This window comes from Streptomyces sp. NPDC028722 (genome assembly GCF_040637655.1).
Lineage (GTDB): Bacteria > Actinomycetota > Actinomycetes > Streptomycetales > Streptomycetaceae > Streptomyces.
This window is the reverse complement of sequence record NZ_JBEZWU010000017.1, coordinates 113,845-170,441: the sequence shown is the minus strand read 5'-3', so window position 1 is coordinate 170,441 and position 56,597 is coordinate 113,845. Positions and strand designations below refer to the sequence as shown.

Sequence of the window (56,597 nt, the reverse complement as noted above, 5' to 3'; positions counted from 1 at the left end):
ACGTGCGCCCCCTCCGTCCCGTCCGCGATCCCGTCCGTGGCCCCGTTGTCAGTGCCGCGAGCTACGGTTTCCGCATGGCTGCCCGTACCAAGACCACCAAGGACCGCCCGTCCTACCGCTGCACCGAGTGCGGCTGGCAGACGGCCAAGTGGCTCGGCCGCTGCCCCGAGTGCCAGACCTGGGGCACGGTCGAGGAGTACGGCGCGCCCGCGGTCCGGACGACCGCGCCGGGCCGCGTCACCACCTCCGCGCTGCCCATCGGCCAGGTCGACGGCCGGCAGGCCACCGCCCGCTCGACCGGCGTGCCGGAGCTGGACCGGGTGCTCGGCGGGGGCCTCGTCCCCGGCGCGGTCGTGCTGCTCGCCGGTGAGCCCGGCGTCGGCAAGTCCACCCTGCTGCTGGACGTGGCCGCCAAGGCCGCGAGCCCCGAGCACCGCACCCTCTACGTGACCGGCGAGGAGTCGGCGAGCCAGGTGCGGCTGCGCGCGGACCGCATCGGCGCGCTCGCCGACGACCTGTATCTGACCGCGGAGACCGACCTGTCCGCCGTCCTCGGCCATCTGGACGAGCTGAAGCCGTCCCTGCTGATCCTCGACTCGGTGCAGACGGTCGCCTCCCCGGAGATCGAGGGTGCGCCCGGCGGCATGGCCCAGGTCCGGGAGGTCGCCGGCGCCCTGATCCGCGCCTCCAAGGAGCGCGGGATGTCCACCCTGCTCGTGGGACACGTCACCAAGGACGGCGCCATCGCCGGCCCCCGGCTCCTCGAACACCTGGTGGACGTCGTCCTGCACTTCGAGGGCGACCGGCACGCGCGCCTGCGCCTGGTCCGCGGGGTGAAGAACCGCTACGGAGCGACGGACGAGGTGGGCTGCTTCGAGCTGCACGACGAGGGCATCGTGGGCCTCGCCGACCCGAGCGGCCTGTTCCTGACCCGCCGGGCCGAGCCGGTCCCGGGCACCTGCCTGACCGTCACCCTGGAGGGCCGCCGCCCGCTGGTGGCCGAGGTGCAGGCACTGACCGTCGACTCCCAGATCCCCTCCCCGCGCCGGACGACGTCCGGTCTGGAGACCTCGCGGGTGTCGATGATGCTGGCCGTCCTGGAGCAGCGCGGCCGGATCAGCGCCCTCGGCAAGCGGGACATCTACTCGGCGACGGTCGGCGGCGTGAAGCTGTCGGAGCCGGCCGCCGACCTGGCCATCGCCCTCGCCCTCGCCTCCGCCGCCAGCGACACCCCGCTGCCGAAGAACCTGGTCGCCATCGGCGAGGTCGGGCTCGCGGGCGAGGTCAGACGGGTCACGGGCGTGCAGCGCAGGCTGTCCGAGGCGCACCGGCTGGGCTTCACGCACGCGCTCGTACCGACCGATCCCGGCAAGGTCCCGGCGGGCATGAAGGTCGTGGAAGTCGCCGACATGGGGGACGCGCTGCGGGTGCTGCCGCGCTCGCGTCGCCGAGAGGCCCCACGGGAGGCGGAGGAGCGCCGGTAGACTTTGCGCAGGTCTCGCCCGTCCGTACGAACCGCGTGCCGGAACGGGAGCGCCCCAGACCCCGCGACCGGAGGAGTGCAGTGGCAGCCAACGACCGGGCATCAGCTCCCGGCAAGTCCGGTGGGAGTGCCGGTTCCGACGGCCTGATGCGCGCCTCGTTGAGCGCCGTGGCACCCGGCACCCCCTTGCGGGACGGCCTCGAACGCGTCCTGCGCGGCAACACCGGCGGGCTCATCCTGCTCGGCTCCGACAAGACGGTCGAGGCGATGTGCACGGGCGGGTTCGTGCTGGACGTCGAGTTCACCGCGACCCGGCTGCGGGAACTGTGCAAGCTCGACGGCGGCATCGTGCTCTCCTCGGACCTGTCGAAGATCCTGCGCGCGGGCGTCCAGCTGCTCCCGGATCCGACGATCCCCACGGAGGAGACGGGCACCCGGCACCGCACGGCGGACCGGGTGAGCAAGCAGGTCGGTTTCCCCGTGGTCTCCGTCTCCCAGTCGATGCGGCTGATCGCCCTGTACGTGGACGGCCAGCGGCGCGTCCTGGAGGACTCGGCGGCGATCCTCTCCCGCGCCAACCAGGCGCTGGCCACGCTGGAGCGGTACAAGCTCCGGCTGGACGAGGTCGCGGGCACGCTGTCGGCCCTGGAGATCGAGGACCTGGTGACGGTCCGGGACGTGTCGGCCGTCGCGCAGCGCCTGGAGATGGTCCGCCGCATCGCCACCGAGATCGCCGAGTACGTGGTCGAGCTGGGCACGGACGGTCGTCTTCTCTCGCTCCAGCTGGAGGAGTTGATCGCCGGGGTCGAACCCGACCGTGAGCTGGTCGTCCGGGACTACGTGCCCGAGCCGACGGCGAAGCGGTCCCGTACGGTCGCGGAGGCCCTGGCCGAGCTGGACGCCCTCAGCCACGCGGAACTGCTCGAACTGGGCACCGTGGCAAAGGCCTTGGGCTACACCGGCTCCCCCGAGACCCTGGACTCCGCGGTGTCGCCGCGCGGCTTCCGGCTGCTGGCCAAGGTTCCGCGCCTGCCCGGCGCGATCATCGACCGCCTGGTGGAGCACTTCGGTGGTCTCCAGAAGCTGCTGGCCGCGAGTGTCGACGACCTGCAAACGGTCGACGGCGTCGGTGAGGCCCGGGCGAGGAGCGTGCGGGAGGGTCTGTCCCGCCTGGCGGAGTCCTCGATCCTCGAGCGCTACGTCTGAGATCCGGCCCGCCCCACGGCCGACCGGCCGGCCCCTCGCTACCCGGCCCGCGGCCACCCGGCCCCTCGCCGCCCGACCCACGGCCGGCACGGCCTGCGGCCACCCGGCCCGTCGTTACCCGGCCCGTGGCCGGCCGGTCCGGCACCGGCCGCACGCCCGCCGTGGCCGCCCGCGCCCGCACGGTTCCCCGTGGGTTCCCGCTCCCCGCGCCCCGTGGAAGCGCCTCCGCCGGTGTTGGGCCCGGACCCGGCCCCAAGCCGGCGGCGCCCGGTCCGCGGAGCCTAGTCCGCGGACAGTACGAACGAGGCCTGCGCCTTCGCGAACCCCGGGGCCTTCGCCTCCAGCAGGTACGTGCCCGCCTCGGCCGAGCCCGCGGAGGGCGTCGCGCAGTGCGGGGCGCTCGGCTTGCGGTCCCACTTCACGGTGTACGTCACGCTCTTGCCCGCGGGCACCCGGAACACCAGGCTGCCCGCGCCGTCGGGGCAGTCGGCCGACGACCAGTAGGCGGCGTCCTTGTCGGCCGGCGTGATCGTCAACACCGCCTTCTTCGGGCCGAGATCGGTCTTGCAGTCGGCGGACGAGCTGTTCTTCGCGGTGAGTTCGAACGTCGGCGTCTGGTCCGGCGAGTAGGAGTTGTGCACACTGCGCAGGCTCAACCGCACCGCCCGGTCCGTGCAGTCGGGCAGCGAGGAGGACGCCGGGAGGGCGTCGCCCGTTCCCACGTGCCCGCCGGCCGAGCCGGGACCCGCGCCACCGCCGGACCCGGCGGAGCCGTCAGCCGACCCGTCCGAGCCGCCGTCCCCGCCGGAACCCGTACCGGACCCGTCGCCGGACCCGGAACCGGTGCCGGACCCCGACCCGGTGCCGCCGGAGTCGCCGCCCCCCGACTCGTCGCGCCCGCCGGGGTGTTGGCTGTAGGCGGGCCCGGAGTCGGACGGTCCGGGCGTGATCGTGTGCGCGGGGTTCTTGCCGTCGGACCCGTCGGTGTCCTTCTTGCCGCCCCCGCCGCCGAGCGTGACGATCAACGTGACCACCAGCACCAACAGGGCGATCACGGACAGCATTACGGCCCTCCGACGCCAGTAGATGGAGGAGGGAAGCGGCCCGACCGGATTGCGCAGAGATCCCACGGCCCAAACTGTACGAGAGATCAACGCGCTTGCTCGCGCCACCCGCCGCGCGCCCACGAACTTTTCCGGATCATCATTCCGGTAACTGCCGCCACCGGCGCGGTTCTTCCCAGTGCGCCACGCTCGGTGACCGCGCCGTCACCCCCCATGTCCGCCCACCCGTGGCAGGATCGGAAGGCCATGACTGAGATGCTCCACGCCCCCGTGATCACCTGGTTCGACGCCCACGCCCGCGACCTCCCCTGGCGCCGCCCGGAGGCGGGGCCGTGGGGGGTGATGGTGAGCGAGTTCATGCTCCAGCAGACGCCGGTGAACCGGGTACTGCCCGTCTACGAGGAATGGCTGACCCGCTGGCCGCGCCCCGCCGACCTGGCCAAGGAGGCACCGGGCGAGGCGGTGCGCGCCTGGGGCCGGCTCGGCTACCCGCGCCGCGCCCTGCGCCTGCACGGTGCCGCGGTCGCCATAACGGAACGGCACGGCGGGGACGTACCGACGGACCACGCGCAGCTGCTCGCGCTGCCCGGCATCGGTGAGTACACGGCCGCCGCGGTGGCGTCGTTCGCGTACGGACAGCGGCACGCGGTGCTGGACACCAATGTGCGCCGGGTCCTGGCGCGGGCGGTGACGGGCGTGCGGTACCCGCCGAACGCCACCACGGCCGCCGAGCGGCGGCTGGCCCGGGAGCTGCTGCCGGAGGACGAGCGGACCGCCGCCCGGTGGGCCGCCGCCTCCATGGAGCTGGGCGCGCTGGTGTGCACGGCGAAGAACGAGGGATGCCAGCGGTGTCCGATCGCCGAGCGGTGCGCCTGGCGGCTCGCGGGCAAGCCGGAGCACACGGGACCGCCGCGCCGCGGGCAGACGTACGCCGGTACCGACCGGCAGGTGCGCGGCAAGCTGCTGGCCGTGCTGCGGGAGGCGCACGCGCCGGTGCCACAGGGGGCGCTCGACCGGGTGTGGCACGAGCCGGTGCAACGGGCCCGCGCGCTCGACGGGCTGGTCGCGGACGGTCTGGTGGAGCCGTTGGCTGGGGGCCTGTACCGGCTGCCGCTGGGCTGACGCACAGGCATGTCACAGCCCACGGGCGTCCGTTACGACATTGCACATCGGTCAAAAGCCCGCAAAAAGGGCAAGTGAGCCGCCCTCTTTACCCCGTTCCGGCTTTCGTTACACAACCGACGGATAGCCGATTGCCAGCCGCAGGCTGGACCGCACAGCCCCGTGACAACCGCTCCGTAGCTTCTTGTCCGTGCCCGGCGGACCACCGGACACGAGGAACGGCAGAACTTCGGGCAGCGGCCCGGAGGACGACGGGGAACGGAGGCGGTTGATCATGGCGCAGGGCGAGGTGCTCGAATTCGAGGAGTACGTCCGTACCCGGCAGGACGCACTGCTGCGCAGTGCGCGGCGACTGGTGCCGGACCCCGTCGACGCCCAGGACCTGCTCCAGACCGCGCTGGTACGGACGTACGGCCGCTGGGAGGGCATCGCCGACAAGCGGCTCGCCGACGCCTATCTGCGCCGGGTCATGATCAATACGCGGACCGAGTGGTGGCGTGCGCGCAAGCTGGAGGAGGTCCCGACCGAGCAGCTCCCGGACGCCTCCGTGGAGGACTCCACCGAGCAGCACGCCGACCGGGCCCTGCTGATGGACATCATGAAGGTGCTCGCTCCGAAGCAGCGCAGTGTCGTGGTGCTGCGACACTGGGAGCAGATGTCCACAGAGGAGACGGCCGCTGCCCTCGGCATGTCGGCCGGTACGGTCAAGAGCACGCTGCACCGGGCGCTCGCCCGGCTCCGTGAGGAGCTGGAGGCCCGCGATCTGGACGCACGCGCGCTGGAGCGTGAGGAGCGGGAGCGTTGCGCGGCCTGACCGGGGCCGGACCCGACCGGGTCCGAGGCAGTACACAGGCGGTGATCACGGTGGGGGCCGTGCTCGCCGCCCTCGCCCTTTTCGCCGCCGCGTGCGGCAGCGGGGGCACGGGCGCGCGGGACGAGGGCCCGGCGCACGCCTCGGCGATGGCGGGAGCCGTCGCCTCCCCCGCCCCCAGCCCGTCCGGGAAGTACCGGCGGGTCGATCCCGTCGCGCTGCTCAACCACGATCCCGAGGTGTCGGGGGCGGTCAAGCGGGAGCTGAAACCGTGCGACGGCGACGAGTACCCGGTCGACGTCTCGTACGGCAACCTGACCGGCGGCCCGGTGGACGACGTCGTCGTCAACGTGCTGACCTGCGCCGACGCGGTCGGTGTCGGCGCGTACGTGTACCGGGAGGACGGCGGCGCGTTCACGAACGTCTTCAAGAGCGAGGAGTCCCCGGTCTACGCGGAGATCGACCAGGGCGTTCTGTCGGTGACCCGGCAGTACTACGAGCAGGGCGACCCGATCTCCAGCCCGTCCGGTGAGATCGTGACCCCCTACACGTGGCGGGCGGGACGGTTCGTCCAGGGCAAGCCCACCCGCAACGAGTACAGCAAGTCCGCCGGCGGGGGCCCGACGCCCGCGCCGGACAACTGACCGCCCACACGCACACCACGAGGACTGAGAACACCGGGATGGCAGACCAGACCCACGTCCTGTTCGTCGAGGACGACGACGTCATCCGCGAGGCCACCCAGCTCGCCCTGGAGCGGGACGGCTTCGCGGTCACCGCCATGCCCGACGGCCTGTCGGGCCTGGCCGCGTTCCGGGCGGACCGGCCCGACATCGCGCTGCTGGACGTCATGGTCCCGGGTCTGGACGGTGTCAGCCTGTGCCGCCGTATCCGCGACGAGTCGACCGTGCCGGTGATCATGCTGTCGGCGCGCGCCGACTCCATCGACGTCGTCCTCGGTCTGGAGGCGGGCGCCGACGACTACGTCACCAAGCCGTTCGACGGTGCCGTCCTCGTCGCCCGGATCCGTGCGGTGCTGCGCCGCTTCGGGCACGCCGGCGGTGCCCAGGCCGGGGATCCGGAGGCCGCCGTCGAGGGCGGCCCGCTGGCCTTCGGGGACCTGTACATCGACACCGACGGCATGGAGGTGCGCCGGGCCGGGCAGCCGGTGGCGCTGACCCCGACCGAGATGCGGCTGCTGCTGGAGTTCTCCTCCGCGCCGGGCACCGTGCTCTCCCGGGACAAGCTGCTGGAACGGGTGTGGGAGTACGGCTGGGGCGGGGACACCCGGGTCGTCGACGTGCACGTGCAGCGGCTGCGGCAGAAGATCGGCCAGGACCGGATCGAGACGGTCCGCGGCTTCGGTTACAAGCTGAAGGCCTGAGCGGAGCGACGGTATGCGGGGGATTCTTCGGTACCCGGTCCGGCGCATGGAGCGCGCGGGCCTGCGCACCGGGCTGAGATGGAAGCTGAGCGCGGCGATCGCGCTGGTGGCCGGCCTGGTGGCGATCGTGCTGAGCCTGGTCGTGCACAACGCGGCCCGCGTCTCGATGCTGGACAACGCGCGCGAACTGGCCAACGAGCGCCTCCTGCTGGCCCAGCGCAACTACGAGCTGAACCGGGGGCCGATCTTCCCCCACGTCAAGACCGATGACCCGGATCTGCCGGCCGCGCTGCGCGAGAAGGTCGAGCGGGGCCGCCGGGCCAGCGACGTCTCCGAGCACGGCGGGTCGCCGGACATCTGGGCGGCCGTGCCGGTGAAGAACGGGCACGTGCTGTCCGTGCACCTGCATCTGCCGGACCGCAGCAGCAACGTCATGAAGGACCTGGACCAGGCCCTCGTGATCGGCTCGGTCGCGGTCGTGCTCGGCGGCAGCGCGCTGGGCGTGCTGATCGGCGGCCAGCTCTCCCGCCGGTTGCGCAAGGCGGCGGCCGCCGCGAACCGGGTCGCCAAGGGCGAGACCGAGGTCCGGGTGCGGGAGGCCATCGGCGGGGTCGTACGGGACGAGACCGACGATCTCGCTCGCGCGGTGGACGCCATGGCGGACGCGCTCCAGCAGCGCCTGGAGGCCGAGCGGCGGGTCACCGCCGACATCGCGCACGAACTGCGCACCCCGGTCACCGGCCTGCTGACGGCCGCGGAGCTGCTGCCGCCCGGCCGGCTCACCGAGCTGGTCCTGGACCGGGCGAAGGCGATGCGCACGCTGGTGGAGGACGTCCTGGAGGTGGCCCGTCTGGACGGGGCCTCGGAGCGGGCGGAGCTCCAGGACCTCATGCTGGGCGAGTTCGTCGCCCGCCGGGTGGCCGCCAAGAACCCGGACATCACCGTACGGGTGGTGCACGAGTCGGAGGTCACCACCGACCCGCGGCGGCTGGAGCGGGTGCTGTTCAACCTGCTCGCCAACGCCGCCCGGCACGGCCGCCCGCCCATCGAGGTCACCGTGGAGGGCCGGGTCATCCGGGTCCGCGACCACGGCCCCGGGTTTCCCGAGGAACTGCTCGCCGAGGGGCCGAGCCGGTTCCGCACCGGCAGCGAGGACCGCGCCGGGCAGGGGCACGGGCTGGGGCTGACCATCGCGGCCGGCCAGGCACGGGTGCTCGGCGCCCGGCTGACGTTCCGCAACGTACGGCCGGCGGGCGCCCCCGCCCACCTTCCCTCGGAGGGCGCGGTGGCCGTCCTCTGGCTCCCCGAACACGCTCCGACCAGCACGGGAAGCTATCCGATGCTGCCGCGCCCCCTCGGCAAGTGACCACGGGGCCGACCGCCGCCGGACGGCGGGGCGGCCTGCCGAGCGGGGAGCGGCAGCGTCGGGGGCGCCCCGCGCAGTGTCCGCCGGGCCCGCCCGGTGCGCCCGTGTGCCGGGCGCGGACCGGGCGGTTCGGATCAGGTGTTCCGGGGCCGCCCCGACCGGTGGATGCGCGTACACGTCGAAGGCCCCGGAGGCGGTCGCCCCGGGGCCTTCGTGCGCGTGCGGACGTCAGACGGTCTCGACCATGGCCGCCGGCACCGTGTCCCCGCCGTCGGCGGAGGGCTTCTGCGGCCCGCCCTTGAGCGGGACCTCCTTGACGAACAGGGCCGCGGCCAGCACCAGCACCGCGATCCCGGCGCCGAGCAGGAACGCGGAGTGCGTTCCCTGGGACACCGCGTGCTGGTAGGCCTCCCGGGCGTCCGCCGGCAGCTTGGCCAGGCTCGCCGCGTCCAGCTGCGCCGACTTCTCGGTGAGCTTCGAGCCCAGCGCGCCGGCCCGCTCGGACATGACGTCCTGGACCCGGTGGTTGAACAGCGCGCCCATGATGGCGACGCCGAAGGAGGAGCCGAGGGTGCGGAACAGGGTGGTGGAGGAGGACGCCACGCCCATGTCCTTCATCTCCACGCTGTTCTGCGCGACCAGCATGGTGATCTGCATCAGGCAGCCCATGCCGGCGCCGAGCACCGCCATGTAGAGGCCGGAGGTGAGGCGGGTGGTGCCCGTGTCCATCAGCGACAGCAAGTACAGTCCGACGATCATCAGCGCGCCGCCGACGATCGGGAAGACCTTGTACCGGCCGCTGCCGGTGGTGACCCGTCCGGCGACCATCGAGGTCACCAGCATCGCGCCGAGCATGGGCAGGAGCAGCAGACCGGAGTTGGTCGCGGAGGCGCCCTGCACCGCCTGCTGGTACAGCGGCAGGAACAGGGTGGCGCCGAACATCACGAAGCCGGTGATGAAGCCGATCAGCGACATCAGGGTGAAGTTGCGGCTCCGGAAGATGTGCAGCGGCACCACCGGCTCGGCGGCCTTGGTCTGCCAGAACACGAACCCGACCAGCGTGGCCACCCCGATGCCGATCAGTTCCATGATCCGCGCGGAGGTCCAGGCGTACTCGCTTCCGCCCCAGGTGGTGACCAGCACGATGGAGGTGATGCCCACGGTCAGCAGGACGACGCCGAGGTAGTCGATACCCGCCTTGGACCGCTTCCTGGGCAGGTGCAGCACGGCGGTGACCAGCGCGAGGGCGACCGCGCCGAGCGGCAGGTTGATGTAGAAGGCCCAGCGCCAGCCCCAGTTGTCGGTGATGGTGCCGCCGACCAGCGGACCGCCGATCATGGCGAGCGCCATGACGCCGGCCATCATGCCCTGGTACTTGCCCCGCTCCCGCGGCGGCACGAGGTCGCCGATGATGGCCATGACGCCGACCATCAGGCCGCCGGCGCCGAGACCCTGCACGGCCCGGAAGCCGATCAGCTGGCCCATGTCCTGGGCCATGCCGCTCAGTGCGGAGCCGACCAGGAAGATCACGATCGAGCTGAGGAACGCGCCCTTGCGGCCGTACATGTCACCGAGCTTGCCCCAGACCGGGGTCGAGGCCGCGGTGGCCAGGGTGTATCCGGTGACGACCCAGGACAGGTGCTCCAGGCCGCCCAGATCGCCCACGATCGTCGGCATCGCCGTGCCCACGATCATGTTGTCCAGCATCGCGAGCATCATCGCGATCATCAGTGCGAGCAGCACCACTCGCACGCTTCGGGGCTGTTTGCCCTCTGTGACACTTTCGACCGCGTCCGCCATCCTCGTCCACTCCCCCTGCGGCAGCTACTTACTTGCCGCCCGGCTAGTTCAGTACACTGAAAAAGTAGACCTGTCACTAGCCGGTCGTCAAGTAAGTTTCCGCGGGAGCGCGAGGAGTACGAGGATGGGCGTCACCATGGACGGCACCAAGCAGCAGCGCCGCGGCAACACCCGCCAGCGCATCCAGGACGTCGCGCTCGCACTCTTCGCGGAGCAGGGATACGAGAAGACCTCCCTGCGCGAGATCGCCGAGCGCCTCGACGTCACCAAGGCGGCTCTGTACTACCACTTCAAGACGAAGGAAGAGATCATCGTCAGCCTCTTCGAGGATCTGACGCATCCGATCGAGGACCTCATCGAGTGGGGCAGGCAGCAGCCGCACACGCTGGTGACCAAGCGGGAGATCGTACGGCGCTACAGCGAGGCGCTGGCGGGCGCGGAACCGCTCTTCCGCTTCATGCAGGAGAACCAGGCGACCGTGCGCGAACTGCGCATCGGCGACACCTTCAAGGACCGGCTGCGCGGCCTCCGGGACATCATCATCGACCCCGAGGCGCCGCTCGTGGAACAGGTCCGCTGCGTCAGCGCGATGTTCACGCTGCACGCGGGGATGTTCGTGATGCAGGACCTGGAAGGCGACTCCGGGAAGAAGCGCGAGGCCGTTCTCGAAGTCGCCCTGGACCTGGTCACGCAGGCGCACCGGGGCGCCCACGGGACGGAGTAGCTCAGACGGAGACGCCCTTGGCGTGCAGGAAGGCGACCGGGTCGACGGCGGAGCCGTAGTTCGGGGTCGTACGGATCTCGAAGTGCAGGTGCGGCCCGGTGGAGTTGCCGGTGGAGCCCGACAGGGCGATGTGCTGGCCGGTCGCGACGACCTGACCGATCCTGACGTCGATCCGGGACAGGTGCGCGTACTGCGAGTACGTGCCGTTGCCGTGCTTGATGACGATGGCGTTGCCGTAGGCCGGGCCGTCACCGGCGCCGTTGGGGCCGGCCTTGACGACGGTGCCGCCGTGCGCGGCCATGACCTCGGTGCCGGTCGGCACGGCGAAGTCCTGACCGCTGTGCTTGGCCACCCAGTGGCTGCCGGCCTGGGCGAAGCTCGCGGAGAGCGTGTACGACTTCACCGGGTCGATCCAGGAGGCGGCGGACGGCGTGGCGGCGGACGCGACCCCGGTACCCAGCACGGCCGTGGCACCGAGGCCGGCAGCCAGGACGGCCACGCGGGTGCGGAGCGAGGACGTACGGGAAGAGCGGGACGTGACGCGCTGGAACATCGGTACCTCGTGGAGTCGGGGACGTTTGGTCCACCCGGCGTACAGACGTCCGACCGGGCGGCCATCCCTTGGTAACCGAGCACTGCGGAAGTCCCCAAAACGCCCATCTACGGCGACTGGTAGTAGATAACCGCAAAATCATCTACTTCTTGACAGACCTCGCCAGTCCTGGCCACCCCTGCTGACGACGTACTTTTCCGTCCGAACCCTGAGGGGTAAATGTCCCCTTTATCCTCTTATTTACGTTCACTAGCCGCCTTAGTAGGCCGTATACCGCCTGTGCGCCTTATCACCGGCCACCTCGATCGGCAGACACGGAAATGTGACGCAGGCCTCTAGGCACCTACCGTCCGGTAACCCTACGGTTCCCCTCGCGCCATCCCCGGATCAGATCATGCCCCTGACACTCAGGACGCGTACGGACACGCGTACGGACGTGAGAGGACCCCCCGATGACCCGACGCCCCTGGGCGCGCCCCGTCTCCGTGACCACCGTCTCCCTGGCCGCGCTGGTCGCGCTCGCTGCCCCGGCCCAGGCCGCCGGCGCCGCGGGGACCACGGCCGGCTCCGCCGCCGCGGCGGTCGACCACGCCACCTGGCAGAAGGACTGCCGGACGGTCATGGACCAGGCCCTGCCGTACCTGGAGCAGCGCATCGCCGCCGCCCGGCCCGGCGAGAAGCAGGCCGTCGTCCTGGACATCGACAACACCGCGCTCGAGACCGACTTCGGCTTCAGCTACCCCCAGCCGGCCAACAGCCCCGTCCTGGACGTCGCCCGGTACGCCCAGGACCACGGCGTCTCCCTGTTCTTCGTCACCGCCCGCCCCGGCATCCTGTACTGGCCCACCGAGTACAACCTCGAACACGACGGCTACCACGTCGCCGGCCTCCACGTCCGCGGCCTCTTCGACCTCTTCAAGGACGTCGCCGCCTACAAGACCGCCCAGCGCGCGGGCATCGAGAACGACGGCTACACGATCATCGCGAACATCGGCAACAGCGCCACCGACCTCTCCGGCGGCCACGCCGAGAAGACCTTCAAACTCCCCGACTACGACGGACAGTTGTCGTAACAGACGGCGACCGTGCTGGCTAGGCTCCCTCCGTACGACGCACGCGACGGGGGTGGCGGATGGAGCCGGCGGTACTGGGCGGGAAACTGGCGTCGAGCCTGATGGGCCCGCTGGTGAAGAAGCTGTTCCGCCCGGACGGACCGGGCGCGGGACTGGTCGGGAGACCGGTACGCCTGTCCGCGCTCGTGTCCTTCCGGGGCGAGACGCGCACCCTGGGCGAGAAGGAGGTGCGCAGGCTGGCCGGCCGGCTGACGGCGGAGGCCACGGCCTCACCGGGTGAGCGGCCCTTCCCGGCCGACGAGGAGACGGCCGTCACCGACACGCTGACCCGCCGGCTGCTCGCCCTGGGCGACCTGGACATGGACGATGTCCAGGCCGTACGCCTGGGCAGCCGGGAACTCGCCCGGCACCTGCGCCGCCACGCTCCGCCGCCCGACGGCCTGTCCGCCGACGCGTCCGCCTTCCTGGACTCGGCGACCCAGTGGGCCTGCCTGCACATCCTGGAGTTCTTCACCCGCCGCTCCACGTTCGTGGCCCGCACCCTGGTCGAGCAGACCCACACCCAACGGGAACTGATCGCCAAGGTCGACGAACTCATCGCCCGCACGCCCCGCCCCGGCACGCAGGACCTCGCCTTCGAACGCCGCTACCTGCCCTACGTCGCCGACCGGCACAACCACATCACCATCTACGGCATCGATCTGCGCGACTCCCCGGACCGCTGGCCGCTGGAGGTCGCCTACCTGAGCCTGGAGGTGACGGCGGCACAGGACACCGTGCGGGACGACAGCGGGCACCCGCTCCCGGCCACCGGCCGGCTGCCCGCCGAAGAGGCCCTGGCCGGCGGCTCCCGCGTGCTGCTGCGCGGCGACGCCGGCTCCGGCAAGACCACGCTGGTGCAGTGGCTCGCGGTCACCGCGGCCCGCGACGCCGACCGCGTCCCGTACGTCCTCCCGCTGCGCACCCTGATCCGCACCGGCCCGCTGCCCGCGCCGGCCGACTTCCTCAGAGCGGTGAGCTGCCCGCTGACCCCGCCGGAGGGCTGGACCGACCGGGTGCTGACGGCCGGCCGGGGCCTGGTCCTCCTGGACGGCCTGGACGAGATCCCGGCCGCCGACCGCCACCGCACCCGCGACTGGCTGCGCTCCCTGCTCACCGCCTATCCCGGCAACGCCTGGCTGCTGACCTCCCGGCCGACCGCCGTACGAGCCGACTGGCTGGCTCAGGAGGGCTTCGGTGAACTGACCCTGGCCCCGATGCGCCGCCCGGAGGTCGCGACCTTCGTCCGGCGCTGGCACGAGGCGGCGCGGGCACCGGAGTACGAGGGTCCGCTGCTGGACTCGCTGCGCACCAAGCGGGACCTGGCCCGGCTGGCCACCAATCCGTTGATGTGCGGCCTGATCTGCGCCCTGCACCGGGAGCGCCGCGGCTACCTCCCCACCGGCCGCAAGGAGCTGTACGACGCCGCCCTCGCGATGCTCCTCACCCGCCGGGACCGGGAGCGGGGCATGGAGTCCGAGCTGAGCGAGGAAGTGCAGCTGGAGCTGCTCCAGCGGCTGGCGTACGCGTTGGTGCTGAGCGGCCGTACGGAAATGGACACCGACATGGCCGAGGGGATCGTGGAGCGCTGTCTGCCCTCGGTCGCCTCGGCGCACGGGGACGCGGCGGCGGTGCTGCGTGACCTGCTGCTGCGGAGCGGTCTGCTGCGTCAGCCCGCCCCCGGCGTGGTGGACTTCGTGCACCGGACCTTCCAGGACTACCTCGGCGCCCGGTGTGCCGTGGCGGAAGGCCACCTGGACGTCCTGGTCAGCCACGCGGACGACACCCAGTGGGAGGACGTCATCCGCATGGCGGTCGCGCACGCCCGGCCACGGGAACGGTCGACCTTGCTGCGGCAGTTGCTGGCTGCGGACACTCCCCGGCTCACGTTGCTGGCACTGGCGTGTCTGGAACACGCGGCGGCTCTGGATCCGGGGGTGCGGGCGGAGGTGGAGGCACGGGCGGGGGTGTTGGTCCCGCCGGGTACGACGGAGGAGGCGCGGGTGCTCGCGGAGGCCGGGCCCCTGGTGCTGGAACTGCTGCCGGGACCGGCGGGGCTGACCGCCGAGCAGGCGCGGGGGGTGACGGTCACCGCCTCTCTCCTCGGGGAGGAGGAGCCCGAGACGGCGCTGGCGGTCCTGCGGCGGTTCCGTGACCATCCGGACCTGGGTGTGCGACGGCAGTTGGTCGGGACCTGGGGACGGTTCGACGCCGACGAGTACGCGAGCGAGGTTCTGGACCGTCTGGACCGGACGGATCTGTTGCTGACCTGCGAGAGCGTGGACCAACGGGACTGCCTGGCACGGATGCGCCCCTGGCGCCGCCTCCACTTCGCGGGCCCGCACCTCGTCGAGGACATCGTGGCCGCCCTGCCCGCCACCGAGCAGGTGACGACACTGCGCCTGATGACGAACGACCTCCTCACGGACTGCGCGGCTCTGTCGGCTTTCGGCTCGCTGAGCGACCTCCACCTGGCCGCGTGCCCGGCCGCGACGGGTCTGCACCACCTGGCCGCCCTGCCCCTGACCAGCCTGGTCCTCTCCCACATCGGCGATGTGACGGGCCTCGGTTCCCTGCGGTCGCTCACCAGTCTCTCGGTGACGGGCGTCCGCCTGCCGGGCACCGCCCTGACCGACAGCCTGCCGGTCGACGCACCCCTGGAATCCCTCCACCTGGGCCGCGGAAGCATCGCGGGCACGGGACTTCGCGGGCTGGAGAACTGGCCGGGCGTGCGCACGCTCAGCCTCGATCTGAGCAGCGCGGACAGCTTCGACCTCGTGCCCGAACTACCCTTCGTGAAGGCGTTGGTGCTGTCCGGGATCGAGGACTCCGTGGGGCTCGCCGCTGCGGCGGCACGGTTCCCGCACGTGCGCTCGGTCGTCCTGATCACGCGTCCGGGACCTGGTGCGTCCCCCGCCCGTTACGCCGGCTTCTTCCCTCGGGCCGAAGTCATGGTGGGCTGACCCGGGAGAGCCGGAAGGGGCCGGTGCCCGCAGGCACCGGCCCCTTCGGTCGGTCTGTCCGCCGGACGCTTATGCGTCCTTGCTCAGGTTCGGTCCGGCACCGCCGGCCGCCTGCTCGATCGGCGGGACGTCGGGCAGCGGCGACTTCTCCTCACCCCGGAAGGTGAAGATCTGGGTGTCGCCCTCGCCCTCGGTGTCCACGACCACGATGTGACCGGGACGCAGCTCGCCGAAGAGGATCTTCTCCGACAGCGTGTCCTCGATCTCGCGCTGGATCGTGCGACGCAGCGGACGCGCGCCCAGCACCGGGTCGTAGCCCTTCTTGGCCAGCAGCTCCTTGGCGGGCTGGGAGAGCTCGAGGCCCATGTCCCGGTCCTTCAGGCGCTCGTCGACCTTGCCGACCATCAGGTCGACGATCCGCAGGATGTCGGCCTGCGTGAGCTGCGGGAAGACGACGACGTCGTCCACACGGTTGAGGAACTCGGGCCGGAAGTGCTGCTTCAGCTCGTCCGAGACCTTGTTCTTCATGCGCTCGTAGTTGGTCTTCGTGTCACCCGAGGCCGCGAAGCCGAGGTTGAAGCCCTTGGAGATGTCCCGGGTGCCGAGGTTGGTCGTCATGATGATGACCGTGTTCTTGAAGTCCACGACCCGGCCCTGGGAGTCGGTCAGGCGACCGTCCTCCAGGATCTGGAGCAGCGAGTTGAAGATGTCCGGGTGGGCCTTCTCGACCTCGTCGAAGAGGACGACGGAGAACGGCTTGCGGCGGACCTTCTCGGTCAGCTGGCCGCCCTCTTCGTAGCCCACGTAGCCGGGAGGCGAACCGAAGAGACGCGACACCGTGTGCTTCTCGCTGAACTCCGACATGTCGAGGGAGATCAGCGCGTCCTCGTCACCGAAGAGGAACTCGGCGAGCGCCTTGGACAGCTCGGTCTTACCGACACCGGACGGGCCGGCGAAGATGAACGAGCCACCCGGACGCTTGGGGTCCTTCAGACCGGCACGCGTACGGCGGATCGCCTTCGACAGCGCCTTGACGGCGTCGACCTGGCCGATGACCCGCTTGTGGAGCTCGTCCTCCATGCGGAGCAGGCGGCTGGACTCCTCCTCGGTCAGCTTGAAGACCGGGATGCCGGTGGCCGTGGCGAGGACCTCGGCGATCAGCTCGCCGTCGACCTCGGCGACGACGTCCATGTCGCCGGCCTTCCACTCCTTCTCCCGCTTGGCCTTGGCGGCGAGGAGCTGCTTCTCCTTGTCGCGCAGGGAGGCGGCCTTCTCGAAGTCCTGCGAGTCGATCGCGGACTCCTTGTCCCGGCGGACGCCGGCGATCTTCTCGTCGAACTCGCGCAGGTCCGGCGGCGCGGTCATCCGGCGGATGCGCATCCGCGAGCCGGCCTCGTCGATCAGGTCGATCGCCTTGTCGGGCAGGAAGCGGTCCGAGATGTACCGGTCGGCCAGAGTGGCGGCCTGGACCAGGGCCTCGTCCGTGATGGAGACGCGGTGGTGCGCCTCGTACCGGTCGCGCAGACCCTTGAGGATCTCGATCGTGTGCGGCAGGGACGGCTCGGCGACCTGGATGGGCTGGAAGCGGCGCTCGAGGGCGGCGTCCTTCTCCAGGTGCTTGCGGTACTCGTCCAGGGTGGTCGCACCGATGGTCTGGAGCTCACCGCGGGCCAGCATCGGCTTCAGGATGGAGGCGGCGTCGATGGCGCCCTCGGCGGCACCCGCACCGACCAGCGTGTGCAGCTCGTCGATGAACAGGATGATGTCGCCGCGGGTGCGGATCTCCTTGAGGACCTTCTTCAGGCGCTCCTCGAAGTCACCGCGGTAGCGGGAGCCGGCGACCAGGGCACCGAGGTCCAGGGTGTAGAGGTGCTTGTCCTTGAGGGTCTCGGGCACCTCGCCCTTGACGATGGCCTGGGCGAGGCCCTCGACGACGGCGGTCTTGCCGACGCCGGGCTCACCGATCAGCACCGGGTTGTTCTTGGTGCGGCGGGACAGCACCTGCATGACCCGCTCGATCTCCTTCTCGCGCCCGATGACCGGGTCGAGCTTGGACTCACGAGCGGCCTGGGTGAGGTTCCGGCCGAACTGGTCCAGGACGAGGGAGGTCGAGGGGGTGCCCTCGGCGGGGCCGCCGGCGGTGGCGGTCTCCTTGCCCTGGTAACCGGAGAGCAGCTGGATGACCTGCTGCCGCACCCGGTTGAGGTCTGCGCCCAGCTTGACCAGGACCTGGGCGGCGACGCCCTCGCCCTCGCGGATCAGGCCGAGCAGGATGTGCTCCGTGCCGATGTAGTTGTGACCCAGCTGGAGCGCCTCGCGGAGCGACAGCTCCAGGACCTTCTTGGCACGGGGAGTGAAGGGGATGTGCCCGGACGGGGCCTGCTGACCCTGCCCGATGATCTCCTCCACCTGCTGGCGGACCGCCTCAAGCGAAATGCCGAGGCTCTCCAGGGCCTTAGCGGCGACACCTTCGCCCTCGTGGATGAGACCCAGGAGGATGTGCTCGGTGCCGATGTAGTTGTGGTTGAGCATCCGGGCTTCTTCCTGAGCCAGGACGACAACCCGCCGCGCGCGGTCGGTGAACCTCTCGAACATCGTTAATCGCTCCTCAGAGCGGTCAGGCAGTGGGGGGAACTTCCCCTCCCTGTCCTTCCGCAGCTTAGTCCCGCAAGCGGGGACCGCTCATTCCAACTGCCGACACCGTCGATGGCCTCCTGACCCCGAACGCCGACACTTGCTCCAACCCGATGGTGCGAGACGATGTTCCCGCAGGCCAGGCAGTTACCCCAGTCGCCAGTACGCCGATGGCGAACGTGAGACAGCCCGTTCTGCGTGTCGCCCCCTCCCACTAGGCATGTCTTACCCGCGGGCACTGACAGTCCATGCCGCGGGCACCGGTTCGCTCCGCTATGGGCGAACAACCTCGCGCCTCCCCGGACCCCCACGCGCCCCCGTTCCCGGCACTCGGCGCAGCCGACCGGGCACCCAGCGTAACCCGGGGGCCTCCGACGCGGTTGCACAGGTATGGCTGGCTCGGTCCTCGTCCCGTCCGCGTTCCCCCTTCCCCGTGAGCCCCTCGGTCCGGCAGTGCCGGACGCTCCGGCCCGGCACTGGTACGAGAACGATCTGGGCTGGCCGACAGTGCCCGGAGAGCCGCTGCGGCTGCGCACGGGGGTGCGGTTCGACGTGCTGGACGTGCCGGCGGAGGCGGGCGCGCAGGCGCTCCGGCGGCTCGCGCCCGGTTCTCCGGTGGCCGTGCGCGGCGACCGGATGGAGCTGCTGCTGGCCGCGGGCAGCGCGGAGGAGGTGCCCGGGGTGCTGGACTGGCTGGAGTGGGGTGCCGTGCCGCTGGACCTGCGCCTGCTGGGCGCGGGCGGCACGGTGGAGGCCCCGCCGCCGCCCGCGGGAGCCGTCACGTCAGGACGGGCGGGAACCGTGCAGGGGGCCGCCGTGTGGCTGCGGCCCCCTGGGCCGGGACGCGGGGTCGAGGCCTTGCTGCCGGCCATGCCGGCCGTCGGGCGCGGGACGAGCGCCCCCGATCTCGTACGACTGCTGGACACGGTGGCAGCACAGTGTCACCGGGTCCGGCTGCGGCGCTTGTGCGCCGGGCCGGCCGTTTCCGGGCGGAATCAGCCGTTGGCCTTCTCGTAGGCCTCGCGGATGGACGCCGGAACGCGGCCGCGGTCGTTGACCTCGTAACCGTTCTCCTTCGCCCAGGCGCGGATCGCCGCGGTGTCCTGGTTGCCGCCGGAAGCGGCGCGTGCCTTTCCACGTCCACCGGAGGCACGGCCCCCGGTACGACGGCCACCCTTGACATAGGGGTCGAGAAGACCGCGCAGCTTGTCCGCATTGGCAGTCGTGAGATCGATCTCGTACGTCTTGCCGTCCAGCGCGAACGTGACGGTCTCGTCCGCCTCGCCGCCGTCGAGGTCGTCGACAAGAAGGACCTGAACCTTCTGTGCCACCGCTTTTCCTTTCATCGATAACGTTGAGGACCAGGGGTGTGCGGCGTCCGCCGTTTCGCCGCCCCTGTTATATGCAGTACTGCGTTACGTCGGAAAGCAAACCGCTTTTGCCGGAAAAACACAAACCCCCGGGAGTGCCTCAGTGGACCGCCACCGCACGGAAACATGTGCGTTTCGGACATAGGACCCGGGGCAAAGACGATCACAGATGCAGAAGCATCCGGCTGTTGCCCAAGGTGTTCGGCTTCACTCGTTCGAGACCGAGGAACTCCGCGACGCCCTCGTCATAGGAGCGCAACAGCTCGGCGTAGACATCGGTGTCGACCGGTGTCTCCCCGATCTCGACGAAGCCGTGCTTCCCGAAGAAGTCCACTTCGAAGGTCAGGCAGAAAACCCGGCGAACGCCGAGCCAGCGTGCGGTCTGGAGCAGCTTCTCCAGCACCCGGTGACCGACGCCGGAACCCCTCAGGCCGGGCTTCACCGCGAGAGTGCGGACTTCGGCGAGGTCCTCCCACATGACGTGCAGCGCTCCGCAGCCGACCACCTCGGCGTTGTCGTCGCGTTCGGCGACCCAGAACTCCTGGATGTCCTCGTAAAGGGTGACCATGGCTTTGTCGAGCAGGATGCGGTCACGGACGTAGGCGTCGAGGAGGTGGCGCAGGGCGGGGACATCGCTGGTCCGGGCCCGCCGGACGGTCAGGGCTTTTGCGGGGACTTCGGGACGCTCTGCTGGCATGAACGGACGCTATCGCCCGTCCGTCCCCTCTGCCGAGCCGGGGTTCTCCTGCCGGCGGTCTTCGGAAGCCTGCCGGGTTTCTTCCGGTCCCTGGACGATGCGTACGGCGTCCCGGAGGGCCTGACGCTGTTCGTCACTCATCATCCCGAAGAAGGCGACGAGAGCGGCGGCCGGGTTGTCGCTCTGCGACCAGGCGTCGTTCATGAGGGCGGCGGCGTAGGCGGCTCGTGTCGACACGGCCTCATATCGATAGGCCCGTCCTTCCGCCTCACGGCGGACCCAGCCCTTCTGATGGAGATTGTCCAGAACGGTCATCACGGTGGTGTACGCGATCGACCGTTCCTGCTGTAGGTCTTCCAGGACTTCCCGAACGGTCACCGGGCGGTTCCACTTCCACACCCGCGTCATGACCGCGTCTTCGAGTTCTCCCAATGGGCGAGGCACAGCTCAGAACAATAGTGGGAGATCCCGGCAATGGCGTGCCGGACGTGCGCTAGGACAGCAAACGCGCACAAAAAGGGCGTACGGCCCGGAAGGCTGCGCAGGGCGCGGGGAGGCCGTACGCCCGGGCGGGCGCCGCGCAGGGGCGCCCACCGGTGTACGTACGGCAGGGCGCACGCCGGTGGGCCGGCACCTCGGGCGGAGAGGAGCCCGTCGCTCAGGCGTCGCCGGCGGCGGGGGCCTGGCGCGCACTCTCCACGCGCGCGAGGGCGGCGTCGACGGCCGCGTCCTCCTTGGCCTTGGCGGCCCCGCCCTGGGTCTTCACGATCACCCTGACCACACCGACGAAGAATGCGGCCATGACGACCGGGGGCACGAGCGCGGAGACGTAGTCCATGCCACCAGGGTAGCCACGGATCCCGGCCGGACCGGCGCGGGGTGGGCTCCCTCAGCGCGCCGTGGCACGGGCGGCGGGGGCCGGACGGTGGTGTCAGCCCGTGGCCAGCTCCCGGGGTTCCGCCGGCTTGCGGCGCGGGAAGACCTCTCCCGGCGTGGGGACGGGCCGCTTCGGCGTCTGGGGCGCGGGCCGCTCACCGGGGGCGGGGGCGGGCTTCGGCGCGGGTTCCTCCGGCGCGGGCGTGGCGGGCTCGTCGGCCCGCGTCGCCGCGCTCCGCGCGCCCGGCTCTCCCGCACCGCCCGCGAGGGCCAGCAGACGCGTCCGCGCGGACGGCACGGCGGGCGCCGGCACCTTGCGGGCGCCCTGGGCGAACCGGGCCCGCACGTCCTGCTCGGCCAGCGCCCGGCAGCGGTCCAGCAGCGCCGCCGCCACCGGGTTCCCGCGCAGTGCCCGCAGCGCGGCGAGGTCGTCCGGCACGGGCCGGTACCCGGTGCCGAGGACCTCCTCCAGAAGGGCGAGGTAGCCGGCGGCGGTGCCCGGCAGCGCGGCCCGGTACCGGCCCAGGTCGGCCACCAGGAAAGCGCGCAGTCTGGACCCTTCGCACATCGCCTCGTCGAGCGACTCGGCGAGGCGGAAGCAGTCCTGCACGTCCTCGGCGGAGGCGTGGCCGGGGTGGAGGGCGAGGGCGAGGGCGCGACGGAGCACACGCAGCTCCTCCGCGCCGAACGCCATGCCGCCGCGGGATCCGTATGGCGTGGGCATGCGGCGACGCTATCGCTAATCGGACAAAAGTGACGGATCGGAACGTTGTTCCGGCGCGTGTCGCTGCCGGTTTCCCCCGTCCGGGGTCACGCGCGGGGCCGGCACCCCCCAGGGCACCGGCCGCGCCTCACAGCCGCGACACGTTCCGCTCGTACACCAGCCGCAGCCCGATCAGCGTCAGCCACGGCTGGTGCTCGTCGATCACCGAGGACTCCCCCAGCACCATCGGCGCGAGCCCGCCCGTGGCGATCACTGTGACGTCGTCCGGGTCGCCGGCCAGCTCCCGCGCCATCCGGCCGACCACCCCGTCGACCTGCCCGGCGAACCCGTAGACGATGCCCGACTGCATGGCCTCGACCGTGTTCTTGCCGATCACGCTGCGCGGCCGGGCCACCTCGATCTTGCGCAGCTGCGCGCCCTTGACCCCGAGCGCCTCCACGGAGATCTCGATACCGGGCGCGATGACACCGCCGACGTACTCCCCGCGCGCGGAGACCGCGTCGAACGTGGTCGCCGTACCGAAGTCGACGACGATCGCCGGGCCGCCGTACAGCTCGACGGCCGCGACCGCGTTGATGATCCGGTCCGCGCCGACCTCCTTGGGGTTGTCGGTGAGGATCGGCACGCCCGTCTTCACGCCCGGCTCGACCAGCACGGCGGGAACGTCGCCGTAGTACCGCCGGGTGACCTCGCGCAGCTCGTGCAGCACCGACGGGACGGTCGCGCAGATCGCGATGCCGTCGATGCCGTCGCCCAGCTCGTCGCCGAGCAGCGGGTGCATGCCCATCAGGCCCTGGAGCAGCACCGCCAGCTCGTCCGCCGTGCGGCGCGCGTCCGTGGAGATGCGCCAGTGCTCGACGATGTCCTCGCCGTCGAACAGGCCGAGAACGGTGTGCGTGTTGCCGACGTCGATCGTGAGCAGCATGGCCGTTACTCCGCCTCGCGCAGGTCCAGGCCGATGTCCAGGATCGGCGAGGAGTGGGTGAGCGCGCCGACGGCCAGGAAGTCCACGCCGGTCTCGGCGTACGCGCGCGCGTTGGCGAGCGTCAGCCGGCCGGAGGCCTCCAGCAGCGCCCGGCCGCCGGCGATGGCGACGGCCTCCTCGCACTCGCCGGGCGTGAAGTTGTCCAGCAGGATGAGGTCGGCGCCCGCGTCCACGACCTCGCGCAGCTGGTGCAGGGTGTCGACCTCGACCTCGATGGGCACCTCCGGGAACGCCTCCCGTACGGCCTCGAAGGCCTGCGCGACGCCGCCGGCGGCGACCACGTGGTTGTCCTTCACCAGGGCCGCGTCCGAGAGCGACATGCGGTGGTTGAGGCCCCCGCCGCAGCGGACGGCGAACTTCTCCAGCGAGCGCAGGCCCGGGGTCGTCTTGCGGGTGTCCCGCACGCGCGCCCCGGTGCCCTCCAGCGCGTCCGCCCACGCGCGCGTGGCGGTCGCGATGCCGGACAGCCGGCACAGGATGTTCAGCGCGCTGCGCTCTCCGGTGAGCAGGTCACGCGTGCGTGTGGTGACCGACAGCAGCTTCTGCCCGGCCTCGATCCGGTCGCCGTCCTCCACGTGCCGCTCGACCTCGAACTCGTCCGTGCAGACCACGGAGAGCACGGCCTCGGCGACCCGCAGGCCGGCCACGACACCGGCCTCACGCGCGGTGAGGTCGGCGGTGGCCACCGCCTCCTCGGGGATGGTCGCGACGGTCGTCACGTCCACGCCGCCGTCCAGGTCCTCCTGGACGGCCACGTTGGCGATGTCCTCGACCTCGACCGGGTCGAGCCCGGCGGCGGCCAGCAGCTCGGCGAGCGCGGGGTCGAGCCCGCACTCCAGGTATTCCTCGTCGCCCTCGGCGCCGCAGGCGCAGCCGTCACCGCAGCCGCCGGTCGGGGCGAGGGGAAGGTCGTCGGTGCTCACGTCTGTCACTGCTCCTGTGGACGCTGGTCGGGCCGGATCGGGGGGAAGTCTGCGGTGGCGGTGGTGCGTACGGCCAGCGACCGGTCCGCGTTGAGCCGTACGACGATGTGGCGCCGCCAGGTGGTGTCGTCGCGCTCGGGCCGGTCCTCGCGCCAGTGGCAGCCACGGGTCTCCTCGCGCAGCAGGGCCGCGGCGACCAGGACCCGGGCCACGCACAGGAGGTTCGTCGCCTCCCAGGTGTCCACACCGGGCTCGGCGGTCTTGCCGTTCTCCTCCAGCGCGTCCCGGGCCTGGCTGTGCAGGTCCTGGAGCTGGTCCGCGGCCCGGGCCAGGGACTCCTCCGAGCGCAGCACGCCGGCGCCGCCGGTCATGATCCGCTGGATCGCGAACCGGCTCTCCGGGGCGAGCAGCGGGTGCGCGGGCCTGCCGGGGTGCGGGACCGGTGCGGGCACGCGTGCGCGCAGGCCGTCGTCCGCGTGCGCGGCGGCGATGTCGGCGGCGATCCGCTCGGCGTACACGAGCCCTTCGAGGAGCGAGTTGGAGGCGAGCCGGTTGGCGCCGTGCACGCCGGTGCACGCGACCTCGCCGCACGCGTACAGGCCGGGCACGGTCGTCCGGCCGTGGGCGTCGGTGCGGACACCGCCGGAGGCGTAGTGGGCGGCCGGGGCGATCGGGATGGGCTCGGTGACCGGGTCGATGCCGTTGGCCCGGCAGGCGGCCAGGATGGTCGGGAAGCGGTGCTCCCACATCTCGGCGCCGAAGTGCCGGGCGTCGAGGAACATGTGCTCGGCGTCCTGCTCCTGCATCCGCCGCATGATGCCCTTGGCGACGATGTCCCGCGGGGCCAGTTCGGCCAGTTCGTGCTGCCCCACCATGAAGCGCACGCCGTCTCCGTCGACCAGGTGGGCGCCCTCGCCGCGGACGGCCTCGGAGACCAGCGGCTGCTGGCCCTCGGCGTCCGTGCCGAGGAACAGCACGGTCGGGTGGAACTGCACGAACTCCAGGTCGCTGACCTCCGCGCCCGCGCGCAGCGCCAGCGCCACGCCGTCACCGGTCGACACCGACGGGTTGGTGGTCGCGGAGAACACCTGACCCATGCCGCCGGTCGCGAGGACGACCGCGGGGGCGTGCACGGCGCCCACGCCGTCGTGCTGGCCCTCGCCCATCACGTGCAGGGTGACGCCGGCCGTGCGGCCCTCCGCGTCGGTCAGCAGGTCCAGTACCAGCGCGTTCTCGACGGTCCGCAGCCCGCGCGCGCGGACGGCCTCCACGAGCGCCCGGGAGATCTCCGCGCCGGTCGCGTCGCCGCCCGCGTGCGCGATGCGGCGTCGGTGGTGGCCGCCCTCGCGGGTGAGCTCCAGCCTCCCCTCGGCGGACTCGTCGAAGTGGGCGCCGGTGTCGATGAGCCGCCGTACCGCGTCGGGGCCCTCGGTGACGAGGATCCGTACGGCCTCCTCGTCGCACAGGCCCGCGCCCGCCACCAGGGTGTCCTGAAGGTGCTGCTCGGGGGTGTCGCCCTCGCCGAGGGCGGCGGCGATGCCGCCCTGCGCCCAGCGGGTCGAGCCGTCGTCCAGGCGGGCCTTGGTGACGACGACCGTGCTGAGTCCGGCGGCCTCGCAGCGCAGCGCCGCGGTCAGGCCTGCCACTCCGGAGCCGACGACGACCACGTCCGCGGAGACGGCCCAGCCGGGCGCGGGTGCGTGCAGTCGTATGCCTGTGCTGGTCACGAGGCGGCTCCGAAGGTGAGGGGGAGGTTGTCGATCAGCCGGGTCGTGCCGACCCGGGCGGCGACGGCGAGGACGGCCTCGCCGGTGAAGTCGTCGGCGATCTCCGTGAAGTCGGCGGGATCGACCAGCGCGAGGTAGTCCAGCCGGAGCGGCGGTTCGAGGCGGGCGGCGTCGTCCAGGACCTGGCGGGCGGCGGCACGGACGGCCGCCGGGCCGCCGGGCGCGGCCGTCGCCACCGCGTGCGCGTCGGCCGCCGCACGCGACTCGCCCAGGGCGCTCAGCGCCTCGGCACGCGCGTGCGTGGAGGGCACTTCCCGGGCCCGCGCGCACAGCGCCTCCTGCGCCGCGTGCCGGTCCCGGCCCGCGAACAGGGCGCGGGACAGCGCGAGCGCGGTACGGCGCTCCGGCGGCGAGAGGTAGCGGTTGCGGCTGGACAGGGCGAGCCCGTCCTCCTCCCGCACGGTCGGTACGGCGACGATGTCGACGCCGAAGTTCAGGTCCCGCACCATGCGCCGGATCATGGCCAGCTGCTGGGCGTCCTTCTGCCCGAACAGGGCGGCATCGGGGCGGGTGAGGTGCAGCAGCTTGGCGACGACGGTGAGCATGCCGTCGAAGTGCCCGGGCCGCGAACCGCCCTCCAGCCGCTCGCCCATGGGGCCGGCGGAGACACGCACCTGGGGTTCGCCGCCCGGGTAGACCTCGTCCACGGAGGGCGCGAACACGGCGTCGGCGCCGGACCGCCCGGCCAGCGCCAGGTCGGCGTCGAGGGTGCGGGGGTAGCGGTCGAGGTCCTCGCCCGCGCCGAACTGCAACGGGTTCACGAACACCGTGACGACGACCTCGCCGTCCGGGCCGGCGATCTCGCGCGCGGTGCGGATCAGGGTCGCGTGGCCCTCGTGCAGGGCGCCCATGGTCATCACGACGGCACGACGGCCGCGGCGCACCCGCGCGTGCAGCTCTGCGGCGGTGCTGAGCAGGGCGGTGGTCATCGGTCGTTCCCCTCGATGCCGGTCGAGCCGTCGGTGCCGTCGGTGCCGGTCGAGCCGTCGGTGCCGGTCGTCCCGTCGGAGGCGTCAGTGCCGCCGGAGCCGCCGGTGCGGTCCGGGCCGCCGGTTCCGTCGGGTCCGGGGCTCCCCGGGGCTCCGGGGGCTCCGAGGCCCCCGTCGGCGAGTACCCCGAGGAGGTCCTCGGCCAGTTCCGGCTTCAGCAGACCGTGGGCGAGGGCCCGGTCGGCCGTCGCGCGGGCCATCGCCAGGTAGCCCGCCACCGCCTGCGGGGCGTGCTTGCGCAGCTCGGTGACGTGCGCGGCGACCGTGCCGGCGTCCCCGCGCGCGACGGGCCCGGTCAGGGCCGCGTCACCGGAGCGCAGGGCGTTGTCCAGGGCGGCGCCGAGCAGCGGGCCGAGCATCCGGTCGGGCGCCGCCACGCCGGCGGTGCGCAGCAGCTCCATGGACTGCGCGACCAGGGTCACCAGGTGGTTGGCGCCGAGGGCCAGGGCCGCGTGGTAGAGCGGGCGGTTCTCCTCGCTGATCCACTCCGGCTCGCCGCCCATCTCGATCACCAGGGCCTCGGCGGCCAGCCGCAGCTGCTCGGGGGCGGTGACACCGAAGGAGCAGCCCGCGAGGCGCTGGACGTCCACAGGCGTGCCGGTGAAGGTCATCGCCGGGTGCAGGGCCAGCGGCAGGGCGCCCGCGCGCAGGGCCGGGTCGAGCACCTTCGCGCCGTACCGCCCGGAGGTGTGCACGAGCAGCTGTCCCGGCCGCACCGCGCCCGTCTCGGCCAGGCCCGCGACCAGGCCGGGCAGGGCGTCGTCGGGGACCGTGAGCAGCACCAGGTCGGCTCGCCGCAGGACCTCGGCGGGCGGCACCAGGGGCACGTCCGGGAGCAGGGCCCCGGCGCGCCTCCGGGAGGCGTCGGAGACCCCCGAGACGGCCACCGGGCGGTGCCCGGCGAGCTGGAGGGACGCGGCCAGCGCGGGGCCCACGCGGCCGGCGCCGACGACGCCGACGGTGAGCCGCGCGGGGCGGTCCCTGAGATCTGGCTGGTGGTCTGTACTCACGCGACGGCGGCCTTCCCGTTCCAGTCCGCTCTGGGTACCGGACGATTTCTCGTCATGTTAACGCTATCCGGCGAACGGCGGCCGGTTGTCCACAGGCTGTGGGCCACCCCACGTTCGCCACCGTCGGCCGGCGGCGGCGAAAACGGGGTGCCCGCGCGCGTGCGGCACGGCATCATCGCGCGCATGGACGATGCGGCGGAGCAGGGCGACGAGCGGTCGGTGCGGCAGCGGCGGGCGGCCGTCCACCGGACGGCGCGTGTGCTGTCCCGTCCCGGCCTGCGGGACACGATCGGCGAACGGCTGGCGTACCTGATGGAGACGGCCCCCGAGGTCTACGACCTGGACGAGCCGGCCGACATCTACGGCGACCGGATCGTCACGCACCTGGAGGAGCGGGTCGCCGCCCTGCTCGGCACGGAGGCCGCCGCGTTCTTCCCGACCGGCACGATGGCCCAGCAGGTCGCCCTGCGCTGCTGGGCCGCCCGCACCGGTTCGCCCACGGTCGCCCTGCATCCGCTCGCCCATCCGGAACGGCATGAACGGAACGCGTTCCGCGAGGTGAGCGGCCTGCGTCCGGTCCAGGTGACCACCGAGCCCCGGCTGCCCACGGCCGACGAGGTACGCGACTTCGAGGAGCCCTTCGGCACACTCATGCTGGAACTGCCCCTCAGGGAGGCCGGCTTCGTGCTGCCCACCTGGGAGGAGCTGACGGAGGTCGTCGAGGCGGCGCGGGAGCGCGACGCGGTGGTGCACTTCGACGGCGCGCGCCTGTGGGAGTCCACCGTCCACTTCGGCCGTCCGCTCGCGGAGATCGCCGGCCTCGCCGACACGGTCTACGTGTCGTTCTACAAGTCCCTCGGCGCGTTCGGCGGTGCCGCCGTCGCCGGCCCGCGCACGCTGATCGATGAGGCCAGGGCCTGGCGACACCGGTACGGCGGGATGATCGTGCAGCAGTTCCCGACCGTGCTGTCGGCGCTCGCGGGCCTCGACCGGAAGCTGCCGCGGCTGCCCGACCACGTGCGCCACGCGCGCGTGGTGGCCGCCGCGCTGCGCGAGGGATTCGCGGCCGCGGGGCTGCCCTGGTCGCGCGTCCACCCGGAGGAACCGCACATCCACCAGTTCCAGGTCTGGCTGCCGTACGACGCGGACGTACCGGCGGAGGCGGCGGTGCGTCAGGCCGAGGAGACCTCGGTTCTGCTGTTCGCCAACGGCTGGGAACCGGCCGGGCCCGGGCTCGCGTTCACGGAGGTCACGGTCGACGAGGCCGGGCTGGAGTGGACGGCGCAGGACGTGCGGGCGGCGGTCGCGGAGTTCGTGGCGCGGCTGCCGTAGCGGGCGTGCGGGGAGAGCCGGTGCGGCGCGTGGGTCACAGCGCGCGCGGGCGCGGCCAGCGGTCCAGGGCGCTGCGCAGCCGTCCGTGCGCCGGGCGCCCGTCGACGACCGCGCTGAAGCGCCGGTGGTCGCTCAGTTCGCGGATCAGACCGAGTTCGCCGCGGCCCGGCGCGGGCGGTTCGGGCTCGCCGTGCAGGCGGGCGCGGTAGCTGTCGAGGAGGTACTGCTGGGTGATGCTCATGGCGGACCGCCTTCTCGGGATGCGTGGGTAGAGGCAATGACCGACTGCTCGCCGAACGATCGTCGGCCGGTCACCGATCGCTCGGCGACCGATCGGGCTCCGCGGCTGCCCCGGTGTCCTCAGCCTGCTCCGGCCCCGGACCGATGTCCCGTGGATTGACGATTGCCGTCAATCCACCGGGGCGGTGTCAGTGGCGCGGTGCACGATGGGGGCATGAGCGTGACCATCGACATCACCGGGCTGGCCACCGACGGGGACGCCTCCGGCCCGCACGCGGCCGAGAGGTGGGCGAGGGTCTCCGTCGTGCCCTCTCCCCTCGCCGAGCTGGGGATGGCGCTGCACGCGCTCAGCGAACCCGGCCACCACCCGGACCTGCGGGGCTGGGCCACCGCCGTCTCCTCCCGGCTGGACCCCTGCCTGGCGGACCGGCTGTGCGAGGCGGACTTCCTGTGGCGTACGACGTTCTCGGACGTCTTCGCGCCGTTCGCCGGTGTTCCGGGCGGTCACGCGCTCCCCGGGGCCACGCTCGCCGAGGAGCTGGACCAGCTGGACACGCTGACGGACGACCAGTTCGTCAACGCCGCCCTGGAGTTCACCTGCCAGCTGCGCTACGACCTGAAGGAACCGGGTCCGCTGGACGACCCGCAGCTGCGCCGGCGCTCCCTGGAGCTGGCCGCCGCGCGCGGCGCCGTCCAGGAGCGGTTCACGCGCCGCCTGCTGACCGATCCCCCGGCCGTCCGCGCCTGGTTCCGGCAGCTGATGCTCGACTGCGACGAGGCGTTCTTCGCCGAGGCCTGGGCCCGCGTCCATCCCCAGCTGGCCGCGGACGCCCGGCACAAGACGGACCTGCTGCGCCGCAAGGGACTCGGGGAGGCCCTGGCGTCCCTGTCCGGGGCGATCTCGCTGGACGAGGAGGCCGGGCTCATCACGGTCGACAAGCTGCTGGTGGGCCATGCCGCCACGGGCGACGGCCGCCTGGTGCTGGTGCCGACCAGCCTCGGCTGGCCGCACGTGATGGTCCTGCACCGGTACGGCTGGCAGCCCTCGATCACCTACCCGGCGAGCGGCACGCGCGCGCAGGCCCCCTCGGTGGAGCAGCTCACCCGCCGCATGGAGGCGCTGGCCCACCCGGTGCGGATGCGGCTGTGCCGGCATCTGGCGCGGGCCCCGCACACCACGAGCGAGCTGGCCGACGCGCACGGCATGTCGGCGCCCGAGATATCCCGGCACCTGACGGTGCTCAAGAAGGCGGGCCTGATCAGCGGCTGCCGCCGCGGCCGGTACGTCCAGCACCAGCTGGACCTGTCGGCGGTGGCCCGGCTGGGCAGCGACTTCATCGAGGGCGTCCTGCGCTGAGGCCCCGCCCGGTGGGGCGGCGTCAGCCGTGGCCGCCCGCGCGCACCAGGCCCGTCTCGTACGCCAGGACGACCACCTGTACGCGGTCGCGCAGGCCGAGCTTGGTCAGGATGCGGCCCACGTGGGTCTTCACCGTCGCCTCGCTGAGCACCAGCCGGGCGGCGATCTCACCGTTGGACAGGCCCTGCGCGACCAGCAGCATCACCTCGCGTTCCCGCTCGGTGAGCCGCTCCAGCTCCTTGTGCCGGGGGGCGTTCCCGGCGGAGGGCAGCAGCGGCGCGAAGCGGTCCAGCAGGCGCCTGGTGGTGGAGGGCGCCACGACCGCGTCACCGCTGTGCACGGCACGGATGGCCGCCAGCAGGTCGCCGGGCGGCACGTCCTTGAGCATGAAGCCGGAGGCGCCCGCCTTCAGGCCCGAGAACGCGTACTCGTCCAGGTCGAACGTGGTCAGGATGAGCACCTTCGGCGCGTCCGGCTCCGAGCAGATCCGCCGGGTGGCCTCCACGCCGTCCAGCTTGGGCATGCGGACGTCCATCAGGACGACGTCCACGGCGGCGGACCGCAGCACCTGGAGGGCCTCCACGCCGTCGCCCGCCTCCGCGACGACCTCCATGTCCGGCTGGGCGGCGAGCACCATCCGGAACCCGGTGCGCAGCAGCACCTGGTCGTCGACGAGCATCACGCGGATCGTCATCGGGTCCTCTTCCGTGTCTTCGGTTGCCGTCCTCGCCGTCCGGTGCCGTCTGCGGCTGCCGTCGGCGGAGGGGGTGCGGGGGTCAGCAGGGGGTGCGCGGCGGGCTCAGTGCGCCGGTTTCAGCGGCAGCAGGGCGCTGATCCGGAATCCTCCGCCCGGGCGCGGGCCGGCGTCCAGCGTGCCTCCGACCATGCCGACCCGCTCGCGCATCCCGATCAGGCCGTGTCCCTGCCCGTCCGCACCGCCCTCCTCGTACAGCTCGTGCGGGGCGCCCTTGCCGTCGTCCTCGACCAGCAGGCCGAGACCGTCGTCGAAGTAGACCAGCCGGACGCTCGCGCCCGCGTGGGGGCCGCCGTGCTTGCGGGTGTTGGTGAGCGCCTCCTGCACGATCCGGTACGCGGTCAGCTCCACCCCGCTGGGCAGCGGGCGCGGAGTCCCCTCCACCCGGAAGTCGACGGGCAGGCCGGAGCTGCGGCACTGCTCGACCAGGTCGTCGATCTGCTCGACGTCGGGCTGCGGGACGTACTCGCCGCCCTCCTGGTGCTCCCCGGTGCGCAGCACGCCCAGCAGGCGGCGCATCTCGGCCAGGGCCTGGCGGCCGGTGGACGAGATCGTCTCCAGGGCCTTCCTGGCCTGGTCGGGCGCGGCGTCCATGACGTAGGCGGCGCCGTCGGCCTGCACCACCATCACGGACACGTTGTGGGCGACGACGTCGTGCAGCTCGCGCGCGATCCGGGCGCGCTCGGCGGCGACCGCGACCTTCGACTGGGCCTCGCGCTCCTTCTCCAGCCGCGTCGCGCGCTCCTCCAGCTGGGCGAAGTACGCGCGCCGGGTGCGCATGGAGTCGCCGAGCACCCAGGCCAGGGCGAAGGGCACCGTCTGGAAGACCACTATGGCGATCTGCCCGAGGAAACCGGTGTGCTCGGCCGGCCAGCGGATCTGGGCGAGGGCCGCCGCACAGAGGCTGACGGCGAGCGCGAGCCGGGAGGCCCAGCGCTCACCGACCGCCGCCACCGTGTAGGTGATCACCAGCATGGCGAAGTCGGCGACGGTCGTCTCGACGTCCAGCACCAGCTGGGCCAGCCCGGTCACCAGGGCGACCAGCAGCATGGGCTCCGGGAAACGGCGGCGCAGCGCCACGACGGCACACAGGACGGCGGACACGGCCATCCCCACGAAGAGCGTTCCGTGGTGACCTCGCACCCCGTCGAGGCTGACCACGCTCAGGCCGGACAGCCCGAACAGGGCGACGGCCCAGAAGGCGTCGACCCAGGTCGGGTGGCGGCGGAGGAAGTCATAGAGGCGCTGCACGTAACCCAGAGTAGGTAAACCGGATGTGTGCAGGGGTCAACCGGAGGGCCGATCCGGGCCCGGCGCGTGTACTCCGCAAGGTGGAGAACCTGATCATCTGTGCGCCTAGTCTGTTCCGGTGGCGGACGAGACGGACGGGACGACGGCGGAGGACCCGCGCGAGGATCGCGGCCCGCGCGGCCGGCGCGGCTGGCGCTCGGCGGCCGAGGCGGCGCTGTACGGGCCCGCGGGCTTCTACCGGCGCCCCGAGGGCCCGGCGGGTCACTTCCGCACGTCCGTGCACGCCTCCCCGCTGTTCGCGCGGGCCGTGGCCCGGCTGCTGTGCCGGGTCGACGAGGCCCTGGGGCGGCCCGCGGTGCTGGACTTCGTCGACCTGGGCGCCGGGCGGGGGGAACTGGTCACCGGGGTGCTCGCCGCGCTGCCGCCCGGGGTGGCGGCACGCGCGCGTGCGTACGCCGTGGAGATCGCCGGCCGCCCGGCCGGCCTCGACCCCCGTGTCACCTGGCGGCACGACCTCCCGGAGGCGGTCACCGGGCTGCTGTTCGCCAACGAGTGGCTGGACAACGTCCCCGTGGACGTCACCGAGGTGGACCGCGCCGGCGTGCCCCGGCTGGTGCTGGTCGCGGCGGACGGCTCCGAGCGGCTCGGTGAGCCCGTGACGGGCCCGGACGCCGACTGGCTCGCACGCTGGTGGCCGCTGCCGGCCGAGGAGGGACTGCGGGCGGAGATCGGACTGCCCCGGGACCGGGCCTGGGCGGCGGCCGTGGACCGGGTGGCCGCGGGGCTCGCGGTGGCCGTGGACTACGCGCACACCGTTCGCACGCGCCCCCCGTTCGGCACCCTCACCGGTTTCCGGGAGGGGCGCGGGACGGCGCCCGTGCCGGACGGGTCCTGCGACATCACGGCACACGTCGCCCTGGACGCGTGCGCGGCGGCGCCCGGGTCCACCCGGCCGGAGGGGGCGCTGCCCCGCACGGCGCAGGGGACCGACGGAACGGCGCGCGAGCTGGGCGACCCGCGCCTGCTCACGCAACGCGCCGCGCTGCGCGCCCTGGACATCACCGGCGCACGCCCCCCGCTCGCGCTGGCTTCCACGGACCCCGCCGCCTACGTGCGCGCCCTGGCGAGCGCCGGCGAGGCCGCCGAGCTGACCGCCCCGGGCGGACTCGGCGACTTCGGGTGGCTGCTCCAGCCGGTCGGCATCCCGGACCCCCTGGACCCGGGCGGCCCCCGCTGACCGGTGGGCCCCCGGCGGCCTACTTGTCGATGTCGCCGACCACGAAGAACATCGACCCCAGGATCGCCACCATGTCCGCCACCAGCGTCCCCGGCAGCAGCTCGGTCAGCACCTGGATGTTGTTGTACGACGCCGAGCGCAGCTTGAGCCGGTACGGGGTCTTCTCGCCCTTGCTGACGAGGTAGTAGCCGTTGAGGCCGAGCGGGTTCTCCGTCCACGCGTACGTGTGCCCCTCGGGTGCCTTCAGCACCTTCGGCAGCCGCTGGTTGACCGGTCCGGGCGGCAGCTGCGCGAGCCGGTCCAGACAGGCGTCGGCGAGGTCCAGCGCGTTGTGGGTCTGCTCCAGCAGGACCTCGAAGCGGGCGAGGCAGTCGCCCTCGGCGCGGGTGACGACCTCGAGGACGTCCTGGAGGTCGCCGTAGGCCAGGTACGGCTCGTCGCGACGCAGGTCGAAGTCGACGCCCGAGCCGCGCGCGACGGGCCCGCTCACGCCGTAGGCGTGCACCGTCTCGGGCGCCAGCGCCCCGACCCCGCGCGTGCGTCCCCGGAAGATCTCGTTGCCGAGCACCAGGTCGTCGAAGACGTCCATGCGCGAGCGGACGGCGGCGACCGCCGCACGCGCGCGTGCGGCCCACCCGGCGGGCAGGTCCTCCTTGAGGCCGCCGACGCGGTTGAACATGTAGTGCACGCGGCCGCCGGAGACCTCCTCCATCACGTTCTGGATCACCTCGCGCTCCCGGAACGCGTAGAACACCGGCGTGATCCCGCCCAGCTCCAGCGGGTAGGAACCGAGGAACATCAGGTGGTTCAGCACCCGGTTCAGCTCGGCGAGCAGGGTGCGCGTCCACACCGCCCGTTCGGGCACCTCCATGCCGAGCATCCGCTCCACGGCGAGGACCACGCCCAGCTCGTTGGAGAACGCCGACAGCCAGTCGTGGCGGTTGGCGAGCATGATGATCTGCCGGTAGTCGCGGGCCTCGAAGAGTTTCTCGGCGCCGCGGTGCATGTAGCCGATCACCGGCTCCGCGCGCACGATGCGCTCCCCGTCCAGCACGAGCCTGAGCCGCAGCACACCGTGCGTGGACGGGTGCTGGGGCCCGATGTTGAGCACCATGTCGGTGCTCTCCGCCGCGCCGCCGATCCCGACCGTGGTCTCCGCCGTAGGGGTCATGGCCCCAGTTTCCCCTACGTACGCTGGCCCCATGGAAACGGGGAGCGGGAAAGACGCGGGAACGGCGGCGGGCGAGCCGGCGTGGCGGGGGCTGCGGCCCGGCCTGCTGCGCGTGCGCCGGATGCTGCTGGGGGTGTGGGCGGGGGCGCTGGCACTCGCCACGGGGCTGCTGCTGGGGCTGCTCGTGGGGCCCTCGTGGGCGGCCTGGGCACTGCTGCCCCTGCTGTCCGCCGCCTGGTGCTGGCGCCTGCTGGAGCGCAACTGGCGCTCGTGGCGGTACGCCGAGCGCGCCGACGACCTGCTGATCAGCCGCGGTGTCCTGTGGCGCGAGGAGACGGTCGTGCCCTACGGGCGGATGCAGCTGGTGGAGGTGACCTCCGGGCCCGTGGAGCGGCGCTTCGGGCTGGCCACCGTGCAGCTGCACACGGCCGCCGCCGCGACCGACGCGACCATCCCCGGCCTGGACCCGGCCGAGGCGGAGCGCCTGCGGGACCGGCTCACCCAGCTGGGCGAGGCACGATCGGCGGGCCTGTGACACCCCCGGGCCGCGCCGGCGGCACGGAGGGCGGCGGCGCGGACGGCGGCATACCGGCGGAGGGCGGCGGCCTGGACGGCGGCATACCGGCGGACAGCGGCCGGCTGGACGGCGGCGTCCAGGACGAAGGCGTACCGGAGGGCGGCATACCGCGGCAGCCGCCCGTCGCCGAGCGCCGGCTTCATCCGGTGACGCCCTTCCGCCGGGCGTGGGCACCGCTCGCCGTACTGGCCGGCTGGGCGGTGCACGACCCGGGCGGTGCGCAGGAGCAGCTGGACCGGCTGACCGGCACCATGCTGCTGCTGGGAGCCGCCGTGGTGGTGCCGGTGGCCGGTCTCTACGGCTTCCTGTCCTGGTGGTTCACGCACTTCGCGGTCACCGGGACCGAACTGCGCATCCGTACGGGCCTGCTGTTCCGGCGCACCGCGCACATCCGCCTCGAGCGCATCCAGGCCGTGGACGTCTCCCGTCCGCTCCTCGCGCGCGTGGCGGGCGTCGCGAAGCTGCGGATCGACGTCGTCGGCGCCGACGACAAGGACGAACTGGCCTTCCTGGGCGAGCGGGAGGCGCGGGCCCTGCGCGCGGAGCTGCTCGCGCGCGCGGCGGGTTTCGCGCCCGAGACGGCGGCCGGCGTGGGCGAGGCGCCCGCGCGCGAGCTGCTGCACGTGCCCCCATGGGCGCTCGCGGGCTCCCTGGTGCTGACGGGAGCCACGTGGCTCTCGCTGGTCGGCGCGCTCGTCGTACCCACGGTGCTGTGGCTCGCCACCCACAACGTGTGGACGGTCCTCGCCACCGCCCTGCCCCTGCTCGGCGCGGCCGGCGCGCGCAGCGCGGGGCGCTTCGTCACCGAGTTGGACTGGACGGTGAGCGAGTCGCCGGACGGGCTGCGCATCGACCACGGGCTGCTCGACCGCGCGCACGAGACGGTACCGCCCGGCCGCGTGCAGACCGTGCGGATCATGGAGCCGCTGCTGTGGCGCCGGCCGGGCTGGGTGCGGGTGGAACTGGACGTGGCCGGATCCGCCAACTCGGTGCTGATACCCGTCGCCCCGCGCGCGGTCGCCGAGTCCGTCATCGCGCGCGTGCTGCCCGGCGTGACGGTGCCCCGGGATCCGGCACGGGTGCCGCGCCGGGCGCGGTGGTGTCTCCCGCTCTGGTGGCGCGGACACGGGCTCGCGGTCACCGGCACGGTGTTCGCCGCCCGGAGCGGCCTGCTGCGCCGCCGGCTCTCGCTGGTCCCGCACGCCAAGGTGCAGAGCGTACGGCTCACCCAGGGCCCCTGGGAGCGCCGCTGGGGGCTCGCGGACATCCACGTCGACACGGGGGCCGGCAAGACCGTCACGGCCCGGCTGCGGGGCGCCGAGGAGGCCGCGCGGCTCCTGGCGGAACAGGCGGAGAGGTCCCGCACGGGCCGCCGGGACGCCCTGCCGGACCGCTGGATGACCACCGACTGACGGCGGGCCGGCGGTCGGCTCCGCCGGACCACGGCGTCGGGCCCGGCTCCCCCTCGCGGGAGGGCCGGGCCCGTTCGTCAGGGGCGCCTGGTCCCCTGACGCGTCCGTACCGCTGACGGGGGCTCAGGAGGCCGCGCCGCGCAGCCTCTCGACGTCGATCTGCTCGGTCTCGTCGTGCGCCGTCAGGTCGATGACCTGGCCGACGCCCCGGGATCGCGCGTCGGCGGGCTTGAACCCGGACTCGGCCTCGGCCTTGTGCACGGCGAGCGCCTCCTGGCCGACGACGTCGGCCAGGTCCTCGTTCTGCACGGCGTCCAGCGCGGCCTTCGGCGCGCCCTTCTGGGTGCCGAAGAAGTCGAAGCCGCCCTCGACCGCCGGGCGCCGCGCGGGCGCGACCGGGGCGACGGCCACGGCGGTGGGCACCGTGAAGTGCCCGGCGGGCGGCCGCGCCGCGGGACGCGCGGCCTCGGCCGCCGGCACGGTGCCGGTGTCCGGGTCGGCGGCGGCGTCGGCGTCGGCGGCATCGGCGTCCGTCACGGCTGCCGCGGTGTCTTCTCCTTCGGCGACGGCTTCCGCCGGTTCACCCACGGGAGTCACCTCGCCCACGAGAGCTGGCGGCGCGTCGCCCACGGTCCCGGCCGCACCCTCCGCGTCGGCCTCGGGCACGGCGGCGGCCTCCGGCTCGGGCTCCGGGTCGGGCTCGGCGCCCGGCCCGCCCGGTGCCTCCCGGTCGAACCGGGCCAGGGCCGTCAGGGCCCGCCGGTACAGCCGCGCGCCCTCGGAGGAGAACACCGGGTACCGCGCCGCCGCGCCCCCGGACACGTCCGCGGCACCCGGGTCCGCCTCCGGCCGGGCGCTCCGGCCGGGCGGCAGGGCCGGGGAGGAGGACGGCGCCGGCCCGGGCACGACGGCCTCGATCTCCAGCAGCCGGCGTCCCTCCAGGGCGCTCGCGCGTTCGGTCTCCGCCGTGGCGTACCGGCGCAGGAGGGCCGCGTGCTCGTTGCGCAGGCCCGCCAGTTCGGCGCGCTTGGCCCTGAGCCGCTGCTCCAGCTTCACCCGCAGTTCGCGGGACTCCTCGAGGTCGGTCTCCAGTTCGGCGACCCGTTCCTCGTACCGCCATTCGTCACCGGCACGCGCGCGCGTGAGTTCGGCGACCTGCTTGCCCGCCTGGGTGTCCCAGCGGCGCATCACGACCGCGCCGGCGACCGCGGTCGCGGCGGCCACGGCGGCCAGCGCGCGCACCACCGGCGCCTCGGCGAACACCCAGGGGCCCAGCGCGCAGATGACGGACACACCGGCGAGCGCCGAGGGAGGCAACAGCCGGTGCAGAGGCGGGGAATGGCGGTGGCGTCCACGTGGCATGGCCAGAAACTTACCGCCCGTAGGCGAATCATGGGCCCCCGCCCCGTAAAAACACAGCCATGGCGTGTGCTTCACGGAGCGTCAGGGGTGCCACGGGCTCACCGGTCGGTGAGCCGCCCGCTGAGCCACTGGAGCGACGGCGGGATCTCGCGCCGCCAGGTGTTGAAGTTGTGCCCGCCGCTGTCGAGGATGATCGACGAGATCCGGGTCAGGTTCGTGGCCTGCACGCGCGCGATGAACTTCATCGTGGCGTTGTAGTTGTGCTCTCCGACCCTGCTGCTGGTCACGAGCAGCGACGTGTCCGGCGCGGACTCGTGCTGGAGGAGCCACGACAGGTCGGCCCGGTTGCGCAGTTCCGCGTCGCCGCGGAAGAGGTCACCGGTGGTGGGGTCGATGGGCGCCCTGTAGTACGGCGAGAGGCCGGCGCCGGCCGCGTACACGCCGGGGTGGTGCATGGCGAGCTTGAGCGCGCAGTAGCCGCCCGTGGAGTCACCGATGACGCCCCAGCTGCCCGGGCGCTTGCCGGCCCGGTAGTGCGTGAGGACGGCGTCCGGCAGATCCTTCGCGAAAAACGTTTCCGCTTGCGGCCCGCCCGGGATGTCCACGCACTCGGTGTCCCGCGGCGGGGCCACGGTGGGCCGCAGCATGATCAGGATCATCGGCTGCATCCGCCCGTCCTTGGACAGCTGCTGCGCCGTGCGCGGGTAGTTCAGCTTGTCCACCAGCGACCGCGCCGTGCCGGGGTAGCCGGTCAGCACCACGGTGGCCGGGAACGTGCGCGTGCGGTACTGCGGCTGGAAGTACTCCGGCGGCAGGTAGACGTACGCCGGGGTGGCGATGTGGGTCGTACGGCCGATGATGTCGACCTTCTGCACCTGCCCGCCGGTCTCCGGCCGCGCGGCGCGCACCCCGGGTACGTCGGAGGTGGAGACCACTTGGAGGGGACCGCCGGTGCTGCCGTTGGCCGAGTGGTCGACCACGATCCCCTGCTCGGTCTCCGTGCCGAACAGGTCCGCCCAGCTGGCGTAGAAGCCGAAGGCCTGGTTGGCGGCGAGCCCGACGGACGCGAAGAGCGCCAGCTGGGTGGCCAGCATCAGACCGACCCGTCCGCCGACGGCCCGCCAGCTCCGGCGGGCGAGGCGCGGCCACAGCCACACCGTGCCGACGAACAGCCCGGCGGCGATCACGATCGCCAGCACCAGCACTTTGTTGCTCGTGAGACCCATGAGCTGTTTCCTGCCTGCGCTTTCCGCCCGTACCCTGCCCACACTCGTCGCGAAGGCTTGCCCGGGGCTTTCCTTGGCCTTTGACCGGACTTTCCGGTGAGGAGTGAACCTCTGTTGCCGAGACACCGTCCTAGAGGGCGCAATGTCGCCGGATGCCCGATCGGGCCCGGGTTCAAGGTCTCTCGCAGAACTACGGGATGCGATGTCTGTCAGGATAGATGGGGAAATGTCGGGCGAGGTTCCGAGTCGATCAAGCCGGGCGCGGCGAGTGCTGCGCGGCCCGCGCCCCGAGGCCGTTCCCGCTCTGGTCGGCAGGGCCGCCGCGCTCGTGGGCGTCCTGGACATTGCCGCGGGTGTGTTCCCGCGCTTCCGTCACAGCCGTATGCACGCCCTGGCCGAGGTGCTGCCGGGCTCGTTCGGGCCGTTCGCGGCGGCGCTCTCGCTGAGCGCGGGCGTGCTGCTGCTGCTGCTCGCGCACGGGCTCAAGCGGCGCAAGCGCCGGGCGTGGCGCGCGGCGGTCGCGCTGCTGCCGGCGGGCGCGGTGGCGCAGTTCGCGTACCGGCACTCGGTCGTCGGCATGCTCATCGCTTTCGTGCTGCTGGTGCCGCTGCTGCGCCACCGGGACCAGTTCGCCGCCCTCCCCGACCCGCGCAGCAGGTGGCGGGCGCTCGCCAACTTCGTGCTCATGAGCGCCGGTTCCCTCGTTCTCGGAATGGTCATCGTCAGCGTCCACCCGGACCGGACGATCGGCGACCCGAGCCTGGCCGACCGGCTGACGCACGTCATCTACGGCCTGTTCGGCTTCGAGGGCCCGGTCGACTACCAGGGCAACACCTCCTGGACCGTCGCCTTCTCCCTCGGCGCGCTCGGCTGGATCACCGCCGTCACCACCGTCTACCTGGCCTTCCGTCCCGAACACCCGGCCGCGCGCCTCACCGAGGAGGACGAGGGCAGGCTGCGTGCGCTCCTGGAGAAGCACGGCCGGCGCGACTCGCTCGGCCACTTCGCGCTGCGCCGCGACAAGGCCGTCGTGTTCTCGCCGAGCGGCAAGGCCGCGGTCACCTACCGGGTCGTGTCCGGCGTGATGCTCGCCAGCGGCGACCCCATCGGTGACGTCGAGGCGTGGCCGGGCGCCATCGAACGCTTCATGGACGAGGCCAGGGCCCACTCCTGGACCCCCGCCGTGATGGGCTGCTCGGAGACGGGCGGCGAGGTGTGGACCCGCGAGACCGGCCTGGACGCCCTGGAACTGGGCGACGAGGCGGTGGTGGACGTGGCGGATTTCTCGCTCGCCGGACGCGCGATGCGCAACGTGCGTCAGATGGTCAAGCGCATCGAGCGGGCCGGCTACGAAACCCGGGTACGGCGCATCCGTGACGTCGGCGACGCCGAGCTGGAGCGGATCCGCCGCGCCGCGGAGGACTGGCGGGGCACCGACACCGAGCGCGGCTTCTCCATGGCGCTCGGCCGCATCGGCGACCCGTCCGACGGCGACTGCCTGATCGCCACCGCGCACAAGGCCGACGACGCGGTGGGCGAGTACGGCGACCTGAAGGCGATCCTGCACTTCGTGCCCTGGGGCGGGGACGGCGTCTCGCTGGACCTGATGCGCCGTGACCGCAGCGCCGACCCGGGCATGAACGAACTGCTGATCGTCGCCGCCCTGCAGGCCGCCCCGAAGCTCGGCATCACCCGGGTCTCGCTGAACTTCGCGATGTTCCGCTCCGCCCTCGCGCGCGGCGAGAAGATCGGCGCCGGTCCCGTCCTGCGGGCCTGGCGCGGACTGCTGGTGTTCCTCTCGCGCTGGTTCCAGATCGAGTCGCTGTACAAGTTCAACGCCAAGTTCCAGCCGCGCTGGGAGCCCCGGTTCGTGGTCTACCGGGCCTCCGGCGACCTTCCCCGCATCGGCTTCGCCGCCATGCAGGCGGAGGGCTTCGTCAACCTCGCCCTGCCGCTGCCGCGCTTCCTGCGCCGGCGCCGGACGGCCGCCCAGCGCCCCTGCGCCCACGCAATGGGAGAACGGGACGTCCGGGCGGCCTGAGCCCGGGCCGGACCAAGTGCGGCGCCGGGACCGGCCCGGGCGGAAGGCCCACCCCCTCCGGCACGAGGGCCTCCGCCCGGGTCGCCGCGCGTTCACGGCCCCCTGCTGGGCCTACGCTGAACGTATGAACAACCTCAGCGGGCGCGGCCGAGTGGCCGGCCTTCCGGCATGGGACCGGTGCGCGGTCATGGGGGTCGTGAACGTGACCCCCGACTCCTTCTCCGACGGCGGCCGCTGGTTCGACACGACCGCCGCCGTCAAACACGGCCTCGGTCTGGTGGCCGAGGGCGCGGACCTGATCGACGTCGGCGGCGAGTCCACCCGGCCCGGGGCCACGCGCGTGGACGAGGCGGAGGAACTGCGGCGGGTCATCCCCGTGGTGCGCGGCCTGGCCTCCGAGGGCGTCGCCGTCTCCGTGGACACCATGCGCGCGTGTGTCGCCGAACAGTCCCTCGCGGCCGGCGCCGCCCTCGTCAACGACGTCAGCGGCGGCCTGGCCGATCCCGCGATGATCCCGGTGGTCGCCGAGGCGGGCGCCCCGTTCGTCGTCATGCACTGGCGCGGCTTCCTCCAGGGCGGCAACGCCCGGGGCGTCTACGAGGACGTCGTCACCGAAGTCGTGGCCGAGCTGCACGCGCGCGTGGAGGCCGTGCTGGCGGGCGGCGTCGCCCCCGACCGCATCGTCGTCGACCCCGGCCTCGGCTTCTCCAAGGAGGCCGGCCACGACCTGGCCCTCCTCGCCCACCTCGACCGCCTGCGCGCCCTGGGCCACCCCCTGCTGGTCGCCGCCTCCCGCAAGCGGTTCCTCGGCCGGGTCCTCGCCGGTCCGGAGGGCGCGCCCCCGCCCGCCCGGGAGCGCGACGCCGCCACGGCCGCCGTGTCGGCGCTCGCCGCCCAGGCCGGCGCATGGGCGGTGCGTGTGCACGAGGTACGCGCCACCGCGGACGCCGTACGGGTGGCACGGGCCGTTGAGGGAGCGCGTACGGCGGGGACGGCGCCGGGCCCGGGGGACGGGCGCGAGGCGCCACCGGGGACAGCGCACGCGCCGGGCGCCGAAGGCGAGCGCGGGGCGGAAGGAGACCGGTGAGCGCCCCCCATACCGATGTCGAGCAGGTCGAGGCCGCCAACACCGCCTTCTACGAGGCGCTGGAACGCGGTGACTTCGAAGAGGTCTCCTCGCTCTGGCTCGCCCCCGTCGACCTGGGCGTGGACGAGACGTACCACGACCCCGCCGACACCGGCGTCGTCTCCTGCGTGCACCCCGGCTGGCCGGTGCTCACCGGCCGCGGCGAGGTCCTCAGGTCGTACGCCCTGATCATGGCGAACACCGACTACATCCAGTTCTTCCTCACCGACGTGCATGTCTCCGTCACCGGTGACACCGCGCTCGTGTCCTGCACGGAGAACATCCTCAGCGGCGGTCCCGCCCCGGAGGAGGGCGCGGAACTCGGGCCGCTGGTCGGGCAGCTCGTGGTCGCCACGAACGTGTTCCGGCGCACCCCCGCCGGCTGGAAGCTCTGGTCCCACCACGCCTCCCCCGTCCTGGCCGAGACCGACGACGAGGACGACGAGGAGAGCGTGAACGGCGTGGATCCGGGTGACGAGCCTCTCGCCTGAGCGGACGGAGGCCGGCCGACCCTCGGCACACGCAGGAGAGCGGGACGGGGACGGAGAGTGATTGGAATCACCCGCCGGGGGTATGAGCGGCTACCAGCCGCCGGCACGGCCGGGTTCCCCGGGGGGAACATCCGGTGAACCCTCCGCGCCGCGGCCCGGCCCGACGCCCCCGCGGCCCGGCTCTGTCGGTGCCCGCAGGTAGATTCGTCCAAGGCCGGTGTACCGCCCGCACGCGGTACCGACCGGCCGTTCCCGACGATTGCAGGAGTGATTCGCGTGGATCGTGTCGCGCTGCGCGGCCTGAAGGCCCGCGGGCACCACGGTGTGTTCCCCAGGGAGCGCGAGGAGGGGCAGACCTTCATCGTGGACCTCGTCCTCGGCCTGGACACCCGGCCGGCGGCGGCCGACGACGACCTGGCGAAGACCGTGCACTACGGCATCGTCGCCGAGGAGGTCGTGGCCGTGGTCGAGGGGGAGCCGGTCAACCTCATCGAGACGCTCGCCGAGCAGATCGCCCGGACCTGCCTGGAGCACGAGGGCGTCCGGGAGGTCGAGGTCTGCGTCCACAAGCCCGACGCACCGATCACCGTCCCCTTCGACGACGTGACCGTCACCATCACCCGGAGCCGAGTATGACCCGACCTTTCCGCCAGGGTCAGAGCGACCCCACCGTCCAGCCGGTGCCCGCCTCGGTCGTCGAGAAGGTGGACGCCGCCGACACGACCCTGCACAACCCGCAGTGGGCCGTCGTCTCCATCGGCTCCAACCTCGGCAACCGCCTGGAGACCCTTCAGGGGGCCGTCGACGCCCTGGAGGACACCCCGGGCGTCCGCGTGAAGGCGGTCTCCCCGGTGTACGAGACGGAGCCGTGGGGCGTGGCTCCCGGCAGCCAGCCGTCGTACTTCAACGCGGTCGTGGTCCTGAAGACGACCCTGCCCCCGGACTCCCTGCTGGAGCGGGCGCACGCCGTCGAGGAGGCCTTCCACCGCGTCCGGGACGAGCGCTGGGGCCCGCGCACGCTGGACGTCGACATCGTGGCCTACGCGGACGTCACCTCCGACGACCCGCACCTCACCCTGCCCCACCCGCGCGCCCACGAGCGTGCCTTCGTGCTCGCGCCCTGGCACGACGTGGACCCGCAGGCGCGGCTCACCGGCCGCGGCGCGGTGGCCGATCTGCTGTCCGCCGTCACCCGTGAGGGTGTGGCACCGCGCGCGGACCTGGAACTCCGCCTGCCCGAGTAGTCGTTAAGGTCGAGACGGGTCAGGACCGAGACCCACCACGACCACACACCGGGACGGTCCGGGGGAACTGAAGGGACACCGTGAGAGAGCTGCGCATCAGGGTGCTGGTCGGCGTGTTCGTCGTGGCCGCGATCCTGTCCTGGGCGGGCGCCCGCCTCTGGAACTCGATCGGGACCCTGCCCAGCGTCCCCCTGGCCGCCCCCGTCGTGCTCGCGCTGATCGCGGTGGTGCTGCTCTCCACGGCGCTCTCGCTGCGCGCCCGGCTCAGGGCCCAGCGCGAGCGCCGGCCCGGCGCCAAGGGGGTCGATCCGCTGATGGCGGCCCGGGCGGTCGTCTTCGGCCAGGCCAGCGCCCTGGTGGCCGCGCTCGTCGCCGGGATGTACGGCGGCACGGGCGTCTTCCTGCTGGAGCTGCTGGACATCCCGGCCCGCCGCGACCAGGCGCTCTACGCCGGTTTCTCGCTCCTGGCCTGCCTCGGCGTGATAGCGGCCGCCCTCTTCCTGGAGCGGGTCTGCAAGCTCCCCGAGGACGACGACCAGAACCCCACGGGAGCGGAACCGGCGGCCTGACCGCCGGCCCGAGCCACCGGCGTGGTCAGCGCGCCATGATGAGGCTCATCGCCTCGTTGCGGGTCGCCGCGTCCCGGAGCTGGCCGCGCACCGCGGACGTTATGGTCTTCGCGCCCGGCTTGCGGATGCCGCGCATGGACATGCACATGTGCTCGCACTGGATGACCACGATGACGCCCCGCGGCTCCAGGATGCTCATCAGGGAGTCGGCGATCTGCGTGGTGAGCCGTTCCTGGACCTGCGGCCGGCGGGCGTAGACGTCCACCAGCCGGGCCAGCTTCGACAGGCCCGTGATCTTGCCGGCCTCGGACGGGATGTACCCGACGTGGGCGACACCCCGGAACGGCACCAGGTGGTGCTCGCACGTCGAGTACACCTCGATGTCCTTCACCAGGACCATCTCGTCGTGTCCCAGGTCGAACGTCGTCGTCAGGACGTCCTCGGGCTGCTGCCACAGACCGGCGAAGATCTCCTTGTACGCCCGCGCGACCCGCGCCGGCGTCTCCCGCAGGCCCTCGCGATCCGGGTCCTCACCGACCGCGATCAGCAGTTCCCGTACGGCGTTCTCGGCGCGCTTCTCGTCGAACTCACCGATGGGCCCCTGGCCGTCCAGCGTCACCGGGTCGGTCATCTGGGTTCCTCGTTCCTGTGCCTTGCACGCGCGTCGGGCACGCGTTTTGCGTCTGCGGGCATGCGCAATGCCGCGCCCCCCAGGCTAGAACCTGGGGGGCGCGGCATGCATTCCGGGCCGGTCGGCCGGAAGGATCAGCTCTCGGAGCGGTCCTCCGGGGTCTGCTCCGTGACCGGGGCGGACTCCGTGGCGGTGGACTTGACCGTGCTGATCGACGCCGTCGCGCCGTTCGCACCGTTCGTCAGCGCCAGCTCCTTGGGGGAGAGCACCGGCGGACGGGTGGACGGGGTGCGGCGGGAGGAGCCGGTCCAGGCGGGCCGCGGCGGACGCTTGACGATGGTGGCGAAGACCTCGGCGATCTCCTCCTTGCCCAGCGTCTCCTTCTCCAGCAGCTGGAGAACGAGGTTGTCGAGCACGTCGCGGTTCTCGACCAGGATCTCCCAGGCCTCGTTGTGCGCGGTCTCGATGAGCTTCTTGACCTCTTCGTCGACGAGCGCGGCGACCTCTTCCGAGTAGTCGCGCTGGTGCGCCATCTCACGGCCCAGGAAGGGCTCGCTGTTGTCGCCGCCGAACTTGATCGCGCCGAGCCGCTCCGTCATGCCGTACTGCGTGACCATCGCGCGGGCCAGGTTGGTGGCCTTCTCGATGTCGTTCGCGGCGCCGGTGGTCGGGTCGTGGAAGACCAGTTCCTCGGCCGCCCGGCCGCCCAGCATGTAGGCGAGCTGGTCGAGCATCTCGTTGCGGGTGGTCGAGTACCTGTCCTCGTCCGGCAGGACCATCGTGTAGCCCAGGGCACGGCCGCGGGACAGGATCGTGATCTTGTGGACCGGGTCGGAGTTCGGCGAGGCCGCCGCGACCAGGGCGTGACCGCCCTCGTGGTACGCGGTGATCTTCTTCTCCTTGTCCGACATGATCCGGGTCCGCTTCTGCGGACCAGCGACCACGCGGTCGATGGCCTCGTCCAGCGCCTTGTTGTCGACCAGCTTCTGGTCACCGCGGGCGGTGAGCAGCGCGGCCTCGTTCAGCACGTTGGCGAGGTCGGCACCGGTCATGCCCGGGGTACGGCGGGCGACCGCGGCCAGGTCGACGTCGGGCGCGACCGGCTTGCCCTTCTGGTGGACCTTGAGGATCTCCAGACGGCCCTGCAGGTCCGGCGGGTCGACCGCGATCTGGCGGTCGAAGCGGCCGGGCCGCAGGAGAGCCGGGTCGAGGATGTCCGGACGGTTGGTGGCGGCGATCAGGATGACGCCGCCCTTGACGTCGAAACCGTCCATCTCGACGAGCAGCTGGTTCAGCGTCTGCTCGCGCTCGTCGTGACCGCCGCCGAGGCCGGCGCCGCGGTGACGGCCGACCGCGTCGATCTCGTCGACGAAGACGATCGCCGGGGCGTTCGCCTTGGCCTGTTCGAACAGGTCACGGACGCGGGAGGCACCGACACCGACGAACATCTCGACGAAGTCGGAACCGGAGATCGAGTAGAAGGGGACGCCCGCCTCGCCGGCGACGGCCCGCGCGAGCAGGGTCTTGCCGGTACCCGGGCGGCCGTACAGCAGCACGCCCTTGGGGATCTTGGCGCCGACGGCCTGGAACTTGGCCGGCTCCTGGAGGAACTCCTTGATCTCCTGGAGTTCCTCGACGGCCTCGTCACAGCCGGCGACGTCGGAGAAGGTCGTCTTGGGGGTGTCCTTGGTGATGAGCTTCGCCTTGGACTTCCCGAAGTTCATGACCCGGGAGCCGCCGCCCTGCATCTGGTTCATCAGGAACAGGAAGACGACCACGATCAGGACGAAGGGCAGCAGCGACAGCAGGACGCCGAGGAACGGGTTCTGCTTGGACGGCGCGACGGTGTAGCCGTCCGTGATCTGCTTGTCCTGGTACTTGGTCTGGAGCGTGCCGGCGATGGTCACGCCCTGGTCGCCGATATAGCTCGCCTGGATCTTCGAGCTGCCCTGGACCTTGTAACCGTCCTTGAGGGTGACCTTGATGCTCTGCTCGTCACCGGTGGTGAGCTTGGCCGACTCGACCTTGTTCGCATTGATCGCCGCCACGACCTGGCCGGTGTCCACCGTCTTGTAGCCGCCGGACGAGCCGACGACCTGCATCAACACGACCACGGCAAGGACGGCCAGCACGATCCACATGACCGGCCCACGGAAGTATCGCTTCACGTCCATCCATACGGAGCGGTGTCGCCCCGTCCCTCCTGCCATAGTGAGTTTGATAAGACAGTTCTTCTGACGGTACCCCAGCATTGTTGCCCGAAGCCGCACGGAGCCGTTTCGACGGCCGGGAAAACCCGTCTCTGCAAGCTTCAACGGCGCAGGACCCGCTGGGGTTCCCGATCATCCCGCCCGGCTTGCGCCGACCGGCTCAGCCACCGTAGACGTGGGGCGCGAGCGTCCCGACGAACGGCAGGTTGCGGTACTTCTCGGCGTAGTCGAGGCCGTAGCCGACGACGAACTCGTTCGGGATGTCGAAGCCGGCCCATTCCACGTCGATGGCGACCTTCGCGGCGTCCGGCTTGCGCAGCAGCGTGCACACCTTCAGGGAGGCGGGCTCGCGGGAGCCGAGGTTGTTGATCAGCCAGGACAGGGTCAGCCCGGAGTCGATGATGTCCTCGACGATCAGGACGTGCCGGCCCTTGATGTCGGTGTCGAGGTCCTTGAGGATGCGCACGACACCGGAGGACTGGGTGCCCGCGCCGTAGGAGGACACGGCCATCCAGTCCATGGTGACGGGGGTGGACAGCGCCCGGGCGAGGTCGGCCATGACCATCACCGCGCCCTTGAGGACGCCCACGAGCAGCAGGTCCTTGCCCGCGTACTCCGCGTCGATCTTCGCGGCCAGCTCGGTCAGCTTGGCGTCGATCTCTTCTTTGGTGAGGAGCACCTGCTGAAGGTCGGCACCCATGTCTTTCGCGTCCACCCGCATCACTTTCGGTCGTCCCGCACTTACGGCCGTATGCACGGCCACCGGCTGCCCGGCCCGCCGGAGGGTCGCTCCGGGAGGGGCCGGTTTCAGCCTTGCCGAATCACCAGTCTGCCACCCTGGCGCTGGGCGACGACTCTGCCCGGGAGATTGATGGCCCCCTGGCCGCGCCAGCCGGTGATCAGGCGGTCGACTTCCTCGATGTGGCGGGCGAACAGCGAACCGGCCGGGGCGCCGGCCTCGATGGCCGCGCGGCGCAGGATCCGGCGGCGCACGGCGGGCGGGAGGGCGTACAGCTTGGCGCACTCCAGCAGACCCGCCGCGTCCCGCACGGCGGCCTCGGCCTGGCCGGCCCAGGCGTCCAGGGCGTCGGCGTCGTCGCGGGACAGCTGGGCGGTGCGGGCGAGCGCCTCCACGACGCCCTTGCCGAGGGCCTTCTCCAGGGCGGGCAGGCCTTCGTGCCGGAGCCGGGAGCGGGTGTAGGCGGGGTCGGCGTTGTGCGGGTCGTCCCAGACGGGGAGGGACTGGACCATGCAGGCCTTGCGGGCGGTCTGCCGGTCGAGGTGCAGGAAGGGCCGCCGGTAACGGCCGCCGGCCCCCGAGACCGCGGCCATGCCGGACAGGGAGCGGATGCCGGAGCCGCGGGCGAGACCCAGCAGGACGGTCTCGGCCTGGTCGTCGCGGGTGTGGCCGAGCAGGACCGCGGTCGCGCCGTGGCGTTCGGCGGCGGCGTCGAGGGCGGCGTAGCGGGCGTCGCGGGCGGCGGCTTCGGGACCGCCCTCACGGCCGACGGTCACGGCGACGGAGTCGACGGGGCCGAGGCCCAGCTCGCGCAGCCGCAGGGCGACCTCGTCGGCGCGCAGTCCCGAACCGGGCTGGAGGCCGTGGTCGACGGTGACCCCGCCGGCGCGGATGCCGAGTCTGGGGGCCTCGAAGGCGAGGGCGGAGGCGAGTGCCATGGAGTCGGCGCCGCCGGAGCACGCGACGAGGACGAGCGGGGAGGAGGGCCGCTCGACCGTCCGGCCGGGCCGCTCGCCGGGGGCCTGCCGGCCCGGGCACGCGCCGGAGGTCTGGTGGTCGTTCAGGATGTCGTGGAGGACGCGGCGAACCGCCAGGCGTATCGCCGCGACCGCAGGATGGGGACCCATGTCCGGTTCCCTTCATGAAGTTTTCCGGGGGGTGAGCCCGAACCAGTCACACAGAGTGTGTAGATGGTGACAGAAGCGGGCCGTTCCCCGAGCATTGCACGCCTACGCATGGCTCACGGTCCCTCGGACGGGTGATTGAGGGGGCGTTCGCCTGCCGTCGGCCGGATTCGTGTCACGACACCCGGGTGCGGATCACGACTCGGCCTTGCGGTGCACCCGGGTGACCCAGTCGGCGGGCTGGGCGATCTCGGCCTTGGTGGGCAGGGTGTTGGGCGAGGTCCACACGCGGTTGAAGCCGTCGACGCCGACCTGGTCGACGACCGCCCGCACGAACCGTTCGCCGTCCCGGTACTGCTTGAGTTTGGCATCCAGACCCAGCAGCTTGCGCAGGGCGAGGTCCAGCCGGGAGGCGCCCTTCGCACGGCGCTGCTGGAACTTCTCGCGGATCTCCGAGACGGTCGGCACGACGCTGGGTCCGACGCCGTCCATGACGTAGTCGGCGTGGCCCTCCAGCAAGGACATCACGGCGGTCAGGCGGCCGAGGATCTCCCGCTGGGCGGGGGTCTGCACCAGCTCCACGAAGGAGCGTCCGCCGTCCTCCTCCTCGGCCTCGGGACGGCCGCCGGCCAGGGACTGGGCGGCTTCCCGGATGCGCTCCAGGAAGGTCATCGGGTCCACGTCGGTCTCGGCCAAGAACGACTGGATTTCGCCCTCCAGGTGGTCGCGGAGCCAGGGCACGGCGGTGAACTGCGTGCGGTGGGTCTCCTCGTGCAGGCACACCCACAGCCGGAAGTCGTGCGGCTCCACGTCGAGTTCGCGCTCCACGTGGACGATGTTGGGCGCGACGAGCAGCAGCCGGCCGCCGCCGTTCGCGCCGGCCGGGAGGTCGTGGGCGGCGGGGGCGAAGGTCTCGTACTGGCCGAGGACGCGGGAGGACAGGAACGACAGGAGCATGCCGACCTCCACGCCGGTGACCTTGCCGCCGACGGCGCCGAGGACGGCGCTGCCCGGGTTGCCGCCACGCCGTTCCTGCATCTTCTCCAGGAGCGGTTTGAGGATCTCCCGGAAGCCGGCGACGTTGGCGCGGACCCAGCCGGGGCGGTCCACGACGAGGACGGGGGTGTCGTGGATGTCCCCGGTGCCCATCCGGGTGAAGCCCCGGACGTGTTCCTCCGAGGCCTTCGCGTGCCGGCGCAGTTCCGCGACGACGGACCGCGCCTCGTCACGGCTGACGTCGGGGCCCGGTCGTACGAGCCGTGTCGCGGTCGCCACCGCGAGGTTCCAGTCGACCATCCCGGGAGATGCGGTGCCACCGAAGCCAGTCATGCGTCAACGGTACGTGAGCGGCCCCCGTTGGGGCAGGCCGTGGACGCCGGCGGGATCACGGGCGGGCGGCGGGCCGCGGCGCGAACCGTACGGCCGGCCCACGCGCGCGTGCCGCGATGCCGGCGCCGTGGATGCGCGTGCCGGGCCCCCGCCACCCGGGGAGCGGCCCCTACCGGCAGCCGCAGCCCGCGAGTGCCGTCGCCGCGGCGTCCAGGGCCGACTGGGCCTGGGCCGGGTCGGTCGTGCGCGCGGCCAGGAAGGCGAAGGCGAGGAGATGGCCGTCCTTGTCGACGACCGTGCCGGCGAGGGTGTTCACGCCGGTCAGGGTGCCGGTCTTGGCGCGTACGACCCCGGCCGCGCCGTCGGTGTAGCGGGTGCTCAGGGTGCCGGTGAAGCCGGCGACGGGGAGTCCGGTGAGGACGGGGCGGAGGCCGGGCCGGGCCGGGTCGCCCGCCTTGACCAGGAGCGCGGTGAGGAGGTCCGCCGTCAGCCGGTCGGCGCGGTCGAGGCCGCTGCCGTCGTGGAAGGCGGCCCCGGACATGGGCAGCCCGAGCTTGCGCAGCTGGGTGGCGATCGCCCGGGCGCCGCCGGCGAAGCTCGCGGGGTCGCCGCCGGCGAGGGCGGTCTGGCGGGCCAGGGCCTCGGCGATGTCGTTGTCGCTGTTGGTGAGCATGCGCTCGACCAGGGCGGACAGCGGGGGCGAGGAGACGGTGGCGAGGGTCTGGGCGCGCGTGCTGGCCTTGGACGGGCCGGGGGACGTGGTGGTGATGCCGGCGTCCTTCAGGAAGGCCGCGAACTTCGCCGCCGCGTCGGCTGCCGGGTCGCTCACGCGGGGCGCCGGCCCGCCGGCGGAGCCGTCCGCGCGGCCCTCGTCGACGGCCAGCGCGCTGACCGGCGCGAGGTTGTCATTGACGCCGATGGGGTGCAGGGCCGGGCCGGTGTACAGGGTGGTGTCGTAGGAGAGGGTGATCTTGTGGATGCCGCGCCTGTCCAGGGCCTTCGCGGTGTCCGCCGCCAGGGTGCGCAGGCCGGCCCGTTCCCCGCCGGCTTCCGGGTGCGCGGTCAGGGTGGGGTCGCCGCCGCCGACCAGGACGAGTTCCCGGGTGTCGGGTTCGAGGGCGGCGCGGGTGGTGAGGCGGCGGTCGGGGCCGAGGGCGGAGAGGGCGGCGACGGCGGTGGCGATCTTGGTGGTGGAGGCGGGGGTGAGGGCCTTGCCGGCGCCGGTGCCGTAGAGGCGGGTGCCGGTCGCGACGTCGACGACGGCCCCCGCGCGGTCGTCACCGAGCGCGGGGGCGTCCAGGAGCGGTTTCAGGACGTCCGGGAGGGCTCTGCCGCCCGAGGGGGCCTTCCGGGTGCCGACGGCGCCCCCGGTGCCGCCCAGGCCCGTCAGGACGGGCGCGGCGCTCGGCGCGGGCCGCGGCGCCCCCGCGGCCGTACCGGAACGGCCGTGATCTGCGCCACCTGATCCCTCCAGTGCGGCGGCGCGGTCCCCCTCGGCCGTACGCTGACCGTTGGCGTCCCAGGGACCGGCCACGGTCACCACGCCGGCGGCCAGCACCAGGCCGGCGGTGGCGGCGCCCGCGGTGTACTGCCAGGTCCTGACGGTCCGCGGACGGGAGAGGTGCGCAGGTGTGACCCGCACGGCCTTCGTCAGCCGCGCGATCCGCGGCCCGGCTGCCGTCGCGGCGCGCGCCAGACGCGGTCGTACGGCGTTCGCGATCCGCGCCACCTGCGGTCTCGCGGCCCGCCAAGGCCTCAGTACTGGCACGACCACCAGCCCCTTTCGCGATCACACACCTGCGTGAGGGACACTTAACCACCAGAACTATGTGCTGATCATGGAGGAGCCACCGGTGGAGTTCGACGTCACGATCGAGATCCCGAAGGGTTCGCGGAACAAGTACGAGGTGGACCACGAGACCGGTCGGATCCGCCTGGACCGTCGCCTCTTCACCTCGACCGCCTATCCGACCGACTACGGCTTCGTCGAGAACACCCTCGGCGAGGACGGCGACCCGCTGGACGCGCTGGTCATCCTGGACGAGCCGACCTTCCCGGGTTGCCTCATCCGGTGCCGCGCGATCGGCATGTTCCGGATGACGGACGAGGCCGGCGGCGATGACAAGCTGCTGTGCGTCCCGGCCACCGACCCGCGTGTGGAGCACCTGCGCGACATCCACCACGTGTCGGAGTTCGACCGCCTGGAGATCCAGCACTTCTTCGAGGTGTACAAGGACCTGGAGCCCGGCAAGTCGGTCGAGGGCGCGAACTGGGTCGGCCGTACGGACGCCGAGATCGAGATCGAGCGGTCCTACAAGCGGTTCAAGGAGCAGGGCGGCCACTGAGCCCGCACTCCGCTGAACGGGCCGCACGCGTATGCGTGCGGCCCGTTTCGCGTGCAGGCAGGGTGTGCGGCCCGTCCGGGTACGTGTGCGCATACTGAGGCTTACGGAATGTGTCGTTCAGGGAGCGGTTCGAGGTGACGGAGACGGAGGACCGTAAACCGCGGTCCGACGAGGCGAGGTACGACCCGGAGATCACGTCCGAGTTCGCCGTTCCCCGGGGTCTCGACGTTCCCAGGGGCGGTGGCGAGCCGGAGACGACGTCCGAGTTCGCGGTGCCCGACGGGCTCCACACGCCGCATCCGCCCAGTGCCGAACCGGAGAGGTCCGCGTTCAGCACGCCCAGCACCTACGACGCGAAGAGCCCGCCGGCCGCGTTCACGCCGGCCGCCGGGGTGCCGCTGGTCAGCCTGGTCAAGGACGCGCCCTGGCAGGACCGCATGCGCACCATGCTGCGCATGCCGGTGACCGAGCGGCCGGCGCCGGAGCCGGTGCAGCGCGCGGAGGAGGAGGGCCCGGCCGTCCCGCGCGTGCTGGACCTGACCCTGCGTATCGGGGAGCTGCTGCTCGCGGGCGGCGAGGGCGCGGAGGACGTGGAGGCCGCGATGTTCGCGGTGTGCCGCTCCTACGGCCTGGACCGGTGCGAGCCGAACGTCACCTTCACCCTGCTGTCGATCTCGCACCAGCCGTCCCTGGTGGAGGACCCCGTGACGGCGTCCCGGACGGTACGGCGGCGGGGCACCGACTACACGCGTCTGGCCGCCGTCTTCCGGCTCGTGGACGACCTGACGGACCCGGAGACGCACGTCTCCCTGGAGGAGGCCTACCGGCGCCTGGCGGAGATCCGCCGCAACCGGCACCCGTACCCCGGCTGGGCGCTGACCCTCGCGAGCGGACTGCTCGCCGGTGCGGCCTCCATCCTGGTCGGCGGTGACCCGATCGTGTTCCTCGCGGCGGCCGTCGGCGCGATGCTCGGCGACCGGCTGGCCTGGCTGTGCGCGGGGCGCGGGCTGCCGGAGTTCTACCAGTTCACGGTCGCCGCCATGCCGCCCGCGGCGATCGGGGTGGCGCTGACGCTGGCGCACGTGGACGTGAAGGCGTCCGCCGTGATCACCGGTGGGCTGTTCGCGCTGCTGCCCGGGCGGGCGCTGGTGGCGGGCGTGCAGGACGGGCTGACGGGCTTCTACATCACGGCGTCGGCGCGGCTGCTGGAGGTCATGTACTTCTTCGTCGGCATCGTCGTCGGGGTCCTGGTGGTCCTGTACTTCGGCGTGCAGGTCGGCGGTGAGCTGAACCCGGACGCGGCCCTGGGCATCTCCAAGCGTCCGCTGATCCAGATCGTGGCCTCCATGCTGCTGTCGCTGACCTTCGCGGTGCTGCTCCAGCAGGAACGGTCCACCGTGCTCTGGGTGACCCTCAACGGGGGTGTCGCCTGGTCGGTGTACGGCGCGATGTACTACGCGGGGGACATCTCGCCCGTGGCGTCCACGGCCGTGGCGGCCGGGCTCGTCGGGCTGTTCGGGCAGTTGCTGTCCCGGTACCGGTTCGCCTCGGCGCTGCCGTACACGACCGCGGCGATCGGACCGCTGCTGCCCGGTTCGGCGACCTACTTCGGGCTGCTGTCCATGGCCCAGAACAACGTCGACAAGGGGCTGGTGTCGCTGGCCAAGGCCGCGTCACTGGCGATGGCCATCGCCATCGGCGTCAACCTGGGGTCGGAGATCTCGCGGCTGTTCCTGCGCGTCGGCTCCGCCGGCAAGCGCCGGGCCGCGAAGCGCACCAGGGGCTTCTGAGCGCCCGGCGTCCGGCACCCGCCCCTGCTACTGCCGGCGGTGGTCGTAGGGGTACTGGTTCGGGTCGTACCGGTGGGGGTCGTACTGGCCCTGGTCGTATTGGCCCTGGTCGTACTGGTTCTCGTCGTAGGGGGTCTGCGGGTACTGCTGCTGCGGGTACTGCTGCTGATCGTGGTGCTGGTGGTCGTAGCCGCCCTGGTTCCAGTGCTGCTGGGGCTGCTGGGGCTGCTGCGGCTGCTGGTACGGCTGTTCCTGCTGGTACGGCTGCTGCTGGTACGGCTGCTCGTACGGCTGCTCCGGGTCGATGCGGCGCAGGCGGGTCGTCGCGTCGTCCATGACCGGCGGCTGCTGGTACGGCGGCTGCTGGTACTGCTGCTGGTGCGCGGGCTGCCGCGGGGTCTCCGGCTCGGTCGCGCCGGCCGCCTTCCTGCTCTTGCCGCGCGCGCGGAGGAACTCGATCGCGATCGGGACCACCGAGACCAGGACGATCAGGATGAGGATGGCCTCGATGTTGTTCTTGACGACACCGACGTTGCCCAGCCAGGAGCCGAGCAGGGTGACACCCGCGCCCCACAGGAGGCCGCCGATGACGTTGAAGGTCAGGAACGAGCGGTAACGCATGCCGCTGACGCCCGCGATGATCGGCGTGAACGTCCGCACGATGGGCACGAAGCGGGCCAGCACCAGGGACTTGGGGCCGTACTTCTCGAAGAACTCGTGCGCCTTGACCACGTTCTCCTGCTTGAACAGGCGGGAGTCCGGGCGGTTGAACAGGGAGGGGCCGACCTTCTTGCCGAACATGTAGCCCGCCTGGTCGCCGAGGATCGCGGCGAGGCAGATCAGGCCGATCGCGGCCCACAGCGGGAAGTCGAGCTTGTGCGACGTGATCAGCAGGCCGCAGGTGAACAGCAGGGAGTCACCCGGCAGGAAGAAGCCGATGAGCAGGCCGGACTCGGCGAAGATGACGAGCAGCAGACCCCAGATGCCGTACGTCTGGAGCAGGTGGTTGGGATCCATCCAGCTCGGGCCTAGGGCGAGTGTCATCACGGGTCCGGGCTCCTGAGGGGGTGAAGGCGGCTACGGCGGCGGGGGGCGGCCGCTCCGGTCGCCGCGTCTGCTGTATCGGAGTGGCGCCGCACAAAGCTATCAACGTGAGGTGACCGCGCCAGGTTCCACCAGGGCCTCCAGGATGCACTGTGCGGCGACCGGGAGAAAGCTGTGACCCATGGGACTCGATGACTACGGCGGCGGCCAGGGGCCCCAGCCGGACGTGCTGGTCGTGACGACGAACGACGTGCCCGGATACCGGGTGCAGGAGGTGCTCGGCGAGGTGTTCGGACTGACCGTACGCTCGCGCCACCTGGGCAGCCAGATCGGCGCCGGGCTGAAGTCGATGATCGGCGGCGAGCTGAAGGGGCTCACCAAGACGCTCGTGCTGACCCGCACCCAGGCCATG

The 56,597-nt window shown here is 72.4% G+C and carries 52 protein-coding genes (1 of these 52 running past the window's edge); 25 read left to right on the top strand and 27 right to left on the bottom strand.

Translation table 11 applies throughout. The annotated features are described in order from the left end of the window. Positions 1-74: 74 nt before the first annotated feature. Together radA and disA are read left to right on the top strand one after the other, a co-directional pair. Entirely contained in the window at positions 75-1,484 is a 1,410-nt protein-coding gene (gene radA, locus AB0F03_RS24840) for a DNA repair protein RadA (protein WP_361995655.1), read from the top strand. Positions 1,485-1,564: 80 nt separating this feature from the next. Continuing rightward, a complete protein-coding gene (gene disA, locus AB0F03_RS24835) occupies positions 1,565-2,689 on the top strand; it encodes a DNA integrity scanning diadenylate cyclase DisA (protein WP_361995653.1) in 1,125 nt (374 codons plus the stop codon). Positions 2,690-2,970: 281 nt separating this feature from the next. Here the strand turns inward: disA and AB0F03_RS24830 are convergent, their stop codons facing one another. Then, positions 2,971-3,819, bottom strand: a complete 849-nt coding sequence (locus AB0F03_RS24830) for a hypothetical protein (RefSeq protein ID WP_361995651.1) — start codon at positions 3,817-3,819, stop codon at positions 2,971-2,973. 180 nt (positions 3,820-3,999) lie between these two features. On the opposite strand from AB0F03_RS24830, the gene AB0F03_RS24825 reads away from it, so the two are divergent. The 5 genes from AB0F03_RS24825 (at position 4,000) to cseC (ending at position 8,436) form a co-directional block, all read left to right on the top strand. Continuing rightward, positions 4,000-4,875 (top strand): A/G-specific adenine glycosylase, encoded by an 876-nt coding sequence (locus AB0F03_RS24825; RefSeq protein ID WP_361995649.1) that lies wholly within the window; start codon positions 4,000-4,002, stop codon positions 4,873-4,875. 274 nt (positions 4,876-5,149) lie between these two features. Beyond that, positions 5,150-5,689 carry a SigE family RNA polymerase sigma factor gene (locus tag AB0F03_RS24820; protein ID WP_030177423.1) on the top strand — a complete coding sequence of 180 codons (540 nt, stop codon included), beginning with the start codon at positions 5,150-5,152 and terminating at the stop codon, positions 5,687-5,689. Further along, the gene (locus tag AB0F03_RS24815; RefSeq protein WP_361995647.1) at positions 5,677-6,330 is read left to right on the top strand and encodes a hypothetical protein; all 654 of its coding nucleotides are present in this window, start codon (positions 5,677-5,679) and stop codon (positions 6,328-6,330) included. Before AB0F03_RS24820 ends, AB0F03_RS24815 begins: the two co-directional genes overlap by 13 nt. 38 nt (positions 6,331-6,368) lie before the next feature. After that, positions 6,369-7,070: a two-component system response regulator CseB gene (cseB, locus tag AB0F03_RS24810; protein ID WP_361995645.1), complete on the top strand. Its 702-nt coding sequence runs from the start codon at positions 6,369-6,371 to the stop codon at positions 7,068-7,070. 13 nt (positions 7,071-7,083) lie between these two features. After that, positions 7,084-8,436, top strand: coding sequence for a two-component system sensor histidine kinase CseC (gene cseC / locus AB0F03_RS24805; RefSeq protein ID WP_361995643.1), 1,353 nt, complete (start codon positions 7,084-7,086; stop codon positions 8,434-8,436). Between the two features lie 228 nt (positions 8,437-8,664). On the opposite strand, the gene AB0F03_RS24800 is transcribed toward cseC, so the two are convergent. Further along, on the bottom strand, positions 8,665-10,236 hold the full coding sequence (locus tag AB0F03_RS24800) for an MDR family MFS transporter (RefSeq protein WP_361995641.1): 1,572 nt from the start codon (positions 10,234-10,236) through the stop codon (positions 8,665-8,667). Between the two features lie 124 nt (positions 10,237-10,360). Between AB0F03_RS24800 and AB0F03_RS24795 the strand changes: the two genes are divergently transcribed. Next, positions 10,361-10,960, top strand: coding sequence for a TetR/AcrR family transcriptional regulator (locus AB0F03_RS24795; RefSeq protein WP_361995639.1), 600 nt, complete (start codon positions 10,361-10,363; stop codon positions 10,958-10,960). Position 10,961: 1 nt separating this feature from the next. Here AB0F03_RS24795 and AB0F03_RS24790 read toward each other — a convergent pair whose 3' ends face one another. After that, on the bottom strand, positions 10,962-11,513 hold the full coding sequence (locus AB0F03_RS24790) for a M23 family metallopeptidase (protein ID WP_361995637.1): 552 nt from the start codon (positions 11,511-11,513) through the stop codon (positions 10,962-10,964). A gap of 452 nt (positions 11,514-11,965) precedes the next feature. On the opposite strand from AB0F03_RS24790, the gene AB0F03_RS24785 reads away from it, so the two are divergent. Further along, on the top strand, positions 11,966-12,586 hold the full coding sequence (locus AB0F03_RS24785) for an HAD family acid phosphatase (RefSeq protein ID WP_361995635.1): 621 nt from the start codon (positions 11,966-11,968) through the stop codon (positions 12,584-12,586). A gap of 59 nt (positions 12,587-12,645) precedes the next feature. Then, positions 12,646-15,588, top strand: a complete 2,943-nt coding sequence (locus AB0F03_RS24780) for an NACHT domain-containing protein (RefSeq protein WP_361995633.1) — start codon at positions 12,646-12,648, stop codon at positions 15,586-15,588. Positions 15,589-15,657: 69 nt separating this feature from the next. Here AB0F03_RS24780 and AB0F03_RS24775 read toward each other — a convergent pair whose 3' ends face one another. Further along, positions 15,658-18,183 (bottom strand): ATP-dependent Clp protease ATP-binding subunit, encoded by a 2,526-nt coding sequence (locus tag AB0F03_RS24775; protein ID WP_361995631.1) that lies wholly within the window; start codon positions 18,181-18,183, stop codon positions 15,658-15,660. A 429-nt stretch (positions 18,184-18,612) separates the two neighbouring features. Here AB0F03_RS24775 and AB0F03_RS24770 point away from each other — a divergent pair, with 429 nt between their 5' ends. Then, positions 18,613-19,239: an SCO3374 family protein gene (locus tag AB0F03_RS24770; protein ID WP_361995629.1), complete on the top strand. Its 627-nt coding sequence runs from the start codon at positions 18,613-18,615 to the stop codon at positions 19,237-19,239. On the opposite strand, the gene AB0F03_RS24765 is transcribed toward AB0F03_RS24770, so the two are convergent. The 10 genes from AB0F03_RS24765 to AB0F03_RS24720 form a co-directional block, all read right to left on the bottom strand. Beyond that, positions 19,218-19,553 (bottom strand): Lsr2 family protein, encoded by a 336-nt coding sequence (locus AB0F03_RS24765; RefSeq protein ID WP_030751806.1) that lies wholly within the window; start codon positions 19,551-19,553, stop codon positions 19,218-19,220. The two genes, AB0F03_RS24770 and AB0F03_RS24765, sit on opposite strands and share 22 nt — an antisense overlap. 202 nt (positions 19,554-19,755) lie before the next feature. Continuing rightward, a complete protein-coding gene (locus AB0F03_RS24760; RefSeq protein ID WP_356825660.1) occupies positions 19,756-20,289 on the bottom strand; it encodes an amino-acid N-acetyltransferase in 534 nt (177 codons plus the stop codon). Between the two features lie 9 nt (positions 20,290-20,298). Beyond that, positions 20,299-20,733, bottom strand: a complete 435-nt coding sequence (locus AB0F03_RS24755; protein ID WP_356944098.1) for a BlaI/MecI/CopY family transcriptional regulator — start codon at positions 20,731-20,733, stop codon at positions 20,299-20,301. Positions 20,734-20,947: 214 nt separating this feature from the next. Beyond that, positions 20,948-21,127: a hypothetical protein gene (locus AB0F03_RS24750; protein WP_361995627.1), complete on the bottom strand. Its 180-nt coding sequence runs from the start codon at positions 21,125-21,127 to the stop codon at positions 20,948-20,950. 93 nt (positions 21,128-21,220) lie between these two features. Beyond that, a complete protein-coding gene (locus AB0F03_RS24745; protein ID WP_361995698.1) occupies positions 21,221-21,859 on the bottom strand; it encodes a hypothetical protein in 639 nt (212 codons plus the stop codon). Between the two features lie 157 nt (positions 21,860-22,016). Next, the gene (locus AB0F03_RS24740; protein WP_361995625.1) at positions 22,017-22,814 is read right to left on the bottom strand and encodes a type III pantothenate kinase; all 798 of its coding nucleotides are present in this window, start codon (positions 22,812-22,814) and stop codon (positions 22,017-22,019) included. 5 nt (positions 22,815-22,819) lie between these two features. Next, positions 22,820-23,797, bottom strand: a complete 978-nt coding sequence (gene nadC / locus AB0F03_RS24735; RefSeq protein ID WP_361995623.1) for a carboxylating nicotinate-nucleotide diphosphorylase — start codon at positions 23,795-23,797, stop codon at positions 22,820-22,822. A gap of 5 nt (positions 23,798-23,802) precedes the next feature. Next, the gene (locus tag AB0F03_RS24730; RefSeq protein WP_361995621.1) at positions 23,803-25,524 is read right to left on the bottom strand and encodes an L-aspartate oxidase; all 1,722 of its coding nucleotides are present in this window, start codon (positions 25,522-25,524) and stop codon (positions 23,803-23,805) included. After that, positions 25,521-26,513: a pantoate--beta-alanine ligase gene (panC, locus tag AB0F03_RS24725; protein WP_361995619.1), complete on the bottom strand. Its 993-nt coding sequence runs from the start codon at positions 26,511-26,513 to the stop codon at positions 25,521-25,523. Before panC ends, AB0F03_RS24730 begins: the two co-directional genes overlap by 4 nt. Next, positions 26,510-27,583: a DUF2520 domain-containing protein gene (locus AB0F03_RS24720; RefSeq protein ID WP_361995617.1), complete on the bottom strand. Its 1,074-nt coding sequence runs from the start codon at positions 27,581-27,583 to the stop codon at positions 26,510-26,512. The genes panC and AB0F03_RS24720 overlap by 4 nt, the downstream gene beginning before the upstream one ends. Before the next feature lie 183 nt (positions 27,584-27,766). Here AB0F03_RS24720 and AB0F03_RS24715 point away from each other — a divergent pair, with 183 nt between their 5' ends. Further along, positions 27,767-28,915 carry a beta-eliminating lyase-related protein gene (locus AB0F03_RS24715; protein WP_361995615.1) on the top strand — a complete coding sequence of 383 codons (1,149 nt, stop codon included), beginning with the start codon at positions 27,767-27,769 and terminating at the stop codon, positions 28,913-28,915. A gap of 34 nt (positions 28,916-28,949) precedes the next feature. Here the strand turns inward: AB0F03_RS24715 and AB0F03_RS24710 are convergent, their stop codons facing one another. Then, positions 28,950-29,156: a hypothetical protein gene (locus AB0F03_RS24710; protein ID WP_361995613.1), complete on the bottom strand. Its 207-nt coding sequence runs from the start codon at positions 29,154-29,156 to the stop codon at positions 28,950-28,952. A 213-nt stretch (positions 29,157-29,369) separates the two neighbouring features. Here AB0F03_RS24710 and AB0F03_RS24705 point away from each other — a divergent pair, with 213 nt between their 5' ends. Next, entirely contained in the window at positions 29,370-30,512 is a 1,143-nt protein-coding gene (locus tag AB0F03_RS24705) for a DUF5937 family protein (protein ID WP_361995611.1), read from the top strand. Between the two features lie 22 nt (positions 30,513-30,534). Here AB0F03_RS24705 and AB0F03_RS24700 read toward each other — a convergent pair whose 3' ends face one another. Next, positions 30,535-31,206, bottom strand: coding sequence for a response regulator transcription factor (locus tag AB0F03_RS24700; protein WP_361995609.1), 672 nt, complete (start codon positions 31,204-31,206; stop codon positions 30,535-30,537). Between the two features lie 105 nt (positions 31,207-31,311). Next, positions 31,312-32,517, bottom strand: coding sequence for a sensor histidine kinase (locus tag AB0F03_RS24695; RefSeq protein WP_361995607.1), 1,206 nt, complete (start codon positions 32,515-32,517; stop codon positions 31,312-31,314). A gap of 118 nt (positions 32,518-32,635) precedes the next feature. On the opposite strand from AB0F03_RS24695, the gene AB0F03_RS24690 reads away from it, so the two are divergent. Further along, on the top strand, positions 32,636-33,754 hold the full coding sequence (locus AB0F03_RS24690; protein ID WP_361995605.1) for an SAM-dependent methyltransferase: 1,119 nt from the start codon (positions 32,636-32,638) through the stop codon (positions 33,752-33,754). A gap of 19 nt (positions 33,755-33,773) precedes the next feature. Here AB0F03_RS24690 and AB0F03_RS24685 read toward each other — a convergent pair whose 3' ends face one another. Beyond that, the gene (locus tag AB0F03_RS24685; RefSeq protein WP_361995604.1) at positions 33,774-34,925 is read right to left on the bottom strand and encodes an NADH-quinone oxidoreductase subunit D; all 1,152 of its coding nucleotides are present in this window, start codon (positions 34,923-34,925) and stop codon (positions 33,774-33,776) included. A 31-nt stretch (positions 34,926-34,956) separates the two neighbouring features. On the opposite strand from AB0F03_RS24685, the gene AB0F03_RS24680 reads away from it, so the two are divergent. Together AB0F03_RS24680 and AB0F03_RS24675 are read left to right on the top strand one after the other, a co-directional pair. After that, complete coding sequence (locus AB0F03_RS24680; RefSeq protein WP_361995602.1) at positions 34,957-35,460, top strand: PH domain-containing protein; 504 nt, start codon at positions 34,957-34,959, stop codon at positions 35,458-35,460. Between the two features lie 104 nt (positions 35,461-35,564). After that, positions 35,565-36,914 carry a PH domain-containing protein gene (locus tag AB0F03_RS24675; RefSeq protein ID WP_361995696.1) on the top strand — a complete coding sequence of 450 codons (1,350 nt, stop codon included), beginning with the start codon at positions 35,565-35,567 and terminating at the stop codon, positions 36,912-36,914. Positions 36,915-37,037: 123 nt separating this feature from the next. Here the strand turns inward: AB0F03_RS24675 and AB0F03_RS24670 are convergent, their stop codons facing one another. Continuing rightward, a complete protein-coding gene (locus tag AB0F03_RS24670) occupies positions 37,038-38,276 on the bottom strand; it encodes a hypothetical protein (RefSeq protein ID WP_361995600.1) in 1,239 nt (412 codons plus the stop codon). A gap of 98 nt (positions 38,277-38,374) precedes the next feature. Next, positions 38,375-39,502 (bottom strand): alpha/beta hydrolase-fold protein, encoded by a 1,128-nt coding sequence (locus tag AB0F03_RS24665; protein ID WP_361995599.1) that lies wholly within the window; start codon positions 39,500-39,502, stop codon positions 38,375-38,377. A gap of 226 nt (positions 39,503-39,728) precedes the next feature. Between AB0F03_RS24665 and AB0F03_RS24660 the strand changes: the two genes are divergently transcribed. The 6 genes from AB0F03_RS24660 to AB0F03_RS24635 all read left to right on the top strand — a co-directional run bounded on the left by AB0F03_RS24660 (position 39,729) and on the right by AB0F03_RS24635 (position 44,973). Then, on the top strand, positions 39,729-41,543 hold the full coding sequence (locus AB0F03_RS24660; RefSeq protein ID WP_361995597.1) for a phosphatidylglycerol lysyltransferase domain-containing protein: 1,815 nt from the start codon (positions 39,729-39,731) through the stop codon (positions 41,541-41,543). Between the two features lie 124 nt (positions 41,544-41,667). Further along, positions 41,668-42,630 (top strand): dihydropteroate synthase, encoded by a 963-nt coding sequence (folP, locus tag AB0F03_RS24655; protein WP_361995595.1) that lies wholly within the window; start codon positions 41,668-41,670, stop codon positions 42,628-42,630. Next, positions 42,627-43,160 carry a nuclear transport factor 2 family protein gene (locus AB0F03_RS24650; RefSeq protein WP_361995593.1) on the top strand — a complete coding sequence of 178 codons (534 nt, stop codon included), beginning with the start codon at positions 42,627-42,629 and terminating at the stop codon, positions 43,158-43,160. The genes folP and AB0F03_RS24650 overlap by 4 nt, the downstream gene beginning before the upstream one ends. A 276-nt stretch (positions 43,161-43,436) precedes the next feature. Then, entirely contained in the window at positions 43,437-43,796 is a 360-nt protein-coding gene (gene folB, locus AB0F03_RS24645) for a dihydroneopterin aldolase (RefSeq protein WP_361995591.1), read from the top strand. Continuing rightward, complete coding sequence (gene folK / locus AB0F03_RS24640) at positions 43,793-44,404, top strand: 2-amino-4-hydroxy-6-hydroxymethyldihydropteridine diphosphokinase (protein WP_361995589.1); 612 nt, start codon at positions 43,793-43,795, stop codon at positions 44,402-44,404. Before folB ends, folK begins: the two co-directional genes overlap by 4 nt. Positions 44,405-44,484: 80 nt before the next feature. Then, positions 44,485-44,973: a DUF3180 domain-containing protein gene (locus AB0F03_RS24635; RefSeq protein WP_361995587.1), complete on the top strand. Its 489-nt coding sequence runs from the start codon at positions 44,485-44,487 to the stop codon at positions 44,971-44,973. Between the two features lie 25 nt (positions 44,974-44,998). Here AB0F03_RS24635 and folE read toward each other — a convergent pair whose 3' ends face one another. The 6 genes from folE to dacB all read right to left on the bottom strand — a co-directional run bounded on the left by folE (position 44,999) and on the right by dacB (position 52,780). Continuing rightward, on the bottom strand, positions 44,999-45,604 hold the full coding sequence (folE, locus tag AB0F03_RS24630; RefSeq protein WP_356821310.1) for a GTP cyclohydrolase I FolE: 606 nt from the start codon (positions 45,602-45,604) through the stop codon (positions 44,999-45,001). A 134-nt stretch (positions 45,605-45,738) separates the two neighbouring features. Then, positions 45,739-47,778 (bottom strand): ATP-dependent zinc metalloprotease FtsH, encoded by a 2,040-nt coding sequence (gene ftsH, locus AB0F03_RS24625; protein ID WP_361995585.1) that lies wholly within the window; start codon positions 47,776-47,778, stop codon positions 45,739-45,741. A gap of 196 nt (positions 47,779-47,974) precedes the next feature. Beyond that, positions 47,975-48,535, bottom strand: coding sequence for a hypoxanthine phosphoribosyltransferase (gene hpt, locus AB0F03_RS24620; RefSeq protein ID WP_361995583.1), 561 nt, complete (start codon positions 48,533-48,535; stop codon positions 47,975-47,977). An 86-nt stretch (positions 48,536-48,621) separates the two neighbouring features. Further along, positions 48,622-49,680, bottom strand: a complete 1,059-nt coding sequence (gene tilS, locus AB0F03_RS24615) for a tRNA lysidine(34) synthetase TilS (RefSeq protein ID WP_361995581.1) — start codon at positions 49,678-49,680, stop codon at positions 48,622-48,624. A gap of 192 nt (positions 49,681-49,872) precedes the next feature. Beyond that, positions 49,873-51,006, bottom strand: coding sequence for a zinc-dependent metalloprotease (locus AB0F03_RS24610; RefSeq protein ID WP_361995579.1), 1,134 nt, complete (start codon positions 51,004-51,006; stop codon positions 49,873-49,875). Positions 51,007-51,175: 169 nt separating this feature from the next. Continuing rightward, positions 51,176-52,780: a D-alanyl-D-alanine carboxypeptidase/D-alanyl-D-alanine-endopeptidase gene (gene dacB / locus AB0F03_RS24605; RefSeq protein WP_361995577.1), complete on the bottom strand. Its 1,605-nt coding sequence runs from the start codon at positions 52,778-52,780 to the stop codon at positions 51,176-51,178. Positions 52,781-52,859: 79 nt separating this feature from the next. Here dacB and AB0F03_RS24600 point away from each other — a divergent pair, with 79 nt between their 5' ends. Next, positions 52,860-53,351 carry an inorganic diphosphatase gene (locus tag AB0F03_RS24600; protein WP_121791090.1) on the top strand — a complete coding sequence of 164 codons (492 nt, stop codon included), beginning with the start codon at positions 52,860-52,862 and terminating at the stop codon, positions 53,349-53,351. 134 nt (positions 53,352-53,485) lie between these two features. Further along, a complete protein-coding gene (locus AB0F03_RS24595) occupies positions 53,486-55,141 on the top strand; it encodes a threonine/serine exporter family protein (protein ID WP_361995694.1) in 1,656 nt (551 codons plus the stop codon). 27 nt (positions 55,142-55,168) lie between these two features. On the opposite strand, the gene AB0F03_RS24590 is transcribed toward AB0F03_RS24595, so the two are convergent. Beyond that, entirely contained in the window at positions 55,169-56,188 is a 1,020-nt protein-coding gene (locus AB0F03_RS24590; RefSeq protein WP_361995575.1) for a VTT domain-containing protein, read from the bottom strand. A 178-nt stretch (positions 56,189-56,366) separates the two neighbouring features. On the opposite strand from AB0F03_RS24590, the gene AB0F03_RS24585 reads away from it, so the two are divergent. After that, on the top strand, positions 56,367-56,597 hold the 5' portion of the coding sequence (locus tag AB0F03_RS24585; RefSeq protein WP_361995573.1) for a YbjQ family protein. 135 nt of this gene lie beyond the right edge of the window; 231 of the gene's 366 nt are visible here — the first part of the coding sequence; the start codon lies at positions 56,367-56,369; its stop codon lies off the right edge, out of view.

Coding starts and splice junctions, on each gene's coding strand:
- radA (WP_361995655.1), top strand. CDS start 75: ATGGCTGCCCGTACCAAGACCACCAAGGACCGCCCGTCCTACCGCTGC.
- AB0F03_RS24825 (WP_361995649.1), top strand. CDS start 4,000: ATGACTGAGATGCTCCACGCCCCCGTGATCACCTGGTTCGACGCCCAC.
- AB0F03_RS24820 (WP_030177423.1), top strand. CDS start 5,150: ATGGCGCAGGGCGAGGTGCTCGAATTCGAGGAGTACGTCCGTACCCGG.
- cseB (WP_361995645.1), top strand. CDS start 6,369: ATGGCAGACCAGACCCACGTCCTGTTCGTCGAGGACGACGACGTCATC.
- cseC (WP_361995643.1), top strand. CDS start 7,084: ATGCGGGGGATTCTTCGGTACCCGGTCCGGCGCATGGAGCGCGCGGGC.
- AB0F03_RS24800 (WP_361995641.1), bottom strand. CDS start 10,236: ATGGCGGACGCGGTCGAAAGTGTCACAGAGGGCAAACAGCCCCGAAGC.
- AB0F03_RS24795 (WP_361995639.1), top strand. CDS start 10,361: ATGGGCGTCACCATGGACGGCACCAAGCAGCAGCGCCGCGGCAACACC.
- AB0F03_RS24790 (WP_361995637.1), bottom strand. CDS start 11,513: ATGTTCCAGCGCGTCACGTCCCGCTCTTCCCGTACGTCCTCGCTCCGC.
- AB0F03_RS24785 (WP_361995635.1), top strand. CDS start 11,966: ATGACCCGACGCCCCTGGGCGCGCCCCGTCTCCGTGACCACCGTCTCC.
- AB0F03_RS24780 (WP_361995633.1), top strand. CDS start 12,646: ATGGAGCCGGCGGTACTGGGCGGGAAACTGGCGTCGAGCCTGATGGGC.
- AB0F03_RS24775 (WP_361995631.1), bottom strand. CDS start 18,183: ATGTTCGAGAGGTTCACCGACCGCGCGCGGCGGGTTGTCGTCCTGGCT.
- AB0F03_RS24770 (WP_361995629.1), top strand. CDS start 18,613: ATGGCTGGCTCGGTCCTCGTCCCGTCCGCGTTCCCCCTTCCCCGTGAG.
- AB0F03_RS24760 (WP_356825660.1), bottom strand. CDS start 20,289: ATGCCAGCAGAGCGTCCCGAAGTCCCCGCAAAAGCCCTGACCGTCCGG.
- AB0F03_RS24750 (WP_361995627.1), bottom strand. CDS start 21,127: ATGGACTACGTCTCCGCGCTCGTGCCCCCGGTCGTCATGGCCGCATTC.
- AB0F03_RS24745 (WP_361995698.1), bottom strand. CDS start 21,859: ATGGCGTTCGGCGCGGAGGAGCTGCGTGTGCTCCGTCGCGCCCTCGCC.
- AB0F03_RS24740 (WP_361995625.1), bottom strand. CDS start 22,814: ATGCTGCTCACGATCGACGTCGGCAACACGCACACCGTTCTCGGCCTG.
- panC (WP_361995619.1), bottom strand. CDS start 26,513: ATGACCACCGCCCTGCTCAGCACCGCCGCAGAGCTGCACGCGCGGGTG.
- AB0F03_RS24715 (WP_361995615.1), top strand. CDS start 27,767: ATGGACGATGCGGCGGAGCAGGGCGACGAGCGGTCGGTGCGGCAGCGG.
- AB0F03_RS24710 (WP_361995613.1), bottom strand. CDS start 29,156: ATGAGCATCACCCAGCAGTACCTCCTCGACAGCTACCGCGCCCGCCTG.
- AB0F03_RS24705 (WP_361995611.1), top strand. CDS start 29,370: ATGAGCGTGACCATCGACATCACCGGGCTGGCCACCGACGGGGACGCC.
- AB0F03_RS24700 (WP_361995609.1), bottom strand. CDS start 31,206: ATGACGATCCGCGTGATGCTCGTCGACGACCAGGTGCTGCTGCGCACC.
- AB0F03_RS24685 (WP_361995604.1), bottom strand. CDS start 34,925: ATGACCCCTACGGCGGAGACCACGGTCGGGATCGGCGGCGCGGCGGAG.
- AB0F03_RS24680 (WP_361995602.1), top strand. CDS start 34,957: ATGGAAACGGGGAGCGGGAAAGACGCGGGAACGGCGGCGGGCGAGCCG.
- AB0F03_RS24670 (WP_361995600.1), bottom strand. CDS start 38,276: ATGCCACGTGGACGCCACCGCCATTCCCCGCCTCTGCACCGGCTGTTG.
- AB0F03_RS24665 (WP_361995599.1), bottom strand. CDS start 39,502: ATGGGTCTCACGAGCAACAAAGTGCTGGTGCTGGCGATCGTGATCGCC.
- AB0F03_RS24660 (WP_361995597.1), top strand. CDS start 39,729: ATGTCGGGCGAGGTTCCGAGTCGATCAAGCCGGGCGCGGCGAGTGCTG.
- folP (WP_361995595.1), top strand. CDS start 41,668: ATGAACAACCTCAGCGGGCGCGGCCGAGTGGCCGGCCTTCCGGCATGG.
- folK (WP_361995589.1), top strand. CDS start 43,793: ATGACCCGACCTTTCCGCCAGGGTCAGAGCGACCCCACCGTCCAGCCG.
- folE (WP_356821310.1), bottom strand. CDS start 45,604: ATGACCGACCCGGTGACGCTGGACGGCCAGGGGCCCATCGGTGAGTTC.
- ftsH (WP_361995585.1), bottom strand. CDS start 47,778: ATGGACGTGAAGCGATACTTCCGTGGGCCGGTCATGTGGATCGTGCTG.
- hpt (WP_361995583.1), bottom strand. CDS start 48,535: ATGCGGGTGGACGCGAAAGACATGGGTGCCGACCTTCAGCAGGTGCTC.
- tilS (WP_361995581.1), bottom strand. CDS start 49,680: ATGGGTCCCCATCCTGCGGTCGCGGCGATACGCCTGGCGGTTCGCCGC.
- AB0F03_RS24610 (WP_361995579.1), bottom strand. CDS start 51,006: ATGACTGGCTTCGGTGGCACCGCATCTCCCGGGATGGTCGACTGGAAC.